Annotated in this window: 50 protein-coding genes (2 of these 50 running past the window's edge); 32 read left to right on the top strand and 18 right to left on the bottom strand. The window is 73.1% G+C overall.

Features of this window, described 5'->3' with window-relative positions:
* Positions 1-813, bottom strand: the beginning of a protein-coding gene (locus DEU31_RS10070) for an AMP-dependent synthetase/ligase (RefSeq protein ID WP_133676993.1). 996 nt of this gene lie to the left of the window's left edge; 813 of the gene's 1809 nt are visible here — the first part of the coding sequence; the start codon lies at positions 811-813; the stop codon falls past the left edge of the window.
* 168 nt (positions 814-981) lie between these two features.
* Between DEU31_RS10070 and DEU31_RS10065 the strand changes: the two genes are divergently transcribed.
* On the top strand, positions 982-1917 hold the full coding sequence (locus tag DEU31_RS10065; RefSeq protein ID WP_010550593.1) for an ROK family glucokinase: 936 nt from the start codon (positions 982-984) through the stop codon (positions 1915-1917).
* A 64-nt stretch (positions 1918-1981) separates the two neighbouring features.
* Here DEU31_RS10065 and DEU31_RS10060 read toward each other — a convergent pair whose 3' ends face one another.
* Both DEU31_RS10060 and DEU31_RS10055 read right to left on the bottom strand, forming a co-directional pair.
* On the bottom strand, positions 1982-2503 hold the full coding sequence (locus DEU31_RS10060; RefSeq protein ID WP_133676992.1) for a hypothetical protein: 522 nt from the start codon (positions 2501-2503) through the stop codon (positions 1982-1984).
* Entirely contained in the window at positions 2500-3273 is a 774-nt protein-coding gene (locus tag DEU31_RS10055; RefSeq protein ID WP_133676991.1) for an alpha/beta fold hydrolase, read from the bottom strand. Before DEU31_RS10055 ends, DEU31_RS10060 begins: the two co-directional genes overlap by 4 nt.
* Before the next feature lie 72 nt (positions 3274-3345).
* Between DEU31_RS10055 and DEU31_RS10050 the strand changes: the two genes are divergently transcribed.
* Together DEU31_RS10050 and DEU31_RS10045 are read left to right on the top strand one after the other, a co-directional pair.
* On the top strand, positions 3346-4080 hold the full coding sequence (locus DEU31_RS10050; protein ID WP_133676990.1) for a lysophospholipid acyltransferase family protein: 735 nt from the start codon (positions 3346-3348) through the stop codon (positions 4078-4080).
* Between the two features lie 157 nt (positions 4081-4237).
* Entirely contained in the window at positions 4238-5587 is a 1350-nt protein-coding gene (locus tag DEU31_RS10045) for a 3-deoxy-7-phosphoheptulonate synthase class II (protein WP_166649466.1), read from the top strand.
* Between the two features lie 114 nt (positions 5588-5701).
* Here DEU31_RS10045 and pknB read toward each other — a convergent pair whose 3' ends face one another.
* The gene (gene pknB / locus DEU31_RS10040; RefSeq protein ID WP_133676989.1) at positions 5702-7759 is read right to left on the bottom strand and encodes a Stk1 family PASTA domain-containing Ser/Thr kinase; all 2058 of its coding nucleotides are present in this window, start codon (positions 7757-7759) and stop codon (positions 5702-5704) included.
* Between the two features lie 116 nt (positions 7760-7875).
* On the opposite strand from pknB, the gene DEU31_RS10035 reads away from it, so the two are divergent.
* A complete protein-coding gene (locus DEU31_RS10035; RefSeq protein WP_126988572.1) occupies positions 7876-8229 on the top strand; it encodes an Rv2175c family DNA-binding protein in 354 nt (117 codons plus the stop codon).
* A 51-nt stretch (positions 8230-8280) separates the two neighbouring features.
* Here the strand turns inward: DEU31_RS10035 and DEU31_RS10030 are convergent, their stop codons facing one another.
* Positions 8281-9414, bottom strand: a complete 1134-nt coding sequence (locus tag DEU31_RS10030; protein WP_133676988.1) for a polyprenyl synthetase family protein — start codon at positions 9412-9414, stop codon at positions 8281-8283.
* A gap of 160 nt (positions 9415-9574) precedes the next feature.
* On the opposite strand from DEU31_RS10030, the gene DEU31_RS10025 reads away from it, so the two are divergent.
* The 5 genes from DEU31_RS10025 to DEU31_RS10005 all read left to right on the top strand — a co-directional run bounded on the left by DEU31_RS10025 (position 9575) and on the right by DEU31_RS10005 (position 14692).
* Positions 9575-10729, top strand: coding sequence for a hypothetical protein (locus tag DEU31_RS10025; protein ID WP_133676987.1), 1155 nt, complete (start codon positions 9575-9577; stop codon positions 10727-10729).
* A gap of 50 nt (positions 10730-10779) precedes the next feature.
* Positions 10780-11997 carry a homoserine O-acetyltransferase gene (locus tag DEU31_RS10020; protein WP_133676986.1) on the top strand — a complete coding sequence of 406 codons (1218 nt, stop codon included), beginning with the start codon at positions 10780-10782 and terminating at the stop codon, positions 11995-11997.
* Positions 11998-12040: 43 nt separating this feature from the next.
* A complete protein-coding gene (locus DEU31_RS10015) occupies positions 12041-12439 on the top strand; it encodes a universal stress protein (RefSeq protein ID WP_133676985.1) in 399 nt (132 codons plus the stop codon).
* Between the two features lie 184 nt (positions 12440-12623).
* Positions 12624-14015: an RNA polymerase sigma factor gene (locus tag DEU31_RS10010; protein ID WP_133676984.1), complete on the top strand. Its 1392-nt coding sequence runs from the start codon at positions 12624-12626 to the stop codon at positions 14013-14015.
* Positions 14016-14101: 86 nt separating this feature from the next.
* The gene (locus tag DEU31_RS10005) at positions 14102-14692 is read left to right on the top strand and encodes a GNAT family N-acetyltransferase (protein WP_133676983.1); all 591 of its coding nucleotides are present in this window, start codon (positions 14102-14104) and stop codon (positions 14690-14692) included.
* A 194-nt stretch (positions 14693-14886) separates the two neighbouring features.
* Here the strand turns inward: DEU31_RS10005 and DEU31_RS10000 are convergent, their stop codons facing one another.
* Positions 14887-15105, bottom strand: a complete 219-nt coding sequence (locus DEU31_RS10000; RefSeq protein ID WP_010550606.1) for a hypothetical protein — start codon at positions 15103-15105, stop codon at positions 14887-14889.
* A gap of 153 nt (positions 15106-15258) precedes the next feature.
* Between DEU31_RS10000 and DEU31_RS09995 the strand changes: the two genes are divergently transcribed.
* The 3 genes from DEU31_RS09995 to DEU31_RS09985 are packed head-to-tail and all read left to right on the top strand — an operon-like array spanning position 15259 to position 19060.
* On the top strand, positions 15259-17376 hold the full coding sequence (locus DEU31_RS09995) for a DNA topoisomerase IV subunit B (RefSeq protein ID WP_133676982.1): 2118 nt from the start codon (positions 15259-15261) through the stop codon (positions 17374-17376).
* Entirely contained in the window at positions 17373-18158 is a 786-nt protein-coding gene (hisF, locus tag DEU31_RS09990; RefSeq protein WP_133676981.1) for an imidazole glycerol phosphate synthase subunit HisF, read from the top strand. The genes DEU31_RS09995 and hisF overlap by 4 nt, the downstream gene beginning before the upstream one ends.
* A complete protein-coding gene (locus DEU31_RS09985; protein WP_133676980.1) occupies positions 18155-19060 on the top strand; it encodes a metallophosphoesterase in 906 nt (301 codons plus the stop codon). The genes hisF and DEU31_RS09985 overlap by 4 nt, the downstream gene beginning before the upstream one ends.
* A 154-nt stretch (positions 19061-19214) precedes the next feature.
* Here DEU31_RS09985 and DEU31_RS09980 read toward each other — a convergent pair whose 3' ends face one another.
* From DEU31_RS09980 to DEU31_RS09965, 4 genes are all read right to left on the bottom strand, one after another.
* Positions 19215-19475, bottom strand: a complete 261-nt coding sequence (locus tag DEU31_RS09980; RefSeq protein WP_133676979.1) for a hypothetical protein — start codon at positions 19473-19475, stop codon at positions 19215-19217.
* A 501-nt stretch (positions 19476-19976) separates the two neighbouring features.
* Positions 19977-20885: a D-hexose-6-phosphate mutarotase gene (locus tag DEU31_RS09975; protein WP_133676978.1), complete on the bottom strand. Its 909-nt coding sequence runs from the start codon at positions 20883-20885 to the stop codon at positions 19977-19979.
* A gap of 20 nt (positions 20886-20905) precedes the next feature.
* Complete coding sequence (locus DEU31_RS09970) at positions 20906-22048, bottom strand: DUF998 domain-containing protein (protein WP_133676977.1); 1143 nt, start codon at positions 22046-22048, stop codon at positions 20906-20908.
* Positions 22049-22052: 4 nt separating this feature from the next.
* Positions 22053-24509, bottom strand: a complete 2457-nt coding sequence (locus DEU31_RS09965; RefSeq protein WP_166649458.1) for a DNA topoisomerase IV subunit A — start codon at positions 24507-24509, stop codon at positions 22053-22055.
* A 103-nt stretch (positions 24510-24612) separates the two neighbouring features.
* On the opposite strand from DEU31_RS09965, the gene DEU31_RS09960 reads away from it, so the two are divergent.
* Genes DEU31_RS09960 through DEU31_RS09950 form a run of 3 tightly spaced genes read left to right on the top strand, consistent with a single transcriptional unit; the run spans position 24613 to position 29127 of the window.
* On the top strand, positions 24613-27363 hold the full coding sequence (locus DEU31_RS09960) for a GNAT family N-acetyltransferase (protein WP_133676975.1): 2751 nt from the start codon (positions 24613-24615) through the stop codon (positions 27361-27363).
* A 37-nt stretch (positions 27364-27400) separates the two neighbouring features.
* Positions 27401-27976 carry a DUF5998 family protein gene (locus DEU31_RS09955; protein WP_133676974.1) on the top strand — a complete coding sequence of 192 codons (576 nt, stop codon included), beginning with the start codon at positions 27401-27403 and terminating at the stop codon, positions 27974-27976.
* A 17-nt stretch (positions 27977-27993) separates the two neighbouring features.
* Entirely contained in the window at positions 27994-29127 is a 1134-nt protein-coding gene (locus DEU31_RS09950; protein ID WP_133676973.1) for a nucleotide pyrophosphatase/phosphodiesterase family protein, read from the top strand.
* A 60-nt stretch (positions 29128-29187) separates the two neighbouring features.
* On the opposite strand, the gene sepH is transcribed toward DEU31_RS09950, so the two are convergent.
* Positions 29188-30531 carry a septation protein SepH gene (gene sepH / locus DEU31_RS09945; RefSeq protein ID WP_133676972.1) on the bottom strand — a complete coding sequence of 448 codons (1344 nt, stop codon included), beginning with the start codon at positions 30529-30531 and terminating at the stop codon, positions 29188-29190.
* A 295-nt stretch (positions 30532-30826) separates the two neighbouring features.
* Between sepH and DEU31_RS09940 the strand changes: the two genes are divergently transcribed.
* The gene (locus DEU31_RS09940; RefSeq protein ID WP_010550618.1) at positions 30827-31129 is read left to right on the top strand and encodes a DUF4193 domain-containing protein; all 303 of its coding nucleotides are present in this window, start codon (positions 30827-30829) and stop codon (positions 31127-31129) included.
* A 151-nt stretch (positions 31130-31280) separates the two neighbouring features.
* On the opposite strand, the gene DEU31_RS09935 is transcribed toward DEU31_RS09940, so the two are convergent.
* Positions 31281-31829, bottom strand: coding sequence for a DUF3093 domain-containing protein (locus DEU31_RS09935; RefSeq protein ID WP_279535629.1), 549 nt, complete (start codon positions 31827-31829; stop codon positions 31281-31283).
* A 74-nt stretch (positions 31830-31903) separates the two neighbouring features.
* Here DEU31_RS09935 and dut point away from each other — a divergent pair, with 74 nt between their 5' ends.
* From dut to DEU31_RS09905, 6 genes are all read left to right on the top strand, one after another.
* A complete protein-coding gene (dut, locus tag DEU31_RS09930; RefSeq protein WP_133676970.1) occupies positions 31904-32383 on the top strand; it encodes a dUTP diphosphatase in 480 nt (159 codons plus the stop codon).
* Positions 32380-33165, top strand: coding sequence for a DUF3710 domain-containing protein (locus DEU31_RS09925; protein WP_243733798.1), 786 nt, complete (start codon positions 32380-32382; stop codon positions 33163-33165). Before dut ends, DEU31_RS09925 begins: the two co-directional genes overlap by 4 nt.
* Complete coding sequence (locus tag DEU31_RS09920; RefSeq protein WP_133676969.1) at positions 33162-33983, top strand: DUF3159 domain-containing protein; 822 nt, start codon at positions 33162-33164, stop codon at positions 33981-33983. Before DEU31_RS09925 ends, DEU31_RS09920 begins: the two co-directional genes overlap by 4 nt.
* Before the next feature lie 121 nt (positions 33984-34104).
* Positions 34105-35427, top strand: a complete 1323-nt coding sequence (locus tag DEU31_RS09915; RefSeq protein WP_133676968.1) for a TRAM domain-containing protein — start codon at positions 34105-34107, stop codon at positions 35425-35427.
* Between the two features lie 222 nt (positions 35428-35649).
* Positions 35650-38433: an aconitate hydratase AcnA gene (acnA, locus tag DEU31_RS09910; RefSeq protein WP_010550624.1), complete on the top strand. Its 2784-nt coding sequence runs from the start codon at positions 35650-35652 to the stop codon at positions 38431-38433.
* A gap of 282 nt (positions 38434-38715) precedes the next feature.
* Entirely contained in the window at positions 38716-40590 is a 1875-nt protein-coding gene (locus DEU31_RS09905; protein ID WP_243733797.1) for a 1-deoxy-D-xylulose-5-phosphate synthase, read from the top strand.
* 171 nt (positions 40591-40761) lie between these two features.
* Here DEU31_RS09905 and map read toward each other — a convergent pair whose 3' ends face one another.
* From map to DEU31_RS09880, 5 genes are all read right to left on the bottom strand, one after another.
* Positions 40762-41583 (bottom strand): type I methionyl aminopeptidase, encoded by an 822-nt coding sequence (map, locus tag DEU31_RS09900; protein ID WP_010550627.1) that lies wholly within the window; start codon positions 41581-41583, stop codon positions 40762-40764.
* Positions 41580-42563, bottom strand: a complete 984-nt coding sequence (locus DEU31_RS09895) for a COX15/CtaA family protein (RefSeq protein ID WP_133676967.1) — start codon at positions 42561-42563, stop codon at positions 41580-41582. The genes map and DEU31_RS09895 overlap by 4 nt, the downstream gene beginning before the upstream one ends.
* A 158-nt stretch (positions 42564-42721) precedes the next feature.
* Positions 42722-43534 carry an ABC transporter permease gene (locus tag DEU31_RS09890; protein ID WP_010550629.1) on the bottom strand — a complete coding sequence of 271 codons (813 nt, stop codon included), beginning with the start codon at positions 43532-43534 and terminating at the stop codon, positions 42722-42724.
* The gene (locus DEU31_RS09885) at positions 43531-44454 is read right to left on the bottom strand and encodes an ABC transporter ATP-binding protein (protein WP_133676966.1); all 924 of its coding nucleotides are present in this window, start codon (positions 44452-44454) and stop codon (positions 43531-43533) included. Before DEU31_RS09885 ends, DEU31_RS09890 begins: the two co-directional genes overlap by 4 nt.
* Before the next feature lie 98 nt (positions 44455-44552).
* Entirely contained in the window at positions 44553-45632 is a 1080-nt protein-coding gene (locus DEU31_RS09880; RefSeq protein ID WP_133676965.1) for a glutathione S-transferase C-terminal domain-containing protein, read from the bottom strand.
* 276 nt (positions 45633-45908) lie between these two features.
* Between DEU31_RS09880 and DEU31_RS09875 the strand changes: the two genes are divergently transcribed.
* The 6 genes from DEU31_RS09875 (at position 45909) to DEU31_RS09850 (ending at position 51061) form a co-directional block, all read left to right on the top strand.
* Entirely contained in the window at positions 45909-46658 is a 750-nt protein-coding gene (locus tag DEU31_RS09875) for an HTH domain-containing protein (RefSeq protein WP_133676964.1), read from the top strand.
* Positions 46655-48082, top strand: a complete 1428-nt coding sequence (gene sufB / locus DEU31_RS09870; RefSeq protein ID WP_010550633.1) for a Fe-S cluster assembly protein SufB — start codon at positions 46655-46657, stop codon at positions 48080-48082. Before DEU31_RS09875 ends, sufB begins: the two co-directional genes overlap by 4 nt.
* Positions 48082-49404 (top strand): Fe-S cluster assembly protein SufD, encoded by a 1323-nt coding sequence (gene sufD, locus DEU31_RS09865; RefSeq protein ID WP_010550634.1) that lies wholly within the window; start codon positions 48082-48084, stop codon positions 49402-49404. The genes sufB and sufD overlap by 1 nt, the downstream gene beginning before the upstream one ends.
* A complete protein-coding gene (locus DEU31_RS09860) occupies positions 49404-49742 on the top strand; it encodes a non-heme iron oxygenase ferredoxin subunit (protein WP_126988596.1) in 339 nt (112 codons plus the stop codon). The genes sufD and DEU31_RS09860 overlap by 1 nt, the downstream gene beginning before the upstream one ends.
* Positions 49743-49816: 74 nt before the next feature.
* Positions 49817-50572 carry a Fe-S cluster assembly ATPase SufC gene (sufC, locus tag DEU31_RS09855; protein ID WP_010550636.1) on the top strand — a complete coding sequence of 252 codons (756 nt, stop codon included), beginning with the start codon at positions 49817-49819 and terminating at the stop codon, positions 50570-50572.
* 156 nt (positions 50573-50728) lie between these two features.
* Positions 50729-51061: a metal-sulfur cluster assembly factor gene (locus tag DEU31_RS09850; RefSeq protein WP_010550637.1), complete on the top strand. Its 333-nt coding sequence runs from the start codon at positions 50729-50731 to the stop codon at positions 51059-51061.
* A gap of 100 nt (positions 51062-51161) precedes the next feature.
* Here the strand turns inward: DEU31_RS09850 and ald are convergent, their stop codons facing one another.
* Positions 51162-52277 (bottom strand): alanine dehydrogenase, encoded by a 1116-nt coding sequence (gene ald, locus DEU31_RS09845; RefSeq protein WP_133676963.1) that lies wholly within the window; start codon positions 52275-52277, stop codon positions 51162-51164.
* Between the two features lie 201 nt (positions 52278-52478).
* Here ald and DEU31_RS09840 point away from each other — a divergent pair, with 201 nt between their 5' ends.
* The 4 genes from DEU31_RS09840 to DEU31_RS09825 all read left to right on the top strand — a co-directional run.
* Positions 52479-54083 (top strand): ABC-F family ATP-binding cassette domain-containing protein, encoded by a 1605-nt coding sequence (locus tag DEU31_RS09840; RefSeq protein WP_053917268.1) that lies wholly within the window; start codon positions 52479-52481, stop codon positions 54081-54083.
* Positions 54084-54318: 235 nt separating this feature from the next.
* A complete protein-coding gene (locus tag DEU31_RS09835; protein ID WP_166649457.1) occupies positions 54319-55626 on the top strand; it encodes an extracellular solute-binding protein in 1308 nt (435 codons plus the stop codon).
* A 77-nt stretch (positions 55627-55703) separates the two neighbouring features.
* The gene (locus DEU31_RS09830; protein ID WP_224765355.1) at positions 55704-56591 is read left to right on the top strand and encodes a sugar ABC transporter permease; all 888 of its coding nucleotides are present in this window, start codon (positions 55704-55706) and stop codon (positions 56589-56591) included.
* 10 nt (positions 56592-56601) lie between these two features.
* Positions 56602-57188, top strand: partial view of a carbohydrate ABC transporter permease gene (locus DEU31_RS09825; protein ID WP_126988601.1) — the 5' portion only. It continues 247 nt past the right edge of the window; 587 of the gene's 834 nt are visible here — the first part of the coding sequence; its start codon is at positions 56602-56604; its stop codon lies beyond the right edge, outside the window.

The following is a 57188-nucleotide window of genomic DNA, read 5'->3' as shown; positions in this document are numbered from 1 at the left end:
GAACGTGGGCTTGAAGGCGGCGAGGTCGGGCAGGAGGTTCTTGGTGTCCGGGGTGAAGGCCGTGGTGACCGGCCAGGCCGCGGCGAGCACCGTGATCAGACGGGCGAAGACGTGCGCCATGGGCAGGAACATCAGCAGGCGCGAGCCGCTGGGCAGCACCTTCTCGCCCAGCAGCGTCACCGCGCTGCGGGTGGTGTCGACGAAGTTCGCGTGCGTGAGCTCGGCGCCCTTGGGACGGCCGGTCGTGCCGGAGGTGTAGATGATGGTGGCGACGTCCTCGAGACGGCGCGCGGTGCGCCGGGACTCGAGCTCCTCGTCGCTGATCCCTGCGCCGCGCTGCCTGAGGTCCTCGAGGATCCCGTCCTCCAGCACGCCGATGCGCTGCAGCGCCGGCAGCTCGCCGCGCACCGACTCCATGTCCTCCTTGTGGCGCGTGGACTCGACGATGGCGAACTTCGCCGCGGAGTCCGAGGCGATCCACTGGATCTGGCTCGGGGAGGAGGACTCGTAGATCGGGACGCTGACGCCGCCGGCCCACCAGATCGCCCAGTCCGCCAGCGCCCACTCGTAGCGGGTGCGGGAGAGGATCGCGACGACGTCGCCAGGGGCGACCTCGGAGGCGATCAGCCCCTTCGCGACCGCCTTGACGTCCTCGACGAAGTCGGCCGTCCGCATCGGTCGGTAGCCGCCGCCCTCCTGGGCGAGCTCGAAGATCGGCACGGAGGGATCCGCCCTGAGGCGCCCCAGCAGCAGGTCCGTCGCGTTCTCGTCGGGGCTGCTGTGATGCTGGGGCGGCGTGGTGTACTGCTTCATCGAATCTCCTTCGATCCGGCGGGGTGCACGTGACCGGCGTACCGGACGACCTGGCCGGAAGCGCTGGTGGGGTCGTGACGAGTCTACGGCAGAGCGCCACTACGATGAGCGCGACAGCTGCGCGACGACCGGATGCGCGCGGCGCGCAGGGGAACGAGGCAGGGACGGATGCTCTCCATCGGAGTCGACATCGGCGGCACGAAGATCGCGGCAGGGGTCGTGGACGAGGACGGCGAGATCATCGCCGCGACCACGCGCAGCACGCCGGCGACGGACCCGGCGCTGCTCGAGGCCGCGGTCGCCGATGCGGTCGCGGAGCTGCGCGGCGAGCACGCCGTCGGCGGGATCGGCGTCGGCGCGGCCGGGTTCATCGGCGCGGACCGGCGCACCGTCACCTTCGCCGCGAACCTGGCCTGGCGCGATCACCCCCTCGCCGACGAGCTCGAGCGCCTCACCGGGCTCCCGGTCGTCGTCGAGAACGACGCGAACGCCGCCGGCTGGGCGGAGTTCCGCTTCGGCGCGGCCCGGGAGGCGCGCCACATGCTGATGCTCACCGTCGGGACGGGGCTCGGCGGCGCGGCCGTGATGGAGGGGGTCCTGCTGCGCGGCAGCGCGGGCTTCGCCGGCGAGGTCGCCCACATGACCGCGGTGCCCGACGGGCAGTGGTGCGGGTGCGGGCTGCGCGGCTGCCTCGAGCAGTACACGGCCGGCACCGCGCTCGTGCGCGCCGCGAAGCGTCGGGCCGCGAGCGGCGACCCGCTGCTCGGTCCGCTGGTGCAGGCCGCGGGCGGGGACCGGCGTGCGATCGACGGCCCGCTCGTCACGCGACTGGCCCAGCAGGGGGACCCGGGCGCGCGGGAGCTCATCGCCGAGATCGGGACCTGGCTCGGACGCGGCGCGGCGACGATCTCCGCGCTGCTGGACCCCGACGTGATCGTCGTCGGCGGCGGCGTCTCGGCCGCCGGGGACCTGCTGCTGGATCCCGCCCGACAGGCGTACTCCGCGAGCCTCACCGCCCGCGCGCACCGGCCCCTGGCACCCTTCGTGCTCGCCGGCATGGGGAACCGTGCCGGGATCGTCGGCGCCGCGGACCTCGCCCGCTGAGCCGCGCAGGCGGGGAGCGCAGCCGCGCAGGCGGGGAGCGCAGCCGGGCCGGCGGGGGGCCGGCTCAGAGCTCAGCGCCGTCGTCCCCCTCGTCGCGAGGGCGGCGCGGCAGCCGCAGCAGCAGCGAGACCATCCCGCCGAGCGCCGCGACGCCGCCGGCCCATCCGAGCACGGAGGGCAGCGAGGCCGAGAGCGTCACGGCGAGCAGGAGCACGAAGCCGCCGAGCAGCGCGGTCCACGACCACAGCACCGCGGAGGAGGGCTGGGGGAGGTCCGGGTCCGGCGGGTCGAAGTCGCCGTAGAGCACCTCGTCGTCGTCGAGCTCGCGCGGCGGGGCGTCCCGCGGCCCCCTCGAGGGATGCGCCTCGCGGGCACGTCGGCGGGACTCCTGCAGGGCCTCCTCGGTCGGCGGCCCGTCCTCGTCCTCCTCGGCGGCGAAGCGGCCGGGGCCGTCCTCGTCCTCCGGCGCGGCCGGCTCGCGCGGCGCCCTGCCGGGGCCGAGCGCGAGCCCCTCGTCGCGCAGCATCCGGGCGAACTCCGCGTCGACGTCGCGGGGCTCGGGGGAGCGGCCGTCCTCCCCGGTCATCGGGACCCCTCGGGGAACGGGACATGGGCGTCCAGGAACCGGGCCGAGGTCTCGAACAGCAGCGGGGCGTCGTGGTCGAGCGTCGCGAGATGGTGGCTCCGGGTGAGCGAGAGCCGTTCGACGGGCCCGCGGACCCGTGCGGCGACGAGATCGCTGTCGGAGGGCGGGACGGTGTGGTCCACGCGGGAGGTCGCCAGCAGCAGCGGCGCCTGGACGGCGCCGAGGCCCTCGCGGGTGCGGCGGAACAGCCGGCTCAGCTGGCCGCCGGCGCGCACCGGCATCCGCTCGTACGCCTCCTCGGAGGCGTCCTCGCGCGCGATGTCCGACCCGATCCCGGGCAGGGTGCGCACCACCGGGGCGATCAGATCGGCCGCGGCCGCGATCCGGGGCAGCGTCATCCCCGGGTTCACCGCGACCACGGCGGAGATCGCCCCGGCGAGCTCCTCGTCCTCGGCGAGCGCGAGGGCGAGGTTCCCGCCCATCGACAGCCCGCCCACCGCGATCGGCCCGAGCGTGCCGGACAGCTCCAGCGCCGCCTCGCGCACGCACTCGTACCAGTCCTGCCAGCTGGTGCGCGCGAGGTCCTGCTCGGTGCGCGCATGGCCGGGCAGCAGGGGCAGCTCGACCTCCCAGCCGAGAGCGGCGTGGTGCTCCGCCCAGGGACGCATCGACTGCGGCGAGCCGGTGAACCCGTGGCACAGGAGGAGCCCGCCGCGCGGGTTAGAGTGACCCCGCGCGCGCCACGGCCGGGACAGTTCGCTGAACGCCATGGGGACATCGTCGCATCCGCTTCCGCACGGGGCATCATCGCCCCGTCCTCGAGCGCCCGCAGGAGGGCCGACGTGCTGTATGAGATCGCCAAGCCCTTCGTCATGGCGGTGGTGAGGGCCGTGTGGGCGCCGACGCTCAGCGGCCACGAGAACATCCCCGAGCAGGGACCGGTGATCCTGGCGTCGAACCATCTCACCTACGCCGATACCGTGTTCCTTCCCGGACAGGTGCGGCGCAGCGTGCACTTCCTGGGCAAGTCCGACATCTTCTCCGGCCGCTCGCCGATCGCGCGGCTGGCCGGCGCGGTGATGCGAGGGCTGCACGTGATGCCCGTGGACCGCAGCGGCGGCGGGGCCGCGCGCACCGCGATCCAGGCGGGGCTCGAGGTGCTCTCCCGTGGCGACGTGCTCGGCATCTATCCCGAGGGGACCCGGAGTCCCGACGGCCGGCTGCATCGCGGGAAGACCGGGGTGGCGCGCTTCGCCCTCGCCGCCGAGGCACCGATCGTGCCGGTCGCGATGATCGGCGCCTTCGAGGCGCAGCGGGGACGGAAGTACTTCCCGCGCCGCCGACCCCGCATCCATGTGGAGGTCGGGGCGCCGATCGATCCGGCGGAGGTGGTCGCCCGCCATCCCGGAGCCGACGAGGCGACACGGCTGCGCGCCGTGACCGACGAGGTCATGGACCGGATCGCCGCGCTCTCCGGGCAGGAGCGGGCCCCGGGGTACGCGAGCGACGTGAAGCGCCGGCTGCGCGCGGAGCAGGCCGCCGCGAAACCCGCGGGGACGCGGCGCCGACGGCGCTGAGCCCGTGACGGGCTCTCGCCCGGCCCGCGCCGTGCCCGCGACGGGCCGCGCACTGCCCGGCGATCGGTCCCTGCGCACGCACCCGTGCGGAACTGGCTACCCTGTCGGCGTGACTCCATTCAGCCCCGACGCCCCCGCCCGCGCCCACGACTTCTCGCTGTCCTCGGCCGATGACGGCCTGGCGGCGCTCGGCGCCTGGCGCGAGCTCCCGCGCGTGCAGCAGCCCGTGTGGCCCGACGAGCGGTCCCGCGCCCAGGTCTTCGACGACCTGCGCGCCGCGCCGCCGCTGGTCTTCGCCGGCGAGGTCGACGTGCTGCGCGAGCGCGTCGCCGCCGCGGCCCGCGGCGAGGCCTTCCTCCTCGCCGGCGGCGACTGTGCCGAGACCTTCGCGGACTCCACCGCGGATCGCATCCGCAACAAGATTCGCACCATCCTGCAGATGGCGGCCGTGCTCACCTACGGCGCCTCCGTGCCGGTGGTGAAGATGGGCCGGATGGCCGGACAGTTCGCCAAGCCCCGCTCCGCCGACGAGGAGACCCGCGACGGCGTGACCCTGCCCACCTACCGCGGCGACGCGGTCAACGAGCACGCCTTCACCGAGGAGGCCCGGATCCCGGATCCGCGCCGCCTGTGGAAGACGTACACCACCAGCGCCTCCACGCTGAACCTCCTGCGCGCCTTCACGAACGGCGGCTTCGCGGACCTCCGCGAGGTCCATTCCTGGAACCGCGGCTTCACCTCCTCGGGCGTCGGCTACGACCGCTACGAGGAGCTCGCGGGGCAGATCGACAAGGCCGTGCGCTTCATGGACGCCATCGGCGCGGACTTCGACGCGCTGAAGGTCGTGGAGTTCTACGCCTCCCACGAGGCACTGCTGCTGGACTACGAGGAGGCGCTCGCGCGCATCGACTCCCGCACCGGCGAGATCTACGGCTGCTCGGGCCACTTCCTGTGGATCGGCGAGCGCACCCGTCAGCTCGACGGCGCGCACGTGGAGTTCATGTCCCGTCTGCGCAACCCGATCGGGGTGAAGCTCGGCCCCGACGCCTCCCTCGACGACGCGCTGCGCCTGATCGACCGCCTCGACCCCGAGCGCGAGCCGGGCCGTCTCACCTTCATCACCCGCATGGGCGCCGGGAAGATTCGTGACCGGCTCCCGGCGCTGGTCGAGGGCGTGCGGGACTCCGGCGCCCAGGTCGCCTGGGTGACGGACCCGATGCACGGCAACACCATCACCTCCTCCAACGGCTACAAGACCCGCCGCTTCGAGGACATCCTCGACGAGGTCGTGGGCTTCTTCGAGGTGCACCAGGAGCTCGGCACCATCCCGGCGGGCCTGCACATGGAGCTCACCGGCGACGACGTCACCGAGGTGCTGGGCGGCACCGGGGAGATCGACGAGGAGGGCCTCACCCGCCGCTACGAGACCCTCGTGGACCCGCGGCTGAACCATCAGCAGTCCCTCGAGCTCGCCTTCCTCGTCGCGGAGATGCTCTCCCGCCGCTGAGCGGCTTCGTGCACCCGGCAGCCCGACGACGACGGCGCCGCCCCGATCGGGGCGGCGCCGTCGTCGTGCGCGGGAGGCAGGAGCGCCGGAGCCTCGCCGCCCCGGCACCGGGGTTCAGAAGACCTTGATCGTGATCGTCGAGCCTTTGGCCTGCTGGCTTCCCGCCGCGGCGGTCTGCTCGTAGACCTGGCCGAAGACCGGCTCGCCCTTGTCGTGGACGACCTCGACCGTGAACCCGGCCGCCTCGAGGGCGGAGCGGGCCTCGGCCTCGGGCTTCTTGAAGACGTCCGGGACCGTGACCATCTCGGGGCCGAGGGAGGTGACGATGTGGACGGTGTCCCCGCGGTGCAGGGTGCCGGAGGCGGGGGACTGCGAGATCACCGAGCCCTTCGGGACCGACGGGGAGTGCGCCTCCGCACTGGTGACCCGGAAGCCGGCCGCCTCGAGGGTGGAGCGCGCCGAGGCCGCGGGGGCGCCGGTCTGGTCCGGCACGGACAGCGGTTGACGGCCCTGCGAGACGACCACGTGCACCTCGCCGCCCTCGGGGAGCGCCTCGGCGTCGGCCGACTGGGAGATCACCACGCCCTGGGGGACGGTCTCGGAGTACTCCGCCTCGTCCTCGACCAGCTCGAGACCGAGCGCCTCGACCTGCTCGCGCGCCTCCTCGAGGCCGGTGCCCTCGAGCGCGGGGACGGGGAAGGTCTCCACCCCCTTGGAGACCACGAGGTGGACGTCGCTGCCCTTCTTCAGGGTGGTGCCGGTCGAGGGCTCCGCGGAGATCACGTGCCCGGCCGGGACCGTGTCGTCGAAGCGCTCCTGGGTCCGCACGGTGAGATCGGAGGCGGTCAGCTCCGCCTCCGCGTCCTGCAGCGGGGTGCCGGTGACGAGCGGGACGGTCCGGTCGGCGCCGGGGCCGGTCTCGAGATACCAGTCGGCGCCGGTCCACGCCCCGCCCGCCAGCACGGCCACGAGGCTCAGCGCGGCGAGCGCGGCCATCGGCCGGGAGCGGCGGCGCGCGCCGACGGGCAGGTGCCGTCCGCGCCGGGCGCGGGGAGCGCGCACGACGAGGCTGCGCGTCCTCTCGTCCTCCTCGGCGGCGGTGCCCTCGGGCTCCTCGGCGTCCGTCCCGTCCTCGTCCTCCGCCTCCCCGCCGTCGTCGGCGGCGGCGGGCTCGGTGGTCTCGGCATCGGCGCCGCCGGGCGCGAAGACGCGCGGGCCGCGGGAGATGTCGGCCGCGACCTCGTCCAGCGAGGAGGTGGGGCGGGGGACGTCGCCGGTGTCGCTCGGCTCGATCTCCTCGGGCCGGGCGGCGAGCACCGCCGCGGGGAGCGTGCGGAGGAGCTCCCGCACCGCCTTCAGCAGATCCGCGGCGGAGGCGGGGCGCTGCTCGACCCCGCGCGCGCAGGCCCAGGTGATCAGGGAGTCCAGCGAGCGGGGGATGCCGGAGACCAGCGTCGAGGGCGCGGGGATGTCCTCGTGGACGTGCTGGAAGGCGATGTGCACCGGCTGCTCGCCGCGGAAGGGCTGCCGTCCGGTCAGCATCTCGAACAGGACCACGCCGAGGGAGTAGAGGTCGCTGCGCTCGTCGGCCTCGCCGCGGGTGACCACCTCGGGGCTGATGTATGCGACGGTGCCGAGCAGGGCGGCGCCGGTGGAGGAGTTGTTCGCGCCGATCGCGCGGGCGAGCCCGAAGTCGGCGACCTTCACGGTGTCCTGCCGATCCAGCAGGATGTTCTCGGGCTTGATGTCGCGGTGGACGATCCCGGCCCCGTGCGCGGCGACCAGCGCCTCCAGCACCTGCGCCGTGATCTCGAGGGACTCGCCGACGGTGAGACGGCCGCGCTCCACGATCCGGGCGCGCAGCGTCTCGCCCTCGATGAGCTCCATGGCGAGGTAGATGCGGTCCTCGTCCTCGCCCTGGTCGAAGACGCCGACGACGTTGCGGTGGGCGAGGCGGGCGGCGGAGCGCGCCTCCCGTCCGAAGCGACGGCGGAAGTCCTCGTCCATCGCGAGGTGGGGATGCATGATCTTCAGGGCCACGACGCGGTCCAGCCGCTGGTCGTGCCCGCGGTGCACGGTCGCCATTCCGCCGCGCGCGATCGGCTCCTCGACCCGGTAGCGGTCGTCGAGGAGCAGGCTGATGCCGGGGGAAGTCGACGTCGCCGAGCTCACGTGTCCGAATCTATGGGGCGAGGGGCCCCGGAACGGGGAACGACACACGCGGCGCGCGGCACAGTGACGCGGTCGACGGGATGCGCGGGCCGCCGGAGCCGTGGCACTCTGGTCCCGTGAACGACCTGGACACCCTCATCACCGAATGGCTCACCCTCCCCGACGTCGCCGAGCATCTCGACGTCGAGGTCTCGCGCGTCCGCCGCCTCATCGAGGAGGGCCAGCTGGTCGCCGTGCGGCGCGGGGATCCCGTGGTGCGCATGGTGCCGGCGCTGCTGCTCAAGGACGGCGAGATCACCCCGCACCTGCCCGGCACGATCACCGTGCTGCGCGACGGCGGCTTCGAGGACGCGGAGCTGCTGGCCTGGCTGTTCGAGGAGGACGACTCGCTCCCCGGCCGTCCCATCGACCACCTCCGCCGGGGCCAGCGCGGCGAGGTGCGCCGCCGGGCGCTCGCCCTCGCCCTCTGAGTCGCCGCCTGGCAGGCCGACCGGGACGTCCCGTCCCGGTCGGCGCCGGCCTCAGGCCCGCAGCGAGTCGACGTCCGTCGCACGCACTGCGAGGGCCTCGAGCCCGGCGCGGCCCAGCTCTCCCAGCCCCTCGGCGGCCTCCAGGAGCTCCCGGCCCCGGGTGGCGCGAGCGCGCACGTCGGCGGCGACCGAGGCGACGGCCCCCGTCGCGACCATGAGCTCGTGCACGGCGTGGACGGCCGCCTCGTCCGCCTCGGCATCGCCGACCACGCGCGAGAGCAGGCGCTGTTCCTCGGCGTCGGCCGCGGCCTCGGTGCGGGCCAGGAGCACGGTGCGCTTGCCCTCGACGATGTCGCCGCCGATCGGCTTGCCGGTGGCGTCCTGGTCCCCGACCACGCTGAGCAGGTCGTCGCGCAGCTGGAACGCGGTCCCCACCTCGATCGCCCAGCTCGAGAGCGCGTCGAGCTCCGGCTCCTCGGCGCCCATCAGCGCCGCCCCCATCCGCACGGGCCGCAGCACGGTGTACGGCACCGTCTTCCAGCGGATCACCGAGAGCGCTGCCTGCTCCGCATCGGGGGCGGAGGCGAAGCCGCCCGCCTGATGGAGGATGTCCAGGTGCTGCCCGGACATCACCTCGGTGCGCATGGCCTCGAACTCGGCGCGGGCCGCCGTGACGCGGGCGGCAGGGCCCGGGATCGCCGCCGCGATCTGCTCCGCCCAGGTCAGGGCGAGGTCGCCGAGCACGATCGCGACCGCGACGCCGAACTCCTCGGCGGAGCCGGAGAGCCTCGCGTCCTCGTGCGCGCGCTGGGCCCGGACATGCTGCGCCGGGCGTCCCCGCCGCACGGGGGAGTGGTCGATCACGTCGTCGTGGAGCAGCGCCGCCGCCTGCACGAGCTCGATCGCCGCGCCCAGCCTCGCGAGCGCCGCGACCTCCTCGGCCGTCGGCTCCCGGCGGAGCGCCGCGACCCCGCCCCAGAAGCAGAACCGGGGACGGAGCAGCTTCCCGCCCTCCAGGAAGGCCTCGAGGTCGTCCACCAGCGCCGCGCTCTCCGTCGAGATCCGCCCCAGCTGCGCCCTGCGCTCGGAGAGCTCGGCGGAAGTGACCTCCTCGATCCGGGAGACGAGCAGCGCGTCGAGATCCGAGAGGCAAGCGGCGGGGGGAGTCGGCGAGGCAGCGGTCATCGAGGGGTCCTTTCGCACGGGTGCCCCTGATCCTCCCATGCACGCCTGGGACCTCCCGCGCACGCCCGGGCGCGACGCGACCGTTCCTCCCCACCGGGGCTCCGTCCCCAGAGCGGCCCCTGCCCGCCCGCTCGGCCGGCCGATCGCGCAGGGTCGAGGCATGACGACGCACATCACCCCCGCCGATCCCGGCCGCCACCTCGGCGCGGCCGCCGACCCCGCCGAGCTCCTCGCCGAGGCGCGGCTCAGCCTGTACGAGGCCCCCTCGGACTGCCTGCTCCTGTCCGGCACCGCCGCACCGGGCCGCCAGCCCCTGATCACCCGGTCCTCCCTGCACGACCTCCTCGCTCCGTGCGGCGGCGAGAACTTCCGCCGCCACGTCCGCCTCGTCGCCGAGCGGGGAGCGGAGGGGATGCACGCCCTGATCGTGATCGGCGACGGCCGGCAGAGCGTGCTCGAGCCGCTGGTGCGCGAGGTGCTCGCCCGCGCCGGCAGCCTGGTGGCCGCCACCGCCGCCGCGCTCGGCCCGGGCGGGGCGCAGCTGCTCAGCCTCCGCGGCGCCGCCGACGGACGCCGCTGGGAGCTCCGAGCGTCGACGAGCGGGGACGAGGAGCTCCTGGCCGTGCCGGTCGGGCCGCTGCGCGACTTCGCCGCGACGCAGGCCGCGGCCCGCGCGGTCCTGGCCGGGCGAGCCATCCCCCAGGAGGCCCGCCCCGAGCCTCTGCTCGAGGAGATCGGGCGCGCCCTGCACCTGCCGCCCCCGGACCTCGCCTCCGCCGCCGATCCCGGCCTCCTCCTCGCCGAGGCCGGCGCGGCCCTCCGTGCCCTGCGGCGGGGCCGGCCGGGGGCTGTCGGCGCGGACGGGATGACGAAGTGTGAACACATCGCGCAGCTGCTCGCGGCGCTCGCCGTCGACCGCCTCCACTGGGAGCTCCTCGCCCAGCTGGTCGAGCACGGCGGGGCGCCGCCGATCGCCCGCGAGACCCTCCTCCAGGAGCTCGTCGCCGATCCCACCAGACGCCCGCACCCGGACGTCTGCGCAGGTGGGAGGGTGTACGTGCTGCTCGAGGAGATGCGCTGCGTGGCCTCGGCGGCGCTCGACGCCGCAGGTCCCGCCGCGCGGGGCACGGCGCGCCCTGCGTGGCGGGCGCTGACCGCTCTGCTGGTCCTGCTCGCCTGGTGGAACCACCGCTTCGCGACCGCGGGGAGTCTCGTCGACGAGCTCCGGCATCGGGAACCGGACTCCACTCTGGCACCCTTGCTGTCGAGAATGACCGACACCCCCGTATTCCCCGCCTGGTGGCCCAGCACCTGAGGGGAGGGGGAGCCCGGGAGCACCGCACCGGGCAGGAAGGAACGCTGTCGATGACCCTCCTCGGAGAGCACCGCGGCCCCGACGTCCCGACCGGCCCGCAGGGCGACGGAGGGACCGCCGCCCACGCCGCGGCGGAGCACCGCACGGGGACCCCCGCCCTGCTCGGGGCGTGGCACCCCGACCGCGGCGCGGGAGACCGACGGTTCACCTCGATCGGCGCCCTGCCGCTCGAGAGCGGCGAGGTGCTCGCGGACGTCACGATGGCCTACGAGACCTGGGGGACCCTCGACCGAGACCGCGGCAACGCCGTTCTCGTCCTCCACGCCCTGACCGGCGACTCCCATGTGCGCGGCGCGGCCGGGCCGTCCCACCCCACGCCCGGCTGGTGGGAGGAGATCGTCGGCCCCGGGCGGCCGATCGACACCGACCGGTACTTCGTCATCGCCCCGAACGTGCTCGGCGGCTGCCAGGGCAGCACCGGACCGAGCTCCGCCGCTCCCGACGGACGGCCCTACGGCTCCCGCTTCCCGCAGGTGACGATCCGCGACCAGGTCGCGGCCGAGCACCGCCTCGCCGAGGAGCTGGGCCTGCCCCGCTGGGCGCTGGTGATCGGCGGCTCGATGGGCGGCATGCGGGCGATCGAATGGGGAGTCACCCACCCCGAGCAGGTCGAGCGCCTCGCCGTGATCGCCTCGTCGGCCCGCGCGAGCGCCGACCAGATCGCCTGGAACAGCGCCCAGGTCGCGGCGATCCGCGTCGACCCCGCCTTCCACGGCGGCGACTACTACCACCTCCCGCCGGAGGAGGGCCCCCACGCCGGGCTCGGCATCGCCCGCCGCATCGCCCACACCACCTACCGCACCGCCGACGAGCTCGAGGCACGCTTCGGCAACCGCTCCCAGGGCCCCGAGAACCCCCTCGACGGCAGCGGCCGGCACCAGGTGACCAGCTACCTCGACCATCACGCGGTCAAGCTCTCCCGCCGCTTCGACGCGAACTCCTATGCCACCCTCGCCCAGTCGATGAGCACCCATGACGTGGGCCGCGACCGCGAGGGCACCGCCGCGGCCCTGCGGCGCGTGCGTGCCCGGACCCTGGTCGTCGCGATCGACTCCGACCGCCTCTTCCCGCCGGAGCTCGTGCGCGAGATCGCCGAGCACGTCCCGGACGCCCGCTGGCAGCTGGCGAGCTCGCCGATCGGGCACGACGCCTTCCTGCTGGCCCATCCGGGACTGGAGAAGTGGATCGGCGACCTGCTGGACCATTAAGCTGGCCGCGCCGCAGCACCGCTGCGCAGGGAGGAGACGTCGCGTGACCATCGTCGTGGGGTACGCCCCGTCCACGCAGGGGAGGGCCGCGCTGCGCGCCGGCATCCGCTACGCCGAGCGCACGGGCTCGCCGCTGCTCGTCGCCGCCCATCAGCACGCCGTGCCCGGCAGCGGAGGGGCCGCCGCGACCGAGGAGGAGGTGCGCGCCGAGCTCGAGGAGCAGGGCGCGGACCTCGAGGGCGTCACGATCCGCCGAGGCCCCGACCGCGAGATCGGCGAATTCCTGCTCGCCACGATCGAGGACGTCCAGGCCGAGCTCGTGGTGATCGGCCTGCGCCGCAAGTCGCCGATCGGCAAGCTGAACCTCGGCGCCTCCGCCCGCAGGGTCGTGCTCGGCGCGCCCTGCCCGGTGCTCACGGTGAAGGACCAGAGTCCCGCCTGAACCGCGGCGGGCACCGCCCGGGACGCGACGGGGCGGAGGCGCCGATCACGTGCCGTGCGGCCGGCGACCCCGGGGCGGGAATACCTGCCCCTGAAGAGCGTTACACTGATCAGGCTTGACGGCACCGTGCCTTCGTGCGCCCCTTCCGCGGTACAGACCGGGAACGCGACACGCGGCGCACACCGTGAGCCGCGCCGAGAAGACCGATCGCCCGAGTGCGGCGGACCGCCCGCACCGGGCCGCCGCCGGAAGAAGGAACTCTGTGACCTCCTCCAAGACTGCTGAGACCGCCACCGCGGCGAAGAACAGCACCAGCGCCGCGGCCTCGACGACCGACGAGGCCGTCGAGGGCGGTGCCCCCGTGACCGACGAGGGCGGTGCCGCGAAGACCACCACCAAGACGGCCGCGAAGAAGACGGCCGCGAAGAAGACCGCCCCCTCGAGCCGGGGCGCCTCCGCCAAGCGCACCAGCGCCAAGTCCGCTGCGAAGACCTCCGATCAGGCCGAGGCCCCCGAGGCCGAGGACTCCGCCGAGGAGGCCGAGGCGCCCAAGGCCTCCCCCGGCGACCGAAAGGTCGAGGAGTCCGGTGGCTTCGTGTACAACGCCGCCGAGGACGACGCCCCTGCCCAGCAGGTCGTCACCGCCGGCGCGACCGCCGACCCGGTCAAGGACTACCTCAAGCAGATCGGCAAGGTCGCACTGCTCAACGCCGCCCAGGAGGTCGAGCTCGCCGAGCGCATCGAGGCCGGCCTCTACGCCGAGCAGAAGCTCAAGGGCGACGAGTCCTCTCGCGACAAGAACGGCCGCCTCACCAAGGCAGGCCGCGAGCTGACGATGATCGCGGACGACGGCCGCGCCGCGAAGGACCACCTGCTCGAGGCGAACCTCCGCCTCGTCGTCTCCCTCGCCAAGCGCTACACCGGCCGCGGCATGCTGTTCCTGGACCTCATCCAGGAGGGCAACCTGGGCCTGATCCGCGCGGTCGAGAAGTTCGACTACGCCAAGGGCTACAAGTTCTCCACCTACGCCACCTGGTGGATCCGACAGGCGATCACCCGCGCCATGGCGGACCAGGCCCGCACCATCCGCATCCCGGTGCACATGGTCGAGGTCATCAACAAGCTCGCCCGAGTGCAGCGCCAGATGCTCCAGGACCTGGGCCGCGAGCCCACCCCGGAGGAGCTCGCCAAGGAGCTCGACATGACCCCCGAGAAGGTCGTCGAGGTCCAGAAGTACGGCCGCGAGCCGATCTCCCTGCACACCCCGCTGGGCGAGGACGGCGACAGCGAGTTCGGCGACCTGATCGAGGACTCCGAGGCCGTCGTCCCCGCGGACGCGGTGAGCTTCACCCTCCTGCAGGAGCAGCTCCACTCGGTGCTGGACACCCTCTCCGAGCGCGAGGCCGGCGTGGTCTCCATGCGGTTCGGGCTCGAGGACGGCCAGCCCAAGACGCTCGACGAGATCGGCAAGGTCTACGGCGTCACCCGTGAGCGGATCCGCCAGATCGAGTCCAAGACCATGAGCAAGCTGCGCCACCCCTCGCGCTCCCAGGTGCTGCGCGACTACCTGGACTGATCAGGGCGCACCTCTCATCACCGGGCGGGCCCGGGATCCTCCGCGGATCCCGGGCCCGCCCTCCGTCGGACCACGCAGGAGGAGCCATGTCGCAGCACCGCGGCGCAGCGCCGCACACCGTCGAGCCCGCTCGCGCCGCGCTCGACGACGCCGCACCGCTGCCCGTCGAGGTGCACCGCGTCCTGCCCGAGCAGTGGCGTGCGCACCGCGAACTGCGCCTGGATATGCTCGAGGCCGACCCGGACGCCTTCTGGGCCGACCTCGCCGAGGTGCGCTCCCGCACCGAGGCGCAGTGGCGGGAGGAGATCGCCGGACCCCGGATCCACCTCCAGGCCCGCGCCGGCGAGACGGTGCTCGGCGGGATCGCCCTGCTGCCCGAGGGCTACACGCCGGAGCACCCGATCCCCGAGGACCGCTCGAACATCGTCTCGCTCTGGGTGCGGCCGGCCGCACGGGGCCGCGGCATCTCCACGCTGCTCCTGCGCAGCGTCGCGGAGCTCGCGCTCTCGATCGGCCGGCCCGAGCTGAGCCTCGACGTCGACGACACCAACTCCTCTGCACGGGCCGTCTACGAGCGCCTCGGCTTCCGCGCGACCGGCCAGCGCGAGCCGCGCGAGGGCCGCGACAGCGCCTGGATCGAGTACGTGCTCGGCGCGGAGGAGCTGCTGCGCGGCTGAGGCGCGGCCCGCCCCCGGACACGACGAAGGGTGCCCGCCAAGATGGCGGGCACCCTTCGTGGAAGCGGGGAGGGGGAGTCGATCAGTCCTGTGTCAATCCGATTGATCTCCTGCCGCTCGTCCCACGCAGCACGTCGATCAGTCCTGTGTCATTCCGACTGATCTCCTGCCGCTCGTCCCTCGCAGCACGTCGATCAGTCCTCGACGGGCTCCGGCTTGAGGTGGAGCCGCTCGGTCTCGTCGATGACCTCGGAGGCGATGCCCTTCAGGGCGTCCTCGTGGGCGCGGGCGTGGTGGGCGCAGAACATGAGCTCGCCGCCCGCCTCGAGCAGCACCTTGACGTACGCCTGGGCGCCGCAGCGGTCGCAGCGGTCGTGGGCAGTGAGCCGGGGGGCTTCGAGAGTGAGGTTCATGGGATCCTTTGTAGCACCGACCCGGGCGCCGACGGGAGCGTCCACAGCCCTGGTTCGCCAGGGGCGCAAAGCCCTGTGAGCCGGACCGCGCCGCCGCGCACCGCGAGCGGCGGATGCGCTGTTCGCGGCGTCGTTCGTCGTAGGATCCGGAGGGTGTCCACCACCACCGCCGCGAAGAAGTCCGCCTACGACGCCCGCAACCTCCAGGTCCTCGAGGGCCTCGAGGCCGTGCGCAAGCGTCCCGGCATGTACATCGGCTCCACCGACTCCCGGGGCCTCATGCACTGCCTCTGGGAGATCCTCGACAACGCCGTCGACGAGGCGCTCGGCGGATACGGCGAGTCGATCGCGGTGATCCTCCACCCCGACCACTCCGTCGAGGTGCGCGACACCGGCCGCGGTGTCCCGGTGGACGTCGAGCCCCGCACCGGCCTCACCGGCGTCGAGGTCGTCTACACCAAGCTCCACGCGGGCGGGAAGTTCGGTGGCGGCTCCTACGCCGCCTCCGGCGGCCTGCACGGCGTCGGCGCGAGCGTCGTCAACGCGCTCTCGGGCCGCCTCGACGTGGAGGTGGACCGCGGCGGGAAGACCTACGCGATGAGCTTCCAGCGCGGCGTGCCCGGCGTCTTCGCCGACGAGGGCGAGCCCTCGCCGGAGTCCCGGTTCACCCCGGCCGACGGCCCCGGCGAGCTGCGCGTGGTCGGCAAGACCAAGCGCGGCGTGACCGGCACCCGCGTGCGCTACTGGGCCGATCCGCAGATCTTCGTCAAGGGCTCCCACTTCTCCCTGGACGACCTCACCCGCCGCTCCCGGCAGACCGCCTTCCTCGTCCCGGGCCTGCAGCTCTCGGTCACCGACCACCGTCCCGAGGCGAACCCTGACCAGCCCGCCACCCGCACCTACAAGTACGACGGCGGCATCAGCGAGTTCGTCGAGTACCTCGCCCAGGACCAGAAGATCACCGACGTGATCCGCCTCCAGGGCTCGGGCGACTACACCGAGACGATCCCTGTCCTCGACAAGAACGGGCACATGGTCTCCACCGACGTCGCGCGCACCTGCGAGGTCGACATCGCCCTGCGCTGGGGCTCCGACTTCGACTCGACGCTGCGCTCCTTCGTGAACATCGTGGCGACCCCCAAGGGCGGCACGCACGTCACCGGCTTCGAGCAGGCGCTGGTCAAGACGATGCGCAAGCAGGTCGAGAACCAGGCCCGCCGCGTGAAGTTCAACGCGAAGAACGAGAAGATCGAGAAGGACGACACCCTCGCCGGCCTCACCGCCGTGGTGAGCGTCCGCATCGACGAGCCGCAGTTCGAGGGCCAGACCAAGGAGGTCCTCGGCACCCCCGCGATCCGCCAGATCGTCGCGAAGGTCGTCGAGGACCGCCTCACCGACTTCCTCACCTCCACGAAGAAGGGGGAGAAGGAGCAGGCGGCGCTCGTCGTCGACAAGGTCGTCTCCGAGATGCGGGCCCGCATCGCGGCGCGCATGCACAAGGAGGTCTCACGGCGCAAGAACGCGCTGGAGTCCTCCACGATGCCGACCAAGCTCGCGGACTGCCGCACCCACGACGTCGACCGCTCCGAGCTGTTCATCGTCGAGGGCGACAGCGCGCTCGGCACGGCGAAGAACGCCCGCTCCTCCGAGTTCCAGGCGCTGCTGCCCATCCGCGGCAAGATCCTCAACGTGCAGAAGGCGTCCATCACGGACATGCTCAAGAACGCCGAGTGCGCGAACATCATCCAGGTGATCGGCGCCGGTTCCGGGCGCACCTTCGACCTCGAGGCCGCCCGCTACGGCAAGATCATCATGATGACCGACGCCGACGTGGACGGCGCCCACATCCGCACCCTGCTGCTGACCCTCTTCCACCGCTACATGCGCCCCCTGGTCGAGGCGGGCCGCGTCTACGCGGCGGTCCCGCCCCTGCACCGGGTCGAGATCGTCCACGGCGGCTCGAAGAAGAACGAGCTGGTCTACACCTACTCCGAGACCGAGCTGAACAAGCTGCTGAAGAACCTCGAGCGCCGCGGCAAGAAGTACAAGGAGCCGATCCAGCGCTACAAGGGCCTGGGCGAGATGGACGCCGATCAGCTCGCGGACACCACTATGGATCCGCGCCACCGCATGCTGCGGCGGGTGCGGATCGAGGACGCCGAGGCCGCCAGCGCCGTCTTCGAGCTGCTGATGGGCTCCGAGGTCGCGCCGCGCAAGCAGTTCATCATCGAAGGAGCCGAAGAGCTCGACCTGGAGAGGATCGACGCATGAGTGTCGCCGTCCGTGTGATCCCGTGCCTGGACGTCGACGCGGGCCGCGTCGTCAAGGGCGTGAACTTCAAGGACCTGCGCGACGCCGGGGATCCTGTCGAGCTCGCGGCGCGCTACGGTGCCGAGAGCGCCGACGAGCTCACCTTCCTCGACGTCACCGCCTCCTCCGGCGGCCGGGAGACGATGATCGAGGTCGTGCGCCGCACCGCCGAGCAGGTGTTCATCCCGCTGACCGTCGGCGGCGGGGTGCGCTCCGCCGAGGACGTGGACCAGCTGCTGCGCGCCGGCGCCGACAAGTGCGGCGTGAACACCGCCGCGATCTCCCGTCCAAGCGTGATCTCCGAGATCTCCCGCCGGTTCGGGAACCAGGTGCTGGTCCTCTCGATCGACGCCCGTCGCGTCACCGACGAGACCCCCGAGGGCACCGCTCGCACCGGCTCCGGCATCGAGGTCACCACGCACGGCGGCCGTCGCGGCACCGGCATCGACGCGATCGAGTGGATCCGTGAGGTCACCGAGCGCGGCGCTGGAGAGATCCTGCTGAACTCGATGGACGCCGACGGCACCAAGGACGGCTTCGACCTCGAGCTGATCACCGTCGCCCGCGAGGCGACGAGCCTGCCGCTGATCGCCTCCGGCGGCGCCGGACGGCCCGAGCACTTCGCCCCCGCCGTCCACGCCGGGGCCGACGCCGTGCTCGCCGCGAGCGTGTTCCACTTCCAGGAGATGACGATCGGCGAGGCGAAGGCCGCGATGGCGGCCGACGGCATCACCGTGCGGTGAGCGCCCCGCTGTCCGTCGCTCCGCGGCGCGCCGGGACCGGCCGCGCCCGGGGTCAGCGCCTGGTCGTCGGTGCGCTCGTCGCGGCGCTCGTGCTGCTGCTCGGTGCCGGCTGGCTGCTCTGGGACAACCGTCGACTCGTGGTCACCGAGCAGGCGGTCGAGGTCGCCGCGACCCCGGAGGGCGGGCTGCGCATCGCGCACGTCTCCGACCTGCACGCCGCCGACCACGGCGACTTCCAGGACCGGCTCGCCGCCGAGATCGAGCAGCGGGACGTCGATCTCGTCGCGCTCACCGGCGACCTGATCGACATGCGCACCACCGAACTCGGCCCCGTCCTGGACCTCGCCGAGCACCTCAGCGCCGTCGCCCCCACCTTCTTCGTGCTCGGCAACCACGAGGGCGACTCCGCCCTGCGCGAGGAGCTTCTGGCGGGGCTCGAGGACGCCGGGGTGACGATCCTGCGCGACGAGGTGACGAGGCTCGAGATCCGCGGCACCGAGGTGACGGTCGCGGGGCTCGAGGACCGACGGGTCGCCGTGGTCGACGGACGGACCCCGGCCCAGCCCGCCGCGGTGCTGGACCGGCTCGCGCTCGAGTCCGCACCGGGCCCGACGGTGCTGCTCGCCCACCGCCCCGAGTTCCTCGCCCAGTACGCCGACCGGGGCGCGGACGTCATCCTCTCGGGGCATGCGCACGGCGGGCAGGTGCGGCTGCCGCTGATCGGTCCCCTCTTCGCCCCGCACCAGGGATGGTTCCCGGCGCTCACCGAGGGCGTGCACCGCCAGGGAGACACCGCCATGGTGATCAGCCGCGGGCTCGGCAACAGCGTCGTCGGCGTACGGGTGAACAACCCGCGCGAGCTCGTCGTCGTCGATCTCCTGCAGGAATCCCCGCAGGGCTGAGCCGCCAGGGGCCGGACCGCGCGCTGCGGCTCCGGGCCGGCAGCGACCCGGCCGCGCCGCGCCCGTCCTGGGCCGCGAGATCCCGGGACGCGCGACGGCCCGCCCGGCAGGGGAGCCGGACGGGCCGCGCGGCGGGGCCCCGAGGGACCGGGGGTCAGCGCACGTGGAGCTGGCCGAACAGGAGCAGCGCGTGCTCGGCGGTGCGCTCGTGCTCGCGGCGGGCGCGCTCGGCCTCGAGCGCCCGGCGCCTCCGCCGCCGCGCGCGGAGCTCGGCGAGCACGCCGCGCAGCTGCCGGTCGAGCTGCCGGTCCCGGGCGGGATCGGCGACGGCGGCGTCGGCGAGCTGGGGGAGGTCCTGGACGGGGAGGCCCTGGACGTTCGGAGGCCTGGAGGTGGGGAGCTGGAGAGTGGACATGGCGTTCCTCCTGGGAACAGGGACGTGAAGGAGTCTGCCGCCGCGGGCGGACAGATGCTGTCCGCCGAGCGGCGGGGTGAGGGTGCGGGCCGGGCCGTGTGCGGCACGCGGCGCGCCAGGGCACGCGGCGCGCCAGGGCGCACCGGGACGCCCTCCCGCGGCGGCGAGCGGCAGGGCGGGTCAGGGGCGGGTCGGTGTCAGCAGGCGCCGGCGGCGAGGACGACGGGGACACGGCCCCCGTCGGACGCGGCGGACGCCGTGACCGCTCCGCCTGGGCGGAGGAGGGATGCCGTGGTGCCGAGCGTCGACGCGCGCGGACCCGTCGGGGCCGGGGTCGAGGTGGTGTGCATCTCCATGACCACAGTCCACCATCCCGCGACCGACGGGGCCAGCGAATAATCCGCAGGGACCCGGCGGTCGGCGGCCGAACAGGCGAGGGCCCGGCCGTCCGCTGGGGACGACCGGGCCCTGGAGGGCTCCCGACGAGGGGAGGAGCCGTGCTCAGTTCTCGATGCGGTAGGTGACGCCGATGCGGTGGGAGGCGCCGGGCTCGAGCGCGACGAAGCCGTCCTTGGCGACGGCGGGCTCGAGGCAGACGAAGCGGGGCCAGTCCGCATCGGGGATGTCCGCCATCCCCGTCACCAGGGTGTCCCAGGGGTTCCACACGACGGTGCGGGAGGTGCCGCGCGGGGTGGAGACGAGGCGTCGGCCGAGCACCGGGTCCACGACCGTCACCTCGCCGGTCGCCTCGGTGATCCGGTCGGTGGAGGCGGTCAGGCGCAGCGGCTCCTCGGGCAGCACGTCCGCGGCGAGGTCCCGCGTGTTGTCGAGGTAGGCGGCGCCCTCGAGGCCGAGGATCTCGATCTCGCGCACGTCGCCGACGGCGAGATAGGTGTGCAGCGCCGCCTCGAGCTCGACCGGGCGCGAGCCGGCGGTCAGGGTGAGGTCCACGTCCAGCTGCGCGCCGAGGCGGAAGACGGCCTCGCCGCGCAGCGCGACCGCGTCCTCGGGGGTGGCGAGGGTGATCTCGACGTCGTCGCCCTCGCGGCGGGTGGAGGCGAGCTCCCAGCGGATGTTCCGCAGCCAGCCGTGCTTGACCGTGCGGGCGAGATCGCGGCCGGGCCCGAACCAGGGGCCGACGAGGGGCACGCCGCCGCGGACGGCGACGCCGGGCCCGAACTCGGAGCTCGGGCTCATCCACAGCAGGTCCTGCCCGCCGGCGGGGACCCAGTTGGTCAGCTGCGCGCCGTCGAGCAGGAGAACGCCGGTCGCTGCGGGGGTGTCGACCAGGACGGCGTCGACGCCGTGCGCGGTGCCGAGGGCGACGCCCTCGGGGAGCGGGACGGCGGCGTCGCGGGCGGCGGCGGCCGCGGCGTCCTGGACGGCGGGGGACTGGGGATCGGTGCTCATGGGCCTATCGTCCCACGCCCTCAGGAGGAGACGCCGGGCTCCTCGTCCTCGGGGCCGGCCGTCACGGCAGGACCCTCCTGCGGCGAACCCGCGGCCCCGGCCCCGGCGCCGTCCTCGGGCAGGCCCTCCGCGGCGGCCGAGACTGCGCGGATGAGCAGCAGCAGCCAGACGAACACGATCACCGCCGCTCCCATCTCGAAGGCCGTGAAGTTCAGGTAGCCCACCCCGGCGTACAGCACGACCACCATCATCAGCAGGGCGAAGGCGCCGGCGGTGAAGCCGATCAGGGCCCCGGGCAGGCGGCGCAGCAGCACCGGCAGCACCAGCAGCGTCAGCGCGAACACCACCACCAGCGACTGGGCGACGATGTCGTGCCAGAGGACGCTCACGCTCCGCGAGACCAGCGCGACGAGCGCGACGAGCACGCCGACGAGGGTGAGCATCACCCGCACCGCGGTCACTGCGCGATGGTCCTCGCCCGTGGCGCGGGCCCACCGGTCGAGGTCGTGCGCGATGAACTCCACCACCGTCAGCAGGGCGATGCCCGTCAGCAGGAGGGTGAGATTGAAGATCGTGCTGGAGGCTCCGGTCCCCTCGCCTAGCTCGGAGAAGTAGCGCTCCCACCAGTACGGGTCCGGGGCGCTCAGCGCGCTGGCGAGCACGCCGACGGTGACGAAGGCGGCCAGCAGCGTCGCGAGCGAGCGGCCGGTCAGCGCCATCACCGAGGAGGAGGCGATGTAGGCGGCGCCGCCGCTGGCGGCCGCGACCCAGAAGGTGCCGGCGAAGCGGTCCAGCGCCACGCCCTGGAAGGCCTGCTGGAACACCGCGAACAGCGCGCCGGTGAGGAACAGGCCCAGCAGGCCGTGGATGAGCGAGAGCCCCACCACGTCCAGGGCGCGCCGCCAGAGCGGTCGGGAGCCGAACCAGGGCATCGTGCGCACCCGGTGCGTGACGAGCACCAGCACCGAGGTCGCGGTCCCGCATCCGGCCACGGAGAGCGCCGCGACCTGGCCGATCGATCCGGTCCCCGACAGCGCAGCGGTGCCCCGCAGCGCGATCAGACCCACCACGAGGCCGACGACCGCGCCGGCGACGCCGATCGCGACATGCGCGTTCTCGGCGCGGGTCGCCCCGGTCGTCCGGTGCGCGGCGGGGGCGGGCAACGGATCAGCCGACCGCGGCGATCGGCACCGGGACGGGGGTGCCGGAGCCGTCGCGTCGACCGGTGGGTTCGGGAAGGTCGATCGGCTGGCCCGCCTCGGAGGAGGCGCGGGCCGGATGCGGCACCACCCACGCGCCGATGAGGGAGTCCTCGCCGCGCAGGAAGCGATGGCAGCGCATGCCGGCGGTGGAGCGGCCCTTCGCCGGGAACTCCGTCAGCGAGGAGACCTTGAGCGAGCCGGTCTGCAGCAGCGGCAGCGTCGCCGAGCTGCCCGCGACCGTGACGACGTCCGCGGGCGCGGTCACGTCGATCACGCCGAAGGACAGCACCTGCGCATCACCCGCGAGCTTGATCCCGGCCACGCCGCCCGCCCCGCGGCCCTGGGGGCGCACGCCGGAGGAGGGGAAGTGCAGCAGCTGCGCGTCGGTCGTGACGAAGACGAGGTCGAGGTCCGCGTCGTCCTCGAGGTCCACGACGCCGACGACGGCGTCGCCGTCCTTCAGCGAGATGATCTCGAAGCCGTCGGTGCGGGGGAAGTCGAGCTGGACCCGCTTGACCACGCCCTGGCGGGTGCCCAGCGCGATCGCGCCGCCGCGGGCGATGTCCGCCTCGGCCAGGCGGATCAGGCCCAGCGGACGCTCGTCCCGTTCGAGCTCCAGCAGGTCGACCAGGCGCGTGCCGCCGGCGAGGGAGGGCGCCGAGGCGGTCGGGGCGAGGTTCGGCAGGTCCACGACGGACAGGCGCAGCACCCGTCCGAGATCGGTCACCACGCCCACCTCGGCGCGGGTGGTGCTGCGCACCGAGGAGACGATCACGTCGTGCGCGCCCCGCGGGCCCTCCCGCAGCAGCGGCCCCTCCCCGGAGACCCGGGCGATCAGCCCCGTGCCGGTCAGGTGCACGCCGCAGGGCTCGTCGGCGACCTCGAGGGAGGCGCCCGCCTTCGCCGCCGGGGCGGAGGCGGACTCGAGCAGCACCGTGCGGCGCGCGTCCCCGTGCTCGGCCGCGACGGCGGCCAGCTCGTCGGAGACCAGGCGGCGCAAGACGTCTTCGGATCGCAGAATTTCTTCGAGATGCTCGATCTCGGCCCGCAGCTCGTCCCGCTCCGCCTCGAGGTCGATCTGCGAGAACTTCGTCAGGCGGCGCAGGCGCAGCTCGAGGATGTACTCAGCCTGCACCTGGGTGAGGTCGAAGACCTGCATCAGGCGGGTGCGGGCGATCTCCGCGTCGTCGCTCTGGCGCACGATCTGGATGACCTCGTCGATGTCGAGGATCGCCAGCAGCAGGCCCTCGACCAGGTGCAGGCGCGCCCTGCGCTTGCCGAGGCGGTGCTCGGTGCGGCGCCGCACCACGGCCAGGCGGTGGGCGACGAACACCTCCAGCAGCTGCTTGAGGCCCATCGTGCGGGGCTGCCCGTCGACCAGGGCGACGTTGTTGATGCCGAAGGACTCCTCCAGCGGGGTGAAGCGGTAGAGCTGCTCGAGCACCGCCTCGGGCTCGAAGCCGGACTTCACCGTGAGCACGAGGCGCAAGCCGTGGTGGCGGTCGGTGAGGTCCTGGTAGTCGGTGATGCCGGTGACCTTCTTGGCCTGCACCGCATCGCGCAGCTTCTCGGCGAGGCGCTCGGGGCCGACCTGGTAGGGCAGCTCGGTGACGACGATGCCCTTGCGGCGCGAGGTGACGTTCTCGATCCGGGTGGTGGCCCGCATCTTGAAGGAGCCGCGACCGGTGCGGTAGGCGTCCCGGATCCCGTCCAGGCCCACGATCCGACCGCCCGTGGGCAGATCCGGGCCGGGCACGAAGCGCATCAGCTCCTCGAGATCCGCCTCCGGGTTCTCGATGAGATGGCGGGCCGCGGCGATCGTCTCGACCAGGTTGTGCGGCGCCATGTTCGTGGCCATGCCGACGGCGATGCCGGAAGCACCGTTGACCAGGAGGTTCGGGTACTGCGCGGGGAGCACCTCGGGCTGGGTGAGCTGGTTGTCGTAATTCGGGACCATGTCCACGACGTCCTCGTCCAGCGAGTCCGTCATGAGCAGCGCGGCCTTCGCCAGGCGCGCCTCGGTGTACCGGGCCGCGGCCGGGCCGTTGTCCAGGGAGCCGAAGTTGCCGTGTCCGTCCACCAGCGGCAGGCGCATGTTGAAGCCCTGCGCCATGCGCACCAGCGCGTCGTAGATCGCGGTGTCGCCGTGGGGGTGGAGCTTGCCCATCACCTCGCCGACCACGCGCTGGCTCTTGACGTGCCCCTTCTCGGGGCGCAGGCCCATCTCCGCCATCATGTAGAGGATGCGGCGCTGGACGGGCTTGAGGCCGTCTCGCGCATCGGGCAGCGCCCGGGAGTAGATCACGGAGTAGGCGTACTCGAGGAACGAGGACTCCATCTCGCTGGTGACGTCGATGTCGACGATGGTCTCGTCGACGCCGTCGTCCCCTGCGGGCGGTGCGGTGCTGCGTGATCGTGCCATGGAGGACATCATGGCGCATGACCGGCCATGATCCCGGGATCCCGCGCCCCCGACGGGACGTGAATCCCGTCAACGCCCGCCCCTGCCGGACTAGGATCGCGCCATGGCGGACAGACGCGACGGCCTGCGGTCACTGCGACGACGTGCCCGGGGCGGCACCGACGCCGGCCCGGCCTATCCCGCGCACTGGGAGGCGGACATCGCCCTGCGCGACGGCTCGGCCGCGCACCTGCGCCCGATCCTGCCCGAGGACGCCGAGGCGCTCCAGGCCTTCCACCAGCGCCAGTCCGAGCACTCGCGGTACCTGCGGTTCTTCGCGCCGATGCCGCGGCTGTCCGAGCGTGACCTGGCCCGCTTCACCACCGTCGACCACCGCGACCGGGTCGCCTTCGTCGTGCTCGTGGGGAAGGACATCGTCGCCGTCGGCCGCTACGACCGGACCTCCCCGCGCTCGGCGGAGGTCGCCTTCAACGTCGCCGACTCCCGGCAGGGCTCGGGACTGGGGTCCGTGCTGCTCGAGCACCTCGCGGCCGCCGCGCGGGAGCAGGGCATCGACGTGTTCACCGCCGAGGTGCTCCCGCAGAACACGAAGATGATCAAGGTCTTCACCGAGGCGGGCTTCGACGTCGACCGCACCCTCGACGACGGGGTGGTCATGGTGTCCTTCCGGATCGACCCCACCGCCCGGTCCCTCGCGGTGATGGCGGAGCGGGAGCACCGCGCCGAGGCGCGCGCCATGGAGCGGCTGCTCCACCCCGAGTCCGTGCTCCTGGTGGGGGTCTCCTCCCGGCGCGACTCCGTCGGCGGCCGCTTCCTCACCGCGCTGGAGGGATCCGGCTACGCCGGCACCGTCCACCTCGTCTCCCGCGAGGCGCTCGAGCTGCGGGGCCGACGCGCCTGGGCGCGGATCTCCGAGGTCCCCGGGCCCGTCGACCTCGCCGTGATCGCGCTGCGCCCCGAGGCCTGCCTCGACGCGGTCGAGGAGTGCGCAGAGATCGGGGTGCGCAGCGTCGTGATCCCCACCGAGGGATTCGCCGACAGCGAGCGCGGCCGGAGCCTCCAGCGCGAGCTGGTGGCGCGGATCAGACGCCACGGCATGCGCCTGCTGGGCCCGGGATCCCTCGGCATGCTGCGCACCGGCGACTCGCCGCTCAGCCTCTCCCTCGCCCCGCACATGCCGCGCGCGGGGCGGGCCGCGCTCGCCGGCCAGTCCAGCGCGCTCTCCGCGATGCTCCTGGCCGGCACCGATGCCCGCGGGATAGGCCTGCACGAGTTCGTGGGCGTGGGCAACCGCGCCGACGTCTCCCTCAACGACACCCTCCAGCACTGGGAGGACGACGAGGAGGTGGGCGTGATCGGGCTGGCCCTGGAGTCGATGGGGAACCCGCGCAAGTTCACCCGGATCGCCCGGCGCCTGACCCGCCGCACCCCGCTGATCGTGCTGCGCCCGCCCGGCAGCGAGTCACATCTGCCGCCCGGCCACGACGTGCGCCGCTCCACCCTGCCTCGGCGCGCCCTGGACCAGGTGCTCGACTCCGCCGGGGTCGTGCAGACCGGGGGCGTGGACCACCTCCTGGACGTCGTGGACGGCATCGAGCGCCAGGGCCTCCCGCTCGGGCCGAGGGTCGGGATCCTCTCCAACACGGCGGCGCTCGGCGCCTCGCTGCGCGGCGCCGCTGACCGTGCCGGGCTGCGCATCGTGGCCGAGAACCGCTCCGTCCCCCTCTCGCCGGACCCGCGTCTGATCCAGCGCGCCTTCACCACGATGGCGGCGCTGGGCGAGGTGGACCTCGTGATCGCCGGGGTGCTCGACGCGCAGGGCGAGGACGCCGAGGAGGTGCTGCGCCAGATGGCGATCGTCGCCCGCCACTCCGAGGTGGTGCTGCTGGTGTGCGTGGTCACCGGCAGCGACCGCTTCGACGCGCTGCGCGGCCGGGTGCGCGTCGACCCGCAGCTCCCGCCGGTGCACGCCACCCCCTTCGCCGTCGTCCGCGCCGCCTCCGGCCTGCTCGAGGCGGCGCTGCGACCCGCGGCCGACGACGAGGAGCCGGCCAGGCGCGAGGACGTGGACCGCGTCGCGGCGCGGGAGATCGCCGAGCGGCTCCTGAGGGACCACCCCGGCGCGGGGAGCCCGTCGGACCCCGGGGGCCGCACCGGCGCCGAGGTCGAGGTCGGGGGAGACGACGTCGCCGCGCTCCTGGCCGCCTACGGCATCGAGCTGCTGCAGGGCCGACGCGTCGCCGACGAGGACGAGGCGCTCGCGCGCGCCGCCGAGATCGGATATCCCGTCGCGCTGAAGAGCACCGATCCCGTGCTGCGCCATCGTGCGGACCTCGGCGGGGTGCGCCTGGGGATCCCCGACGCCGTCCAGCTGCGCCATGCGGTGCAGGCCATGCGCACGGACCTCTCCTACTCCTCGGCGCCGCTCGAGGTGCAGGCGATGGCGCCGGCCGGGGTGCCGATGGTGGTGCGCAGCGTCGAGGACCCCTCCCTGGGGCCGGTGCTCTCCCTGTCCGTGGCGGGGGACGCGACCGATCTCCTGGACGACATCGCCTATGCGATCCCGCCGTTCAGCGAGGCCGGTGCGCACCGGCTCGTCGACGCCCCCGCCAGCGCCGTGAAGCTCCGCGGCACCCGGGGGCTGCCGCCCGCGGACCGCGACGCGCTCGCCGACCTGGTGGTGCGGGTGGGCCTCCTCGCCGAGGACCTGCCCGAGCTCGCCTTCCTCGAGCTGTACCCGGTGCTGGTCTCCCAGCACGGCCTCACCGTGGTCGGGGCAGGGGCGCGGCTCGCCCCCGCGCCGAACCGCACCGACGGGGCGCGCCGCACGCTGTCCGGACCGCCCGGTGCCTGAGGATCGAGCGGCGTCCGCCGCGTGGGAGACTGGGGCGATGACCACCGCCCTGCCCGCCGACCTCCGGAAGGACCTCGAGACCGCCGGGTACTTCCCCCAGGCTGCCTCCCGCAGCATCGAGCGCTCCCTGCGTGGAGCGGCCGTGCTCACGCACCTCGTGCGCGCCGAGACCACCTTCGACGGCCCCGAGGTGCGACGGCACCTCACCGTCGTCGTGCTCACCGCGACGCACCTGCTGATCACCCATCTCGACGACGACCCCGCGGACGCGCTGAACCCCAGCCAGGTCGTCTCCACCACCGAGCGGGTGCGTCTGCGCCGCATCACCTCGACGGGCCTGTCCCAGGTCTTCGACACCGACGGGCAGCTCGCCACGGGTCGCGAGTCCGAGATCACCCTCGGAGTGACGTGGGACGGCAGCCGTCGCCTCGACCTCGAGCCGGCCGACTGCGGCGATCCCGCCTGCCAGGCGGACCACGGCTACACCGGCAGCTCCGCCCCCGCGGACCTCGCGCTGCGGGTCAGCGCGCTGGCCGACGGCGAGGCCGCGGTCGAGGAGGCGCTCGCCTTCCACGACCGTCTCCTCGAGGCGATCGACGACCTCGGGGCCTGAGCCGGAGCATGGCCGAGATGGACCACCCCGCCCTGCCCGACTGGCCCGAGGACCTGCTGGCCCCGCCCTTCGCCGCGGGGGAGCGCCCGGGCCTGCTGGACGTGCTCGCCCCCCTCGCCTCCGCGCCCCAGGAGGGGCGGGACCTGGTGGTGCTGCTCGACGGCGTCGGCGCGGACCTGCTGGCCGAGCACCGGGCGCTCACCCCGACGCTGAGGCGCCTCGAGGGCTCCGTCGAGCGGATCCGCACGGTCACCCCGTCGACGACCGCCAGCGCGATGGTCTCCCTGCACACGGGGCTCGCACCGCTCGAGCACGGGGTGCTGGGCTATCTCGGCTTCGACCCCGCAGGCCGCCGCGCCGTCAACCAGCTGACCGGCGCCCCGGGCCTGGACCCCCACGCCTGGATGCCGCTCACGACCCCGGTGGAGGCCGGGGCGCGCCGCGCCGTGCAGGTCGCCCCCGCCAAGCACGCCCGCTCCCATCTCAGCGGCGTCGCCTATCGCGGCTGGGAGTTCCTCGCCCAGGGTCGTGGGGACCGCGTAGAGGCGGTGCGCACCGCGCTGCACCGCGGCGGCCCGGACGCGCTGGTGCACCTGCACGTGGACGACGTGGACCACGCGGGCCACGCGCACGGCATCGACTCCGAGCAGTGGCGCACCGCGCTCGCCGAGGTCGACGCGCTGATCGGCGCGCTGCTGCGACGGGTCCCCCGGGGGACCCGCGTCCACCTCACCGCCGATCACGGGATGGTCGACACCTCCGCCGCGCACACCGTCGACCTCGCGGAGGAGCCGGCGATCCTGTCCCTGGTCGAGGAGGTGACGGGGGAGGCGAGGGCGCTCGCCCTGCACGCGGTGCCCGGCGACGGCGCCGCCGAGGAGCTCGCCGAGCGGATGCGCATGCTGATGGGGGAGCGCGCCCTGGTCCTCACCCGGGAGCAGGTGCTCGCCTCGGGGCTGCTCGGCCCGGCTGCCACGGCGATCCCTGCTCACGTCTGGGGACGGATCGCCGACGTGCTCGTCCTCGCCCGCGGACGCTGGGGCGTGGACGACTTCTCACGCCGCCCCGAGACGGCCCGGTCGATGATCGGGGTGCACGGATCGCTCACCTCGGCGGAGGCGGTCGTGCCGCTGCTGCGCACGATCACCTGAGCCCTGCCGCGGCGCGATGCCCGGTGGGCAGGCCCGCCCGCGGCGGCCGCGGGCGGCGGCTCAGTCGTTCCGGGAGCCGAAGACGATCTCGTCCCAGCTGGGCATCGAGGCGCGCTTGCTCTTCGACCGGGAGGACTTCCGGGCCGGCTTGGCGGGCTCCTCGGACTCGCCGGAGCCCTCTCCCCGCGCGGCGGCGGAGGCGTCGTCGAAGCCGGGCAGCGGCGTGAGGTCCACGGTGTCCTGGTACTGGATCCCCGGCTCCTCGGGCTCGTCGCCCGCCTCGTCGGCGGTCTCCTCGGCCGGGTCGTCGGCGCCGTCCTGCGCGCTCGGGGAGTGCGAGGGGTCCTCGGCGGCGAGCTCCTCGTCGGTGCCCTGCCCGTCCTGCTCCTCCGGTGCCGAGGAGTGCTCGCGCAGGGCCTCCGCGTCCGGGTCGTGGTCGGCGGGGGACTCGTCCGCCGCGAGGCCCGATCCGGCCTCAGCCGGCGCCGGGCCGGCGAGCACCGGTGTGACGGGACGCGCGTGATCGGTGTGCGGAGCGGGATCGGCGGCGAGCCCGGAGCCCTGCGCATCGGCGCCGTCGTCGCCGGGCTCCTCGACGGTCTCGTCGAGCCCCGACCAGACGGTCGCGGAGTCGTCGGGGCGGGGCACGGAGCGCATCCCGCGACGGGCGTTGAGCGCGTCGAGCTCGCTGTCCTCGAGCGCGGAGGGGTGCTCGTCCGCCACGGGACGGCGGGGCGGCCAGGTGCGGGAGCGGGGCGACTCGCCCTCGAGCGAGCCGTCGGCCTCGAGGTCGTACACGGAGGACTTCACGGCCTGGAGCCGGCCGCGGCCGCGGCTGGGCTCCGGCGGGGCGCCCTCGTCGCTGATCCAGCGGGCCTCGTCGTCCAGCGGGGACACGGAGCGGGTCTCGACATCGGCCGCCCAGTGGGCCTGCCGGGTGCGACCGCCCGCGGAGAAGGTCAGCTCGAGGGTCCAGGTGCCGTCGGGGCGCCGCCAGGCGTCCCAGGCGCTCTCGCCGGTCGCCTCGCGGGCGGCGAGCCGCTCGGCGACGACCTCCTGGAGGGCGGGGCCGCCGCGGCCGACGGGGAAGGTGCGCGCCCGCTGGGCGGTCCACTCGCGCTCGGCGAGCACCGGCCCCTCGTAGCGGCGGACGTGCTCGAGGGGGATCTCGGAGGTCTCCGAGATCTCCTCCGCGCTGCGGCCGGCGCGGAGCATCGCCTGGATCTCCTTGGGGCGCAGCGGGGTCGCGTCGGCCGCCTGGATCATGTTCAGCGCGGGACGGTCCGAGCGCACCGCGGCGCGCAGCGCGCGGTCGATCCGCAGGGTGTACCGATCGCCGTCGGAGTCGACCAGGAGCAGATGCTCCCCGTCGTCGTGGATCCCGTCGAGATCGAGCTCGCGCATCGTCGTCCTCTCCGTCCGAGCCTGGTCTCGGAGCCTGGTCGCTCGCAGGCACAGTCTAGGCCGTGACCCTACAGTGCGACGCCTGGGTGCGCGCCGGACGCGCCCGGGCCGTCGGCACCGGACGCCGACGGGGCGGGGACGTCGTGTTGCCGCTCACGGGTGCCTCTGCAATAATGCCGCCGCATTCAGCGTTGGGACCCGGACCGGTCGGATGCGGTCCCTAGTGGCCGCACCGGCGCGGACATGCCCACACCCAGGTCGTACGACCCCGCAGACAACCAGGAACGGACCGTAGATGGCCACTGATTACGACGCCCCGCGCAAGAACGACGACGAGTCGAACGACGACTCCATCGAGGAGCTGAAGGGCCGACGGAACGAGGCGGCGACCCCCACGGTCGACGAGGACGAGGCCGAGGCGGCCGACTCCTACGAGCTCCCGGGCGCCGACCTCTCCGGCGAGGAGCTCTCCGTGCGCGTGCTGCCCCGCCAGGCGGACGAGTTCACGTGCGCCAGCTGCTTCCTCGTGAAGCACCGCAGCCAGATCGACCACGTCGAGGGCACGCTCATCATCTGCAAGGAGTGCGCGGCGGCCTGACGTGCGCGCGAGCGCGGGTCAGCAGAGGGGGAGAACCCCTGAAGCAGGAACGGCACCTCCCGACAGGGAGGTGCCGTTCGTCGTTCCCGGACCGGTCGCGTCCGGACGGGCCGTGGCGCGTCTCCGGCGAGGTCGTGGACGGCGCCGCCGGTCAGGCCGCGCGCCGCGCCTGCTGCTGGGCGGTGCGCAGAGCGAGGGCGAGGTCCTCGGGGCGACGGGTCGAGGCGACCCACGCGGTGGTCGGGTCCTCCGGATCCAGCACCTCGACGCGGATCCCGCTGCGGGTCCAGCCGCGCACCTCGTGGTGAGCCAGCGGCTCGAAGTCCTGGCCGATCGTGAGAGCCCAGTCCTCGCCGCGCAGCACCTGCGGCTCGCCCAGCTCCGTCACGTCGATCCGGGCGCGGCCCAGGCGGAACCGGCCGTCCGAGACCTCCAGCACGGGGGAGTAGGAGATCAGCAGCACGATCGCGATCACGATGGAGACCGCCGACAGCGCGATCGCCGCGCCGAGGTGCAGGGGCACGATGACGAGCCCGAGCGCTGCGCCGATCGCGATGCCGATCACCCAGGCGCCGACGCCGGGCAGGAGGTGCTCGCGGTGGAGCGGCGTCCCGGCACCGCTCCCGGAGACGGGGGCCGCACCGGCGGCGGACCGCTCGGACGGGGACTCGGCGGCGGGAGGAACGGCAGAGGCGGACATGCCTACCATGGTCTCACGCACTCCCTGGACCCCCGGTGCGCGGAGGACGCCGCCGGAGCGCCTACCCTGGCGTCATGTCTGCCGACCCCGACACCAGCGCGCCGCTGCGGATCCGCCGCACCGGCGCGACCCCGCTCCCGCACCGCGCCCATGCCGACGACGCCGGCCTCGACCTCGCCAGCGCCGAGGAGCTCGTAATCCCCGCGGGCGGCCGCGCCCTGGTCGACACCGGCCTCGCCGTCGCCCTCCCGCCCGGCACCGTGGGACTCGTCTGCCCCCGCTCGGGCCTCGCCGCGAAGCACGGCGTCACGGTCCTCAACGGCCCCGGTATCGTGGACGCCGGCTATCGCGGACCGCTCAAGGTCGCGCTGCACAACACCGATCCGACGGAGGACTTCCTCCTCCACGTCGGCGACCGGATCGCCCAGCTCGTGGTGGTGCCGTTCCTGGCCCCCGTGCTGCAGGAGGTCGACGACCTCGAGCGGACGGACCGGTCCACCGCCGGGTTCGGCTCCAGCGGCGGCTTCGGCGGCGCACACCACCAGGAGGGATGACCATGGGACTGTTCTCCCGCAGGAAGCGGCAGGAGCCGGAGGAGATCGAGGGGCTGGACGCCCTCGACTCCGACTCGCCCGAGCCGGACGACGCCCCGGAGGACGAGGGCGCGGCCGACGACGCCCTGCCCGAGGACGAGCCCGGGGCCGAGGAGGAGGCCCCCGAACGCGGGGACCACCTCGAGGACGGGCCCTACGATGAGGCCGACGCGCCCGACGAGGACCGCATCGACCTCGGCGGCCTGCTCGTCCCCGCCATCGACGGCATGGAGCTGCGGATGGAGGTCGACCAGCGCACGAACGCCGTGACCGGCGCGAACCTCGTCATCGAGGGCTCCTCGCTGCAGGTCCAGGCCTTCGCGGCCCCCAAGTCCCGCGGGATCTGGGAAGAGGTGCGGGGCAAGCTGCGCGAGTCCGTGGTCAAGCAGGGAGGCACCGCCGAGACCCGCCCCGGGGTCTTCGGGACCGAGCTGATCGCGCGCATGCCCGTCAAGCGGGCCGACGGCCGCACCGCCTACCGTCCCGCGCGCTTCATGGGCGTCGACGGGCGGCGCTGGCTGCTGCGCGCGGTCCTCTCCGGCAAGGCGCTGGCCGACCCCGAGCAGGCGCGCCGCTTCGAGACCCTCGTCTCCCGCCTGGTCGTCGTGCGCGGCGCGGAGGCGATGGCGCCGCAGGAGCTGATCCCCCTGCACCTGCCCGGCGAGCGTGCGGGGCTCAACCAGATCCGCTCCGGCCCGCTGGACCCGCTCGCCCGCGGTCCGGAGATCACCGAGATCGGATGAGCACCCACCGCGCCGGCGGCCGACCCCGTCGGGACCCGGCCGACTCGCCCTCCGACCCCGCGCCTGCTGGCGGATCCACGCCGCGCAGCGGCTCCGATGTCGCGCCCGCTCCCGGGGCCGGCGCGCAGGGCGCGCCCCCGGCGGACCAGCAGCCCGCGGGAGAGCCCGTGGGCGGGGAGGGATCGACCCGCAGCGGCCTCGGCGCCGTGCTCCAGGAGGAGGAGTTCTCCGTCGCCGACGCGATCGGTGGGCGCCGCGGGATCGTGGAGTCGGTGCTGCCGACGCTGCTGTTCGTCGTGCTCTTCGTCGCCACGGGCGCCGTGGGCCTCGCCGCGGGGGCGGCGGTCGCGGCCGTCGTGGTGATGCTGGTGGTGCGCCTCGTCCAGCGCCAGAGCCCCTCGACCGTGATCGGTGGGCTGATCGGGGTCGCGCTCGGCGCGGTCCTCGCGGTCCGCTCCGGGGAGGGGTCCGACTTCTACTGGCCGGGCATCGTCACCAACGCCGTCTCGCTGGCCGTGCTCCTGCTCTCCCTCGCCCTGCGGCATCCGCTGGTCGGCGTGGTCGTCGCGCTGCTGGACCCGCGGGTGTCGGACTGGCGCGAGCACGAGGACGGCCGCCGCGTGTACACCCGTGCGACGCTCCTGTTCGCGGGGCTGTACGCGGCCAAGCTCGCCGTGCAGCTCCCGCTGCTGCTGACCGGCCAGGTCGCGGCGCTCGGCGCGGCGAAGATCGCCATGGGCCTGCCGGCCTTCGCGGTGATCGCCTATCTCGTCTGGCTCATGCACCGCGGGCTGCTCGCCCGCCGCGGCCTCCGCTGAGACCCGACCGGCGCGGTCAGCGCACCGTCCACTGGATGAGATGATGGTGCACGATGTGCCCGCCGAGAGTTCTGCCGCCGTCCGAGCCGGGCTCGGACCCGGAGTGGAGGAGAGTGGTCCGATGACCCCCGATGCCGACAGCGCGCCGAGCAGCCCCGCCCCCGGCGGCCGAGTCCTCACGGTCACCGCCGGCCCTCCCGCGGCCGGCGGCACCTTCGTGGCCCGCCACGAGGGCCGGGTCGTCTTCGTGCGCGGCACCGCACCGGGGGAGACCGTCACCGCCCGCCTCCTCGAGGACCCCCAGGCGAAGGCCGATGCCCGCTTCTGGCGTGCCGAGGCGCTCGACGTGCTCGAGGCCGGGCCCGACCGGGTCCCCTCGGTGTGGGAGGAGGCCGGGGTCGACGGCGTCGGCGGCGCCGAATGGGCGCACATCGCCCTGCCCGCCCAGCGCCGCATCGCGAGCGAGGTCATGCAGGAGCTGCTGCGCCGCGCCGGGGTGACGAGCTTCCCGATCGAGCAGGTGCAGGTCGAGCCCGCCCCGCACGACGCCGACGGGCTCGGCTGGCGCACCCGGGTGCGCTACGCCGTCGGCCCCGACGGGGAGGTCGGGATGCGCGGCTGGCGCTCCCACGAGGTGCGTCCCGTAGGGGAGGATCCCCTGTCGGCCCCCGCGGTGCGCGCGCTGCGCCTGGGGGAGTGGACCGCCCCCGAGGGCACCGAGGCCGTCGACGCCGTGGCCCCCTCGGCCGGTCCGGCCTCGGTGGTGCTGATCGGCCGCGACCTGGATCCCGAGACGATCGAGATCCCGGAGAGCTGGGGCGACGCCGACGTCGCGGTCCGCACCGGCCGCGGTCTCGTCCCGCTGCGCGGCGACGGCACCGTCCACGAGCGCCTGGGCGAGCGGATGTTCACCGTCAGCGCCACCGGCTTCTGGCAGTCCCACCGCCGGGCCGCGGAGCTGCTCACCGAGGTCGTCGACTCCGCCCTGCACGCCCCGCGGGGCGGCAGCGCCTGGGACCTCTACGGCGGTGTCGGCGTCTTCGCCGCGGTCGCCGCGGAGCAGGTGGGCACGGGCGGCTCGGTCGTCTCCGTCGAGGGCAACCGCCGCGCCTCCCAGCTGGCCGCCCAGAACCTCGAGGACCTCCCGCAGGTCTCCACCGCCACGGCCGATGTCACCGACTGGGTGCGCGCACGCCGCGGCGGGGTCGACGCGGTGGTCCTGGATCCGCCGCGCGCCGGCGCGGGCGTCGAGCTGATGGGGCTGCTCGCCGGCGCCGTGCGCCAGCGCATCGTGTACGTCTCCTGCGAGCCCGCCACCCTCGCCCGCGACCTCGCCGCGATCGAGGGCAAGGGATGGCAGGTCAAGGACCTGCGCGCCTTCGACCTCTTCCCGCACACGCACCACATCGAGTCCGTCGCGGTCCTCGAGCGCTCCGCGGGCTGACCGGGCCGACACGCGCCCGGCGCAGATGACGCCCTGTCAGGACCATGGGGTCCTGCGTGGTATGATTTATCTTGACTTCAAGATACTTGCCGGGGACCCGCCCGGCACCCCCTCCTCGGCCCGCGCCCTCCGCGTCGGGCCCGGAGGTGCGCGATCGCCTGCCGTGCGCGGGCGACGCGCCTACGATGGAGGGGTCGAACCCATACCGAAGGAGTGCGTCCGATGAGCACTGTCGACTCATTCGCCGCGAAGCAGAAGCTCGAGGTCGGCGGCACCGACTACGAGATCTATGCGCTCGACGCCGTGGAGGGCGCCGAGAAGCTTCCCTACAGCCTCAAGATCCTGCTCGAGAACCTGCTGCGCACCGAGGACGGGGCGAACATCACCGCCGACCACGTCCGTGCGCTCGCGAGCTGGGACGCGACGGCCGATCCGTCCGTCGAGATCCAGTTCACGCCCGCCCGCGTGATCATGCAGGACTTCACGGGCGTCCCCTGCGTCGTCGACCTCGCCACCATGCGCGAGGCCGTCCAGGACCTCGGCGGGGATCCCGAGCGGATCAACCCGCTCGCCCCCGCGGAGATGGTCATCGACCACTCCGTGATGATCGACGTCGCGGGCCGCCTCGACGCGCTCGAGCAGAACATGGAGCTCGAGTACGAGCGCAACCGCGAGCGCTACCAGTTCCTGCGCTGGGGCCAGACCGCCTTCGACGACTTCAAGGTCGTCCCCCCGGGCACCGGCATCGTCCACCAGGTCAACATCGAGTACCTCGCCCGCACCGTCATGACCCGCGAGGTCGACGGGGTGCTGCGCGCCTACCCCGACTCCTGCGTCGGGACCGACTCGCACACCACCATGGTCAACGGCCTGGGCGTGCTCGGCTGGGGCGTCGGCGGCATCGAGGCCGAGGCCGCGATGCTCGGCCAGCCCGTCTCCATGCTGATCCCGCGCGTGGTGGGCTTCAAGCTCACCGGCGAGATCCCGCCGGCCGCCACCGCGACCGACGTCGTGCTCACCATCACCGAGATGCTCCGCCGGCACGGCGCGGTGGGCAAGTTCGTCGAGTTCTACGGCGAGGGCGTCTCCCAGGTCCCGCTCGCGAACCGCGCGACCATCGGCAACATGAGCCCCGAGTTCGGCTCCACCGTCGCGATCTTCCCGGTCGACGAGGTCACCACCGACTACCTGCGCCTGACCGGCCGCACCGAGGAGCAGGTCGCCCTCGTGGAGGCCTACGCCAAGCGCCAGGGCCTGTGGCACGACCCCTCGACGGAGGTCGAGTACTCCGAGTACCTCGAGCTGGACCTCTCCACCGTGGTGCCCTCCATCGCTGGCCCCAAGCGCCCCCAGGACCGCATCGTCCTCACCGAGGCGAAGGAGTCCTTCCGCGAGGTGCTGCCCTCCTACGCGGGCGAGGGGCATCAGGTCGAGGAGGGCGACGACGCCGGCACCTTCCCCGCCTCGGACCCGGCGGGACTGGGGTCGGACAACGATTCCGGCGGCGACGCCCCGGAGCACCAGCATGTGATCGGCCGCGCCTCGAACCCGGTCCAGGTCAAGGGCAAGGACTTCGAGATCGACCACGGCATCGTCTCGATCGCCTCGATCACCTCCTGCACCAACACCTCGAACCCCTCGGTGATGATGGCCGCCGGCCTGCTCGCCCAGAATGCGGTGGACCGCGGCCTGGTCGCCAAGCCGTGGGTCAAGACCTCCATGGCCCCCGGCTCGCAGGTCGTCACCAACTACTACACGCGGGCGGGCCTCTGGCCGGCGCTCGAGGCGCTCGGCTTCCACCTGGTGGGCTACGGCTGCACCACGTGCATCGGCAACTCGGGTCCGCTGGACTCGGAGATCTCCGAGGCCATCGCCGAGAAGGACCTCGCCGTCACCGCGGTGCTCTCGGGCAACCGCAACTTCGAGGGCCGCATCAACCCCGACGTGAAGATGAACTACCTGGCCTCCCCGCCGCTGGTCATCGCCTACGCGCTCGCGGGCACCATGGACTTCGACTTCGAGAACGACCCGCTGGGGCAGGACAAGGACGGCCAGGACGTCTACCTGCGCGACATCTGGCCGAACCCGACCGAGGTCGAGAAGGTCATCGGCGAGTCCATCTCCCAGGAGATGTTCACCGAGGACTACAAGGACGTCTTCACCGGCGACGAGCGCTGGCGGAGCCTGGAGACTCCCGAGGGCGCGACCTTCGAGTGGGACTCCGAGTCCACCTATGTGCGCAAGCCCCCGTACTTCGAGGGCATGGAGGCGCAGCCCGCGCCGGTCGGCGACGTCGAGGGCGCCCGGGTGCTGGTCAAGGTCGGCGACTCGACCACGACCGACCACATCTCGCCCGCCGGCTCGATCAAGCTCGACTCCCCGGCAGGCAAGTACCTGCAGGAGCACGGCGTCGCGCGCAAGGACTTCAACTCCTACGGCTCCCGCCGGGGTAACCACGAGGTCATGATCCGCGGCACCTTCGCGAACATCCGCATCAAGAACCAGCTCCTCGACGGCGTCGAGGGCGGGTACACGAAGAACTTCCTGACCGGTGAGCAGGAGTTCATCTACGACGCCGCCCAGGCCTACGCCGAGCAGGACATCCCGCTCGTGGTCCTGGCCGGCAAGGAGTACGGCACCGGCTCCTCCCGCGACTGGGCCGCCAAGGGCACCAAGCTCCTCGGCGTCCAGGTCGTCATCGCCGAGAGCTTCGAGCGCATCCACCGCTCGAACCTCATCGGGATGGGCGTGCTGCCGCTGCAGTACCCCGCCGGCGAGACCGCCGAGTCCCTCGGGATCGACGGCACGGAGACCTTCTCCTTCACCGGGATCACCGCCCTGAACGAGGGCGCCACCCCGAAGACGGTGAAGGTCGTCGCCGCCAAGCAGGACGGCACCTCGGTGGAGTTCGATGCGGTCGTCCGCATCGACACCCCCGGCGAGGCGGAGTACTACCGCAACGGCGGCATCCTGCAGTACGTCCTGCGCTCGCTGGTCGCGGCCTGATCGCAGGCCCCTCCCGCGCCGTCCGGTCCTCGTGACCGGCGCATGCTGCGCCTCGCCCGGCTCCGGCCCGGCGGGGCGCAGTCATGTCCGGGTGTGGGAGGCGCCGTGGGCACCCTCTCGCGCACCCCTGACCGGGCTGTCTGCACCGCGTTGCACACCTCGGCGGGGCCGGGTGAAGCCCCGGTGAAGATGTGCACAGATGTGACCATGTCTCCCGTCTCGGCAGGTCAGAACCACGTACTCTGAACAGGTCCCGATCCCGTCCCCGAGGGAGGACCGTGCGTGTCCACCACTGAGCAGCACGCTGCCGCGCCGATCCGTCGGCGCCCGCGCCCCGCCCCCTCCCGCCCGGCGGCGGACTCGACCGTGCCCCCGCCCGAGGTGCCGATCCCCGCGGACCCCGAGGCGCTGCGCACCCTGGATGCGGAGCAGCTCCCGGGCCTCGCCCGCACCCTGCGCCGCCGCCTCCTCGAGATCTGCGCCGTCAGCGGAGGCCACCTCGGCCCGAACCTCGGCGTCGTCGAGCTGACCCTCGCCCTGCACCGTGAGTTCCGCTCCCCGGCGGAGCCGATCGTCTTCGACACCGGCCACCAGGCCTACGTCCACAAGATGCTGACCGGCCGCGCCGACCTCGAGGGGCTCCGACGCGCCGGCGGCACCTCCGGCTATCCCGACCGGGGCGAGTCCGCGCACGACCTGGTCGAGAACTCCCACGCCTCCGGTTCGATCGCCTGGGCGCACGGCCTGGACCGCGCCCACCGCCTCGCGGGGGAGCCGGGCGTCTCCGTCGCGGTGATCGGGGACGGCGCGCTCACCGGCGGCGTCGGCCTCGAGGCGCTCAACGAGCTCGCCGCGGACCGCGGCTCCCGCACCGTCGTCGTGCTCAACGACAACACCCGCTCCTACGCGCCCACCGTCGGCGGCCTCGCCCGGCATCTCGCCGCGCTGCGCACGGGCGAGGTGCTGCCCGGACAGGACGTCTTCACCCAGCTGGGCCTGACCTATCTGGGGCCCGTCGACGGCCACGACCTCACCGCGCTCGCGGCCGCGACCGCCGCCGCCCGCGAGGCCGCGGAGGACCCTGGCAGCGCCGGAGTGGTCCTGCACGTCCTCACCCGCAAGGGCGCCGGCTTCGCCCGCGCCGAGGCCGACGCGGTGGACCACTGGCACGCCACCGGCCCCTTCTCGCTCGAGGGCGAGGAGGCGACGAAGCCCGCCGCCCGCACCTGGAGCGCCCGCCTGGGCGCCGCCGTGCTCGACGCCGCCCGTGCCGACGAACGGGTGGTCGCGCTCAGCGCCGCGATGATCGACCCCGTCGGGCTCACCCCGATGCAGCAGGAGATGCCCGAGCGCGTCCTCGACGTCGGCATCGCCGAGCAGCTCGCGCTGGACACCGCCGCCGGCCTCTCCGCCGGGGGCCGCCTGCCCCTCGTCGCGCTCTACGCGACGTTCCTGAACCGTGCCCACGACCAGTTGCTGCTGGACCTCGCCCTGCACGGCGAGGACGTCACGATCACGCTGGACCGCGCCGGGATCACGGGCGACGACGGTCCGAGCCACCACGGCATCTGGGACCTCGCCCTCGCCGCGCAGGTGCCCGGACTGAGCCTGTGGGCGCCCCGCGACGGCGCCCGCCTCGACGCGGCGGTCCCCGCGGCGCTCGGCACCCCGGGCCCCTCGATCGTCCGCTTCCCCAAGGGCGCCTGCCCCGAGGAGCTCCCGGCGCTCGCCCAGCTGCCCGCGGGAGACGTCCTGCACGGCGACGCGGAGGCCCCGATCGACGTGCTCCTCGTCTCCGTCGGCGCCCTCGCCGACCGCGCCCTCGCCGCCGCCCGGGAGATCGCGGCGTCCCGTCCCGCGGCGAACGTGGTCGTGCTCGATCCGGTCCGGGCGCTGCCGCTGGGCGAGGAGCTGCTGGACCTCGCCGCCGGCGCCCGCGGGGTGCTCACCCTCGAGGACGGCCTCGCGGAGCGGGGGATCGGTGCCGCGCTCGCACTGCGGCTCGGCCGACGGGCGACCCCGGCGCAGCCGGGCCCCGTCGTGCACTGCCTGGGCGTGGACCTCGAGTTCCTCGCCCACGGCAAGCGCGACGCGATCCTCGCCGACCAGGGCCTGGACGTCCCCGGGATCGTGACGAGCCTCGACGCGCTGCTCTGAATCGCGCTGCGCTGAGTCGGCCTGCTCCGAGACACGATCCCCGGAGTCGCGCTGCTCGGTGACGACCCGCGGGCACCGTCGCTCTGACGCGGCGGGTGTCGTGGGCCGGAGACGAGGACGCCGTGCCGCCGACGCGGTGAGCACCGCGGAACGGAGCGTCCGCAGGGGCTCTCAGCCCAGCGAGCTGCGCGGAGCAGGGTCGTCGGCCCGCGCCGTGAGGACGATCGGCGCGCCGTCGGTGACCTGCAGGGTGTGCTCCGCGTGCGCGCCGCGGGAGCCGTCGGCCGCCAGCTGCGTCCAGCCGTCCCGCTCGTCGACGACGAGCTCGGAGGTGGTCGGCACCAGGAACGGCTCCACGGTGATCAGCTGCCCGGCCACGAGCTCGGCGCCGCCGCCGGGGGTGCCGTGGTTGGGGACGAAGGGGGCCTCGTGCATCGTGCGCCCCACGCCGTGGCCGCCGAAGCGGTCGTTGATCGAGTAGCCGAGCGAGGTCGCCTCGTTCATCACCGCGAAGCCGATGTCGCCGACGGTGGCGCCGGCGGTGACCTGGTCGATCCCGGCCCACATCACCTGCTCGGTGTCGTGGATCAGCTGGAGGTCCTCCGCGCGCGGGGTGCCGACGGGGATCGTCAGGCACGAGTCCGCCACCCAGCCCTCCACCGAGACGGCGAAGTCGAGGGAGAGCAGGTCCCCGTCCTCGAGCACCCGGTCGTAGGGGCGGCCGTGGAGCACGCCCTCGTTCAGCGAGGTGCAGATGACGTACCCGAAGGGGGAGGCGCCGAAGACGGGGTGGTAGTCGATGTAGCAGCTGGTCGCCCCCGCCTCGCGGATCAGGCGATGCGCCTCCGCGTCGACGTCCAGCAGGTTCCAGCCCACGTCCACGACCTGCCGCAGGTGCGAGAGCACGGAGGCGACGAACTCGCCGGCCGGACGTGCCTGCTCGGTGGTGGGCAGCTCCTGGGTGGAGCTGCGGCGACGGCGTCCGAGGATCATCGTGCCTCCTGCCAGGTGACCAGCCGGGCCCCGACCCAGGCGATCATCGGTGCGAACACGGCGGCGCCGAGCAGGTGGCCGAAGACGACCAGCTCGGGCAGCCCGGTGAAGTACTGGATGTAGCCGACCGCGCCCTGCGCGAGGGTCGCCGCGAGCAGCCACCAGGCCGCGGTGCGGGCCTCGCGGCGGGCACACGAGCGGTGGAGGACGACCAGCATCGCGATCAGCAGGGCGAGGAAGAGGTAGACCGCGACGGCGTGGACCCGGGTGATTACGACCGGGGAGAACATCAGGCGGGTGACGTCCCCGGCATCGCCCGAGTGCGGGCCGGTGCCGGTGACCAGCGTGCCGAGCACCAGCACCACGAAGCCCACCGCCGCCAGCGGGACGTAGAGCCCCAGCAGTCGTGGCGGGACCGCGAGGCGCACGTGCGAGTCGCCGTCGTACAGCCGCACCAGCAGCACCGTCGAGAGCGCGCCGAGCACGGGGGAGATGAGGAAGTGGGGGCTGACGATCCCGGGGTGCAGGTCGAACCACACCACGAACGCCCCGATCAGCGCCTGCGCGGCGGTGCCGATCAGCGGCACCCACGCCAGCATCCGGAAGCCGCGTCCCTTGTGGGAGAGCCAGCGGTAGGTCACCAGCAGCACCGCGACAGCGAAGATGCTCAGCACGCCGGTGAGCGTGCGGTTGCCGAACTCGACGAAAGGGTGGATCCCGGCCTCGAGCGTCAGCTCCGGGGTGAAGTTCCCCGGCTCGCAGTGCGGCCAGGAGGAGCAGCCCAATCCGCTGCCCGTCAGACGCACCGCGCCGCCCGAGAGGATGATCCCCATCTGGCAGATCAGGTTGCCCCAGATAGCGATGGCGGCGAGACGTGCGCGCCGCTGCGGCCCCCAGGAGGTCAGACGACGGTCGGGCAGCGTGGTGATCCGCCCGTGGCGCTCGGGTGAGCGCTCGGCGGAGAGGGCAGGCGAGGACATGCCCAGCAGTCTAGGTTCCGCGGCCGAGGGCCGCCTGGACTCCGGGTGCGGATGCGAGGGATCCCGCATCGTGAGGACTCGGCGGTCGCCCGGGACGGCCGAGCGGCCGGACAGGGGCTCCGGGACCGGGGCCCGGCGTCGGGCTCGTGCGAGGCGGCTCAGGCATCCGTCCAGCGGAACCAGCGCACGACGGCCGCGACCCCTGCCGCGGCCCACAGCAGCAGCACCACGGCGGAGCCGGGGGAGAACGGACCGCCCGCGAGGCAGGCCCGCATCAGCTCTCCGAGCGCGCCCGAGGGCAGCAGGTCCGCGAGCCCGCCGAGGATCCGCGGGAACGAGGTGGTGGGGAAGGCGACGCCGCCGACGGCGACGAGCAGCACGAACACGAGGTTCGCCACCGCCAGCACCGCCTCGGTGCGCAGCAGCCCCGCGACCAGCAGGCCGAGCGCCCCGAAGGCCACCGTCCCCACCAGCCAGACGGGGACGAGCGCCGCGAGGCCGGCGAGCTCCGGCCGCCAGCCCAGGACCAGGCCCAGCACCCCGAGCACGACCACCTGCAGCACGTGGGTGGTGAGGGTGGCGAGGATCTTCCCGGCGAGATAGCCGCTGCGCCCCAGCGGCGTCGTCGCGATCCAGCGCAGCACGCCGTTGCGACGGTCGAAGCCGGTCATGATCGCCTGCGAGGTGAAGGAGGTCGAGATCAGCGCGGTCGCGAAGGTCGCGGCGACCGCGGTGTCGATCGCGGGAGTGCCCTCGATCCGGCCGACGGGCAGCAGCCACAGCCCCACCATCACCATCGCCGGCAGCGCGATCGCGACCATGAGCTGCTCCCCGTTGGAGAGCAGCACGCGGGTCTCGAGCCGGGCATGGGAGAGGATGCGGCGCAGCGCCGGTGCGGGACGCGGCACGCGCGGCGCGGCGGGGCTCTCGCCGGGGGCGGCGGGAGAGGTCGACGGGGGCGTGGCGCTCATCGGGCGGCTCCTGCGCTGGGGGCGTCGTCGTGGCGGGTCGTGCTCCCGGCGTCCTCGACCCCGGGGGCGTCGCGGTCCATCAGGTCCAGCAGCACCGCCTCGAGGTCAGCGGCCGCGGCGCTGGAGACCTCAAGGCGGGCGCCGTGACGGGCGGCGGCCTCGTGCAGGGACTGCTCGAGGGCGGGCACGGCGTCGGGGGCGACGCCGCTCGCGGTCGCCCGGAGGGTCACGCCGCCGCCCGGCCCGCGATGCTCGCGGACCACCTCCTGCACGCTGCCGGAGGCGAGCACGTGGCCGCGGGAGATCACTCGCACCGCGTCCGCGAGCCCGACCACGTCGTCCATCAGATGGGTGGTGAGCACGACGGCGGTGCCGGTGCGGGCCAGCCCCCGGATCAGCTCCCGCACCCGGCGCCGGATCGAGGGATCCATCCCGGCCGTCGGCTCGTCGAGGAAGACGAGGTCGGGCCGGCCGATGATCGCCAGCGCCAGGGCGAGCCGCTGCCGCTGCCCGCCGGAGAGGCGCCGCACGAGGGTGCGGGCGAACTCGTCGATGCCGAGATGGGCGGCGACCTCGTCGACATCGAGCGGGGCGGCGTGCAGGCTCGCGCCGTAGCGCAGCAGCTGCATCGCCGTCGCGCCCGAGGTGAGGCCGCCGTCCTGGATCATCACGCCCACCCGGGCGCGGTGCTCGGGGCTCGCGCGCCAGGGGTCGGTGCCGAGCACGCGCACGCTGCCCGCATCGGGGCGGAGCAGACCGGTCGCGCAGGAGACGGCGGTGGTCTTGCCGGCGCCGTTGGGGCCGAGCAGCGCGGTGACCTCGCCGCGCTCCGCGGTCAGGCTCAGGCCGTCGAGGGCGCGCACGGCGCCGTAGGAGTGGGCGAGGTCGGTCGCGACGAGGGCAGGGGAGTGGTCGTCCATGGCCGCCCCATCGTAGGCCGGACGCGGCGCCGGGCCGGGGACGGCGCCGCGTCCGGGCCGGGCGAGGTGGGCGAGACCTCACCCGGGCCGTGCCGGGCTCAGCGCCCGGTGACGTGCAGCGGTGTGTGCGCCGGGTCGACGACCTCCGCGGCGAGCGGCGCCTCGGGAGCGGTGCCGCCGGGGCCCCAGGTGTCGGTCTCGAAGCGGTCGCGGTCGTGCGCCTCCAGCAGCGGCTCGAGCGCCGGGCCGGCGGGGACGATCTGCGTGGGGTTGATGTCCTCGTGCACGTAGTAGTAGTGCCGCTTGATCTGCGCGAAGTCGACCGTGTCGCCGAAGCCCGGGGTCTGGAACAGGTCCTTGGTGTAGTTCCACAGGTTCGGCATCGAGGCGAGGGTCTGCCGGTTGGCCTTGAAGTGGCCGTGGTAGACGGGGTCGAAGCGGATCAGCGTGGGGAACAGGCGCACATCGGCCTCGGTGATCGAGGGGCCCATGAGGTAGCGGCTGCGGCCCAGGCGCTCCTCGAGCTCGTCGAGGGCCTCCCAGAGGAGCGCGTACTCGCGCTCGTAGTCCTCCTGCGAGCCGGCGAAGCCGACCTTGTACACGCCGTTGTTGACCCGGTGGAGCATCCACTTGTTCAGCGCGTCGATCTCCTCGCGCTGAGCCTCGGGGTAGAGGTCCGGGGCGCCGGCGCGGTGGTGGGCGGTCCACTCGGTGGCGAGGTCGAGGGTGATCTGCTGGAAGTCGTTGGTCACGACGGCCCTGGTGGGCACGTCCACGACGGCGGGGACGGTGATGCCGCGCGGGTAGTCGGGGAAGCGCGCGAAGTAGGCCTGCTGCAGGCGCTCGTAGCCGAGCACGGGATCCACCTCGCCGGGGTCGAGGTCGAAGGTCCAGGAGCGCTTGTCATGGGTGGGGCCGGGCATGCCCACCGAGATCACGTCCTCCAGGCCCAGCAGGCGCCGGGAGATCAGGGTGCGGTTGGCCCACGGGCAGGCGCGGGCGGCGATCAGCCGGTAGCGCCCGGCCTCGACGGGCCAGCCGTCGCGGCCGTCGCGGGTGATCCGGTCGTCGATGTAGTTCATGTCGCGGTCGAAGCCCTTGCCGGCGGAGACGTAGGCGCCGCGGGTCGAGTGCTGCTCGGCGGCGGCGTCCGTGGAGTCGGGGGCGGTCTCGTTCATCGTGGGGTCCCTTCGTGTCGGTGGCGTCGCCGCCATGATAGTTGAAACCGGTACTAGATGGAAGCCTCTCGGGGGCGGCGGTCGACGGCGCGCCGAGAGGGGCCCGGGGTGCGCTCCGCACCCACGTCGTGCACCATGTGTGGGGGAGCGCGATCCGCCCCGCCCTGCGCGACGTCGCAGGTAAGGGCACCCTTCGTGGCCGGGCGCACAGGGCTCGGGCAGTATTTGGAAAGAGTCCTGTTGTAAAATCTAGGTGGTCGAGAAGGGAGGTGCAGGATGGCCGAGCAGGATGCGCAGGAGCTCGCGGCGAAGCCCGAGCCGACCACGCGCGATCGCCTCGTCGAGGCGATCTCCACCCACGGACCCATCACCGCCCGGCAGCTCGCCGAGCGCTTCGGCCTCACCAGCGCCGCCGTGCGCCGCCATCTCGCGGCGCTCGAGGCGGAGGGGACCATCGCCGAGCACGAGGTGCCCGTGGCTCATCGCGGCCGCGGACGCCCCAGCAAGACCTTCGTGCTCTCGCCGTCGGCGCATGAGGACTTCGCCGCCGGCTACGACGAGCTGGCCGTGATGGCGGTCGACGAGCTCGCCCGCCGCGGCGGCGACGAGGCGGTGACCGCCCTCGCGGAGCGGCGGATCTCCGACTGGGAGCAACGGCTCGCCGAGCGGGTCGACCGCCTCGAGGCGGAGACCGGGGAGCCGGTGGGCACCGCCGAGCGGCTCGAGCTGCTCTCGCAGCTGCTCACCGAGCGCGGCTACGCCACCACCGTCCGCCCGCTGCACGTCCCGCTGCCGGCGGCCCGTCGCGAGGGCGGCGCCGGGCCGCGTAGCCTCGTCACCGCGCAGCTCTGCCACGGTCGCTGCCCCGTCCTCGACGTGGCCGCCGACCACCCGGAGCTGTGCGAGGCCGAGACCCGCGTCATCTCCCGCATCATCGGGGCCCCCGTCCAGCGCCTGGCCACCCTGGCGCAGGGGGCTCACGTCTGCACGACCCACATTCCGCTCACCGAGGGAAGGACACCATGACGAGCGCACCCGAGAAGCTCTCACAGGACGAGATCATCGATTCGATCGGCAACTACGCCTTCGGATGGCACGACGAGGACTCGGCCGGGGCCAGCGCGCGCCGCGGCCTGTCCGAGGACGTCGTGCGCGACATCTCCGCACGCAAGGACGAGCCCGAGTGGATGCTCGAGCGCCGGCTGAAGGCGCTGAAGCTCTTCGAGAAGAAGCCGCTGCCCACCTGGGGCCCGGACCTCTCCGGCATCGCCTTCGACGACATCAAGTACTTCGTCCGCTCCACCGAGAAGCAGGTCACCGACTGGAACGACCTGCCCGAGGACATCAAGGAGACCTACGACCGCCTCGGGATCCCCGAGGCCGAGAAGCAGCGCCTCGTCGCCGGCGTCGCCGCGCAGTACGAGTCCGAGGTCGTCTACCACCAGATCCGCGAGGACCTGGAGGAGCAGGGCGTCATCTTCCTGGACACCGACACGGCGCTCAAGGAGCACCCGGAGCTGTTCAAGGAGTACTTCGGCACCGTCATCCCCTCGGGCGACAACAAGTTCTCCGCGCTGAACACCGCCGTGTGGTCCGGCGGCTCCTTCGTCTACGTCCCCAAGGGCGTGCACGTCGAGATCCCGCTGCAGGCCTACTTCCGGATCAACACCGAGAACATGGGCCAGTTCGAGCGCACGCTGATCATCGCCGACGAGGGCTCCTACGTGCACTACGTCGAGGGCTGCACCGCGCCGATCTACAAGTCCGACTCGCTGCACAGCGCCGTCGTCGAGATCGTCGTGAAGAAGGACGCCCGCGTCCGCTACACGACCATCCAGAACTGGTCGAACAACGTCTACAACCTGGTCACCAAGCGCACCACGGTCGAGCAGGGCGGCGTCATGGAGTGGGTCGACGGCAACATCGGCTCCAAGGTCACCATGAAGTACCCGGCCGTCTGGCTGATGGGCGAGCACGCCCGCGGCGAGACCCTCTCCGTCGCCTTCGCCGGCGAGGGCCAGAACCAGGACACCGGCTCGAAGATGGTGCACATGGCGCCGCACACCTCGAGCTCGATCGTCTCCAAGTCGGTCTCGCGCGGCGGCGGCCGCTCCTCCTACCGCGGCCTGGTCCAGGTCATGCCCGGTGCCGAGCACTCCGCCTCGACCGTGCTGTGCGATGCGCTGCTGGTGGACCAGATCTCGCGCACCGACACCTACCCCTACGTCGACGTGCGCGTCGACGACGTCCAGATGGGCCACGAGGCCACCGTCTCCAAGGTCTCCGAGGAGCAGCTCTTCTACCTGATGAGCCGCGGCATGGAGGAGACCGAGGCGATGGCGATGATCGTGCGCGGCTTCATCGAGCCCATCGCCCGCGAGCTCCCGATGGAGTACGCCCTCGAGCTGAACCGCCTGATCGAGCTGCAGATGGAAGGAGCAGTCGGCTGATGACGACCACTGATGTGAAGGGTGCCGAGAGCGCCGGGGACCCGACCGCGAACGAGGCCGTGGGCCACGCGGCGGGCGCCGCGCCCGTCGCCGCCGGAGAGGCCCTGGAGGGCGCCGACACGACGGCCGCGCCGGAGCTGGAGGAGGAGAACCTGAGCCTGCCGGGCCAGGAGGTCTCCGCCGCCCACGCCGCGCTGAACCGCGGCGCGCGACTGCGCTCCTTCGAGGTCGCCGACCACGCCGTGCCCAAGAGCGACATCGAGGAGTGGCGTTTCACCCCGCTGCGCCGCTTCTCCGCCCTCTTCGAGGACGCCGCCACCGACGACCGCGAGGGCGACCCCGCCGTCGACTACGCCGTGACCGTGCCCGAGGGCGCCCCGGAGCCCTCGACGCTCGCCCCCGGCCAGGCGCCCCGCGGCAGCGTGCTGGTGCCCGAGGATCTGCCCACTGCGATCGCCTCCGCCCGCACCGAGCAGGCGCTGCACCTGGTCGCCGCCAAGAACGCCGCCTACGACGCGCCGTTCCGCGTGGACATCACCGGCCGCGGCGCGGACCGCCGCGCCAATGCGCACCTCGTGATCGAGGCGCAGGAGTCCTCCTCCTCGATCGTGGTGCTGAACCACACCGGCTCGGCGCAGTACGCGCAGGACGTGGAGATCCTCGTCGGTGACAACGCGCAGATGACCGTCATCACCGTCCACGACTGGGACGACGACGCGGTGCACATCGCGCAGCACCACGCCCGCGTGGGCCGTGATGCGCGCCTGAAGCACGTCGCGGTCACCCTCGGCGGCAGCGCGGTGCGCCTGAACTCGATCGGCGAGTACGCGGCCCCCGGCGGCGAGATCGAGAAGCTGGGCCTCTACTTCTCCGACGAGGGCCAGTTCTTCGAGAACCGCCTGTTCATCGACCACAGCGCCCCGAACTGCACCTCCAACGTCGCCTACAAGGGCGCGCTGCAGGGCAAGGGCGCACGGTCCGTGTGGGTCGGCGACGTGCTGATCCGCAAGGAGGCCGAGGGCACCAACACCTACGAGCTCAACCGCAACCTGGTGCTCACCGAGGGCGCCCGCGCCGACTCGGTGCCGAACCTGGAGATCGAGACGGGCGAGATCGAGGGTGCCGGCCACGCCGCCGCCACCGGGCGCTTCGACGACGAGCAGCTGTTCTACCTGCGCGCTCGCGGCATCCCGGAGATCGAGGCGCGCCGTCTGGTCGTGCGCGGCTTCTTCGCCGAGATCATCCAGCAGATCGACGTGCCCGAGGTGCGCGAGCGCCTCTCGGCCGCGATCGAGGACGAGCTCGCACGGAGCATGAACTGATGTCGGACGCCTTCGTCCCCGTCGCCGCCCTGGCCGACCTCGCCCCCGGCGAGGCGATCGACGTCGTCGCCGGCGGGATCGAGATCGCCCTGGTGCGCGACGAGGACGGCGGCGTCCACGCCCTCGAGGACCTCTGCTCGCACGACGAGATCGCGCTGAGCGACGGCGACGTCGAGGGATGCACCATCGAGTGCTGGAAGCACGGCAGCCAGTTCGACCTCGTCACCGGTCGTCCCCTGCAGCTCCCGGCGGTCCTGCCCGTGCGGGTGTTCCCCGTGCGCATCGACGAGAGCCGCGGCGAGATCCTCGTGGATCCCTCCGAAGCTCCCGCCACCTGACACCTGGGCGTCGTCCCCGACGCCCGCCCCCAGCCCCACGAATCCACCAGCTTCCTGGTCAAGGAGAACCCCACATGTCGATCCTGGAGATCAAGAACCTCCACGCCACCGTCGAGACCCCTGAGGGCACCAAGGAGATCCTCAAGGGCGTCGACCTCACCATCAAGGGCGGCGAGACCCACGCGATCATGGGCCCCAACGGCTCGGGCAAGTCCACCCTCGCCTACGCCATCGCCGGCCACCCCAAGTACGAGATCACCGGCGGCGAGGTCCTCCTCGACGGCGAGGACGTGCTCGAGATGAGCGTCGACGAGCGCGCCCGCGCCGGCCTCTTCCTCGCCATGCAGTACCCCGTCGAGGTCCCCGGCGTGACCGTCTCGAACTTCCTGCGCACCGCCAAGACCGCGATCGACGGCGAGGCCCCCTCGCTGCGCACCTGGGTCAAGGACGTCAAGGGCGCCATGGACGACCTCAAGATGGACCCGGTCTTCGCCGAGCGCAACGTCAACGAGGGCTTCTCCGGCGGCGAGAAGAAGCGCCACGAGATCCTCCAGATGCAGCTGCTGAAGCCCTCCATCGCCGTCCTCGACGAGACCGACTCCGGCCTCGACGTCGACGCGCTGCGCGTGGTCTCCGAAGGCGTCAACCGCGCCAAGGAGAACACCGAGGTCGGCATCATGCTGATCACCCACTACACCCGCATCCTGCAGTACGTGAAGCCGGACTTCGTCCACGTCTTCGTGAACGGGAAGATCGCCGAGCAGGGCGGCCCCGAGCTCGCCGAGCGCCTTGAGGCCGAGGGCTACGACCGCTTCCTCGTCGGCGCCTGACGCCCCCGGCCGCCCCTCCCCGCCGCATCGCGGGAAGGGGCGGCCCCACCGCGGGACCCGCCGCGGCCCGTCCCCGGACAGCAGGTCCGCCGACGATCCGCCGGGCCCCGTCCGCCCCCTGCGGGACCAGCCCCGCACCCATTCCGGGAGGACACCATGACCGACCAGCAGACCCCGGCCTCGACCGTGAGCGCCGAGGACGTCACCGAGGCGATGAAGGACGTCATCGATCCCGAGCTCGGGATCAACGTCGTCGACCTGGGCCTCGTCTACGGGGTGACCGTCGAGGACGGCAACGCCGTGATCGACATGACCCTCACCTCCGCCGCCTGCCCGCTGACGGACGTGCTCGAGGAGCAGACCTTCGCGGTGCTGGACCCCATCACCGAGACCCACCGCATCAACTGGGTGTGGATGCCGCCGTGGGGCATGGAGAAGATCACCGAGGACGGCCGCGAGCAGCTGCGCGCCATCGGCTTCAACCTCTGAGCCGCCTCACCCTCTGAGCCGGCACGAGAAGACCCCCTGACCCGCGAGCGCGGGGCAGGGGGTCTCTTCGCTGCGGACGGGGCGGGCCCCCGAGCCGGCGTCAGCCGAGCAGCGTCGCCGTCCGCGTGAGCTCGAGGCCGTGCGCCTCGGCCGTGCCGGCATGGGCGAGGGCGCCCTCGTGGGTGTGCAGGCCCTTCGCGAGCGCCTCGTCGGCCCGCAGCGCGTCCTGCCAGCCCGCGCCCGCGAGCTTCAGCACATAGGGGAGGGTCGCGTTGTTCAGCGCCGCCGTCGCCGTGACCGGCACGGAGCCGGGCATATTCGCCACGCAGTAGTAGATCGCGTCGTGCACCTGGAAGGTCGGGTCGTCGTGCGTGGTGGGGCGGGAGTTCTCGAAGCAGCCGCCCTGGTCGATCGCGACGTCGACCAGCACCGAGCCCGGCTTCATCCGGGAGACCATCTCGTCGGTGACGAGCTTCGGGGCGCGCTTGCCGGGGATCAGCACCGAGCCGACGACGACGTCGGCCTGCTCGATCTGCTCGGCGAGGTCGAGTGCGGTCGAGTAGCGGGTGAGGATCCCGCCGTGGTGCATCGTCGCGATCTGGGAGAGCCGGGAGACGTTCACGTCCATCACGGTGACGTTCGCGTGCAGCCCGTGCGCCATCATCGCCGCCTGCTCGCCGACGACGCCGCCGCCGAGGACGAGCACGTTCGCCTCCGAGGTCCCGGGCACCCCGCCCATCAGTACCCCGCCGCCGCCCAGCGGCGCCATCAGGTGGTAGGCGCCGACCTGCGCGGCGAGCCGGCCCGCGATCGCGCTCATCGGCGCGAGCAGCGGCAGGGAGCGGTCGGGGAGCTGGACGGTCTCGTAGGCGATGGCGGTGGTGCCGGAGGCGAGCAGCGCCTCGGTGAGCTCCCGGTCCGCCGCGAGGTGCAGATAGGTGAAGAGGATCTGGCCCTTCCTCAGGCGTCCGTACTCCTCGGGCAGCGGCTCCTTCACCTTCACGATCATCTCGGCCTGCGCCCAGACCTCGTCGGCCGTCGGCAGCAGGGACGCGCCCGCGGCGGCGTAGTCCTCGTCGCTCACGCGGGAGCCGAGGCCCGCGCCGCTCTCGACGATCACCTCATGGCCGTGCATCACCAGCTCGTGCACGCCGGCGGCGCCCAGGCCCACCCTGTTCTCGTTGTTCTTGACCTCGCGGGGCACCCCGATGCGCATGTGTCCAGCCTCTCTGCTGAGCTCCCTGGCCGCGGTCACGGCCACCGCCCCCAGGATGACACCTCGTCGGCCGTGCGGGGGAGCCTGCGGATGTGTCCCCCGGCACCGTCGGCGGGAATCCGGGCGACCGTTCGGCGCCTCGGCCCTAGACTCGATCCGGCCCTCCTCCGGGCCGTCCCCGTCCGAAGAGGAGTCCCACCCGTGATCACCGTGCACGACCTCGCCATCCGCGTCGGCGCCCGGCTGCTCATGAGCGACGTCTCCTTCCAGGTCACCGACGGCGACCGGATCGGCCTGGTGGGTCGCAACGGCGCCGGCAAGACCACGCTGACCAAGGTCCTGTCCGGCACGCTGGACCCCAGCGAGGGCAGCGTCGAGGTCTCCGGCGAGCTCGGCTATCTCCCGCAGGACACCCACAGCGGCGAGGACACCGAGCCGGTTCTCGCCCGGATCCTCTCCGCCCGCGGGCTCGACGGGATCCTGAGGAAGCTGCGCCGCGCCGAGGAGGAGATGGGGGACATGTCCCTCACCGAGGCCCGCCGCGAGAAGGCCATGAACCGGTACCCGCGCCTGGAGGCCGAGCTCGACGCCGCCGGCGGCTACGCGGCGGAGGCGGAGGCCAAGCGGATGGCCGCGAACCTCGGCCTGCCCAACCGGCTGCTCGAACAGGAGCTCGGCACCCTCTCCGGCGGTCAGCGGCGTCGCGTCGAGCTCGCCCGGATCCTGTTCTCGCAGGCCTCCACGATGATCCTCGACGAGCCGACGAACCACCTCGACCACGACTCGATCGTGTGGCTGCGCGAGTACCTGATGAGCTACCGCGGCGGGCTGATCGTCATCAGCCACGACGTCGAGCTCGTCGAGCAGGTCGTGAACAAGGTGTTCTACCTCGACGCGAACCGCTCCGCGATCGACATCTACAACATGGGCTGGAAGCAGTACCTGCGCCAGCGCGAGGACGACGAGAAGCGCCGCAGGCGCGAGCGCGCCAACGCCGAGAAGAAGGCCACCCAGCTCACCGCCCAGGCGGAGAAGATGCGCGCGAAGGCCACCAAGGCCGTCGCCGCGCAGAACATGCTGAAGCGGGCCGAGCGGATGCTCGACGGGGTCGAGGGGGAGCGGCAGACCGACCGCGTCGCCTCGCTGCGCTTCCCGAAGCCGGCCCCCTGCGGCAAGACCCCGCTGATGGCCGAGGACCTCTCGAAGTCCTACGGCAGCCTCGAGATCTTCACCGGCGTGGACCTGGCGATCGACCGCGGCTCGCGCGTGGTCATCATCGGCCTGAACGGCGCGGGCAAGACCACTCTGCTGCGGATCCTCGGCGGCGTCGACGCGCCGGACACCGGGCGGATCCTCCCTGGCCACGGCCTGCGCATCGGCTACTACGCCCAGGAGCACGAGACCCTGGACCTGGACCGGACCGTGCTGGAGAACATGATGACGGCGGCCTACGAGCTGCCCGAGGTCGAGGCCCGCAAGATCCTGGGCTCGTTCCTGTTCACGGGCGACGACGTGCACAAGCCCGCCCGGGTGCTCTCCGGCGGGGAGAAGACCCGCCTCGCCCTGGCCGCGCTCGTCGTCTCCAGCGCCAACGTGCTGCTGCTGGACGAGCCGACGAACAACCTCGACCCCGCCAGTCGCGAGGAGATCCTCGGGGCGCTGGCGAACTTCGAGGGTGCGGTCGTGCTGGTCTCCCACGACCCCGGTGCCGTCGCGGCGCTCGATCCCGAGCGGGTGCTGATGATGCCCGACGCCGTCGAGGACCTCTGGAACGCCGAGTACCAGGAGCTCATCGAGCTCGCCTGAGCCGGGGCCGCTCCCCGGTCCTCCCCACGCCCGCCGCCGTGCCGGCCGGTGCTCCCGGCGCCGCGGCGGGGACGGCTCCTGAGATGGCGACCGCGAGAGTTTCCCCCTCCGAGTTGCACTCCTGTGACCTGCGTCATAGTCTCAGCTCGTCGGCACCGTGGCGGTGCCCACCCCGTCGCGGAGGACGGTGCGCGACCGCGCCGTCCGCCTCGACCCGACGAGGAGGAGCGAGACCGTGAGCGAACCCGTCCGTCCGACCGGTCTGCGCCGGCTGGTCGCCGCCGGGGCCGCGCTCGCCCTGGGGGCGACGCTCGCGGCCTGCGGCTCGGCCGACGCCGGACCGCCGCAGCTGACCTGGTACATCAACCCCGACAACGGCGGCCAGACCCAGATCGCCCAGCAGTGCAGCGACGAGGCCGACGGGGCGTACACGATCACCACCTCGCTGCTGCCCCGCGATGCGGCCAGCCAGCGCGAGCAGCTCGCCCGCCGCCTCGCCGCGGGGGACAGGTCCCTGGACATCATGAGCCTGGACCCGCCCTACATCCCGGAGCTCGCCGAGCCCGGCTTCCTCGCCCCCGTCCCGGAGGACCTCGTCCGCAGCTCCACCCAGGACGTCGTCGACGGCGCCGTGCAGGGAGCGACCTGGGACGACGAGCTGGTCGCCGTGCCCTTCTGGGCCAACACGCAGCTGCTGTGGTACCGCGAGTCCGTGGCCGAGGAGGCGGGGCTGGACATGTCCGAGCCGGTCACCTGGGACCAGCTGATCGAGGCCGCGGAGACCACCGACAGCCACCTCGGCATCCAGGGGATCCGCGCCGAATCGATGACCGTGTGGGTCAACGCGTTGTACGAGTCGCAGGGCCAGCCGATCATCGAGGACCCCGGCGCCCCCGCCGACGAGACGCAGCTCGCGCTCGACTCCCCGGCCGGCGCCGAGGCCTCCCGGATCATCGGCACGATCGGCGCGGAGGGCCTCGCCGGCCCGGGCGCCACCACCCAGGACGAGAACGTCGCCATGGCCCAGTTCCAGGGGGACCAGGGCTCCTTCATGGTCAACTGGCCCTTCGTCTACACCGCCACGCAGACCTCCGTGGAGCAGGGGAGCGTCGACCAGGAGGTGCTGGACGACATGAAGTGGACCACGTACCCCCAGGTGAGCGAGGACCAGGAGTCCGCGCCGCCGCTGGGCGGGATCGACCTCGGCGTCGGCGCCTCGAGCGAGCACCAGGACCTCGCCTACGAGGCGATCCGCTGCATCGCCTCCCCGGAGAAGCAGGCGCAGTACTTCCTCTCCGACGGCAACCCGCCCGCCTCCACCACCGCCTACGAGGACCCCGAGGTCCAGGACGCCTACCCGATGGCGCCGGAGATCCGCGAGTCACTCGAGCGCGCCGCGCCCCGCCCGCAGACCCCCTTCTACAACGAGATCTCCCTGGGCATCCAGCAGCACTGGACCCCGATCTCGGAGGTCGGCGAGGCCACCCCCGCGCGGTCCCAGGAGTTCATCCAGTCCGTGCTGCGAGGGGAGGCCCTGCTGTGAGCGAGACAGCCGCCGCGCCGAGCACCGGGACGGACGGCGCCTCCGGGCGCCGCCGCGCGACCCGGCAGAAGCCGCCGCTGAGCGACCGGGCCCGGGCGGAGCGCCGCCTGGGCATCCTGTTGGCGGCCCCCGCCTTCGTGGTCATGCTGGCGGTGACGGTGTACCCGATCCTCCAGGCCTTCTTCGACTCCCTGTTCTCCTACCGTCTCACCGCCCCGGACCAGCGCTCCTTCGTGGGACTGGCGAACTACGGGGTGCTCTTCACCGACCCCGTCTTCTGGCGGGACCTCGGGGTGACCGTGCTGATCACCGTGGTCACCGTCGCGATCGAGCTGGTGCTCGGCTTCGCCCTGGCCCTGGTGATGCACAACGCCGTCAAGAGCCTGCGCGGCCTGCTGCGCACCGCGATCCTCGTCCCCTACGGCACGATCACCGTCGTCTCCGCCTTCGCCTGGTTCTTCGCCTTCGACATCAACACCGGCTTCGTCAACGCCTGGCTGCCGGTGGTGGAGGACAGCTTCAACTGGTTCGGCTCCGCCGCGCCGGCGCTGACCGTCATCATGCTCAGCGAGATCTGGAAGACGACCCCCTTCATCTCGCTGCTGCTGCTGTCGGGCCTGGCCCAGGTGCCCGGGGAGCTGACCGAGGCCGCCCGCGTGGACGGCGGCACCCGCGCGGAGGTGATGCGCCGCGTGGTGCTGCCGAACATGAAGGCCGCGATCATGGTCGCGGTGCTGTTCCGGGCGCTGGACGCCTTCCGGATCTTCGACAACGTGTTCATCATGACCAACGGCGCCTACGGCACGGAGGTCCTCTCGCTGCTGGCCTATCGCACCTCGATCGGGCGGCTCGAGATCGGCATGGGCTCGGCGATCTCCGTGGTCCTGTTCCTGTGCGTGATCGGCATCGCGATCGGCGCGATCAAGGGCTTCAAGGTCGATCTGGCCTCGGGGGAGGGACGCTGAGATGAAGGGCATGACCACCCGGCAGAAGGTCGGCTGGAGCGTGATCACGATCGTGGTGCTGGTGTACACCCTCGGTCCGCTGGTCTCGATCCTGATGACCTCCTTCAAGGCCTCCGGCGACCTCACCACGGGGCGCTTCCTGCCCACGCGCTTCGTGCTGGACAACTACGAGCAGATCTTCGCCGGCAGCGCCCGCGACCTGTTCCTGCCCGCGCTGCGCAACTCCATCGGCATCACGCTGATCGCGACCGTCGTCGCGGTCGTCCTCGCGACCCTCTGCGCCTACGCGATCGCGCGCCTGGACTTCCCCGGCAAGCGCCTCGTGCTGGTCAGCGCGCTCGGGGTCTCGATGTTCCCGGTGATCTCGATCGTGACGCCGCTGTTCAACCTCTGGCGCACGATCGGGCTGTACGACACCTGGCCGGGCCTGATCATCCCCTATCTCTCGCTGACGCTGCCGATCTCGATCTACACCCTGGCGGCGTACTTCCAACAGATCCCCTGGGACCTCGAGCGGGCCGCGCAGGTCGACGGCGCCACCAGCTTCGAGGCGTTCCGGAAGGTGATCGTCCCGCTCGCGCTGCCCGGTGTGTTCAC

This window comes from Brachybacterium sp. AG952 (genome assembly GCF_004362645.1).
In the GTDB taxonomy this organism is placed as follows: Bacteria; Actinomycetota; Actinomycetes; order Actinomycetales; family Dermabacteraceae; genus Brachybacterium; species Brachybacterium conglomeratum.
Note: the sequence above shows the minus strand (reverse complement) of the source record. Positions and strands in the feature narration are given on the sequence as shown.

Excerpts from the sequence above, each read along its gene's own strand:
- hisF (WP_133676981.1), top strand. The coding sequence starts at position 17,373 with ATGAGTGTCGCCGTCCGTGTGATCCCGTGCCTGGACGTCGACGCGGGC.
- sufB (WP_010550633.1), top strand. The coding sequence starts at position 46,655 with ATGACGAGCGCACCCGAGAAGCTCTCACAGGACGAGATCATCGATTCG.
- DEU31_RS10000 (WP_010550606.1), bottom strand. The coding sequence starts at position 15,105 with ATGAACCTCACTCTCGAAGCCCCCCGGCTCACTGCCCACGACCGCTGC.
- ald (WP_133676963.1), bottom strand. The coding sequence starts at position 52,277 with ATGCGCATCGGGGTGCCCCGCGAGGTCAAGAACAACGAGAACAGGGTG.
- DEU31_RS10005 (WP_133676983.1), top strand. The coding sequence starts at position 14,102 with ATGTCGCAGCACCGCGGCGCAGCGCCGCACACCGTCGAGCCCGCTCGC.
- DEU31_RS09915 (WP_133676968.1), top strand. The coding sequence starts at position 34,105 with ATGACCCCCGATGCCGACAGCGCGCCGAGCAGCCCCGCCCCCGGCGGC.
- dut (WP_133676970.1), top strand. The coding sequence starts at position 31,904 with ATGTCTGCCGACCCCGACACCAGCGCGCCGCTGCGGATCCGCCGCACC.
- DEU31_RS09955 (WP_133676974.1), top strand. The coding sequence starts at position 27,401 with ATGACCACCGCCCTGCCCGCCGACCTCCGGAAGGACCTCGAGACCGCC.
- map (WP_010550627.1), bottom strand. The coding sequence starts at position 41,583 with ATGATCCTCGGACGCCGTCGCCGCAGCTCCACCCAGGAGCTGCCCACC.
- DEU31_RS10055 (WP_133676991.1), bottom strand. The coding sequence starts at position 3,273 with ATGGCGTTCAGCGAACTGTCCCGGCCGTGGCGCGCGCGGGGTCACTCT.
- DEU31_RS09960 (WP_133676975.1), top strand. The coding sequence starts at position 24,613 with ATGGCGGACAGACGCGACGGCCTGCGGTCACTGCGACGACGTGCCCGG.
- DEU31_RS09895 (WP_133676967.1), bottom strand. The coding sequence starts at position 42,563 with ATGTCCTCGCCTGCCCTCTCCGCCGAGCGCTCACCCGAGCGCCACGGG.
- sepH (WP_133676972.1), bottom strand. The coding sequence starts at position 30,531 with ATGCGCGAGCTCGATCTCGACGGGATCCACGACGACGGGGAGCATCTG.
- sufC (WP_010550636.1), top strand. The coding sequence starts at position 49,817 with ATGTCGATCCTGGAGATCAAGAACCTCCACGCCACCGTCGAGACCCCT.
- DEU31_RS09975 (WP_133676978.1), bottom strand. The coding sequence starts at position 20,885 with ATGAGCACCGATCCCCAGTCCCCCGCCGTCCAGGACGCCGCGGCCGCC.
- acnA (WP_010550624.1), top strand. The coding sequence starts at position 35,650 with ATGAGCACTGTCGACTCATTCGCCGCGAAGCAGAAGCTCGAGGTCGGC.
- DEU31_RS10030 (WP_133676988.1), bottom strand. The coding sequence starts at position 9,414 with ATGACCGCTGCCTCGCCGACTCCCCCCGCCGCTTGCCTCTCGGATCTC.
- DEU31_RS10025 (WP_133676987.1), top strand. The coding sequence starts at position 9,575 with ATGACGACGCACATCACCCCCGCCGATCCCGGCCGCCACCTCGGCGCG.
- DEU31_RS09980 (WP_133676979.1), bottom strand. The coding sequence starts at position 19,475 with ATGTCCACTCTCCAGCTCCCCACCTCCAGGCCTCCGAACGTCCAGGGC.
- DEU31_RS09885 (WP_133676966.1), bottom strand. The coding sequence starts at position 44,454 with ATGGACGACCACTCCCCTGCCCTCGTCGCGACCGACCTCGCCCACTCC.
- DEU31_RS09940 (WP_010550618.1), top strand. The coding sequence starts at position 30,827 with ATGGCCACTGATTACGACGCCCCGCGCAAGAACGACGACGAGTCGAAC.
- DEU31_RS09850 (WP_010550637.1), top strand. The coding sequence starts at position 50,729 with ATGACCGACCAGCAGACCCCGGCCTCGACCGTGAGCGCCGAGGACGTC.
- DEU31_RS09880 (WP_133676965.1), bottom strand. The coding sequence starts at position 45,632 with ATGAACGAGACCGCCCCCGACTCCACGGACGCCGCCGCCGAGCAGCAC.
- DEU31_RS10065 (WP_010550593.1), top strand. The coding sequence starts at position 982 with ATGCTCTCCATCGGAGTCGACATCGGCGGCACGAAGATCGCGGCAGGG.
- DEU31_RS09890 (WP_010550629.1), bottom strand. The coding sequence starts at position 43,534 with ATGAGCGCCACGCCCCCGTCGACCTCTCCCGCCGCCCCCGGCGAGAGC.
- DEU31_RS10060 (WP_133676992.1), bottom strand. The coding sequence starts at position 2,503 with ATGACCGGGGAGGACGGCCGCTCCCCCGAGCCCCGCGACGTCGACGCG.
- DEU31_RS09875 (WP_133676964.1), top strand. The coding sequence starts at position 45,909 with ATGGCCGAGCAGGATGCGCAGGAGCTCGCGGCGAAGCCCGAGCCGACC.
- DEU31_RS09860 (WP_126988596.1), top strand. The coding sequence starts at position 49,404 with ATGTCGGACGCCTTCGTCCCCGTCGCCGCCCTGGCCGACCTCGCCCCC.
- DEU31_RS10020 (WP_133676986.1), top strand. The coding sequence starts at position 10,780 with ATGACCCTCCTCGGAGAGCACCGCGGCCCCGACGTCCCGACCGGCCCG.
- DEU31_RS09920 (WP_133676969.1), top strand. The coding sequence starts at position 33,162 with ATGAGCACCCACCGCGCCGGCGGCCGACCCCGTCGGGACCCGGCCGAC.
- DEU31_RS09935 (WP_279535629.1), bottom strand. The coding sequence starts at position 31,829 with ATGTCCGCCTCTGCCGTTCCTCCCGCCGCCGAGTCCCCGTCCGAGCGG.
- DEU31_RS09950 (WP_133676973.1), top strand. The coding sequence starts at position 27,994 with ATGGACCACCCCGCCCTGCCCGACTGGCCCGAGGACCTGCTGGCCCCG.
- DEU31_RS09925 (WP_243733798.1), top strand. The coding sequence starts at position 32,380 with ATGACCATGGGACTGTTCTCCCGCAGGAAGCGGCAGGAGCCGGAGGAG.
- DEU31_RS09965 (WP_166649458.1), bottom strand. The coding sequence starts at position 24,509 with ATGGCACGATCACGCAGCACCGCACCGCCCGCAGGGGACGACGGCGTC.
- sufD (WP_010550634.1), top strand. The coding sequence starts at position 48,082 with ATGACGACCACTGATGTGAAGGGTGCCGAGAGCGCCGGGGACCCGACC.